Origin of the sequence: Janthinobacterium sp. GMG2 (genome assembly GCF_033949445.1) — a bacterium.
Classification (GTDB): Bacteria; Pseudomonadota; Gammaproteobacteria; order Burkholderiales; family Burkholderiaceae_D; genus Janthinobacterium; species Janthinobacterium aestuarii.
Map to the genome: position 1 here is coordinate 338373 of NZ_JAXAWA010000006.1, position 54482 is coordinate 392854.

Here is a 54482-nt window from a genome sequence, read left to right on the forward strand (position 1 = left end):
GGAAACCCACCAGCACGGCGTCTTTCTTCTTGACGTGGCGCACGGACAGGCGCGCGCGGTAGCGGTAGCCCCAGGTCGGGCCATACATGGGGCGCATGATGCTTTGCGGACGCACCTTGCCGATATGCCACAGATTGTCTTCCAGCACGCGCTGCTTGATCGCCACCTGCGCCGACGGTTCCAGATGCTGCATCGAGCAGCCGCCGCAATTGTCGAAATGCTTGCACTTGGGCGTCACGCGCATAGCCGATTCGCGGTGCAGCGCCGTCATGCGGGCCATTTCCCAGTTCTTCTTTTTCTTGAACGTCACAAAGCTGACGCGCTCGCCCGGCAATGCGCCTTCGACAAACACGACCTTGCCCGGCGAGCCGTCTTCGTTCTCAATATGGCCAACGCCACGGGCGTCCATGTCGAGCGATTTGATTTCGATGATATTTTCTTGCATAGCGATCAATAGGTAAGAGTGGGCCAGGACGCAGGGCCGCGCTGGAACTTGAAAGAATGGGGGAAAGGTCAGGCGCCGCGAGCGGGGCGTATGATAGCAGATGCGGCCCCGGAAATCCCGGGACCGGGCGTCCTACAATAATGAGTCGCGCACGACGCCGCGTGCGGCCATGGCCCGTTTGAGCTTGATCAAGGCTTCCTGCTGGATCTGGCGCACGCGCTCGCGCGTCACGCCCATTTCCTCGGCCAGGGTTTCCAGCGTAGCCGGATCGTCGTTGTCGAGACCGAAACGGCGCATGATGACGACGCGCTGCTTGTCGGGCAGCTTGGTCAGCCAGTCGCGCACGAGCACCGTCATTTCATGGTGTTCCGCGCGCGCGTCGGGGCTGTCTTCGCTGGCGCCGGGCAGCATGTCCATCAAGGACGACTGCGGGTCGTTGTCGAGCGGCGCGTCGAGCGAGGTGGCGTGCTCGGACAGGGCCAGGATATCCTGCACCTCTTCCACAGGACGGCCCACCAGATGGGCGATATCTTCCGCGGTGGCATCCTTGCCGTCGTGGTGCTGGGCTTCCAGGTGGTATTTGCCACGCAGGATCTGGTTCAGTTCGCGCACCATGTGCACGGGCAGGCGCACCGTGCGCGCCTGGTTCATGATGGCGCGCTCGATGCTCTGGCGTATCCACCAGGTGGCGTAGGTAGAGAAACGGAAACCGCGTTCCGGCTCGAACTTGTCGATGGCGCGCATCAGGCCGATGTTGCCCTCCTCGATCATGTCGAGCAAGACCACGCCGCGGTTGATGTAATGCTTGGCGATCGACACGACGAGGCGCAGGTTGTGCTCGATCATGGTTTGCCGGGCTTCGAAATTGCCCTGCTTGGCAAGGGTGGCGTAATGCACCTCTTGCGGCGCCGTCAGCAGGGGCCGCGTGCCGATCTGGTTCAGATAGTGCTGCGTGGTATCGGTCGACAGCTCGGCCGCCAGCACTTTTTTCAGTTCATCGACACTTTCGACCACCACGCTGACGCTGGCCACCTCGCCGCCCTCGCCCGCATCGACGGCGTCAATGCCGTCGAGCTCGCCGATATCGTCCGTCACGACTTCGTCTGCCCCGTCTTCCGGCAGTTCCGGGTCATCTTCCAGCTGATCGTGCGGCGCGTGTGTCATTGCTTTACCTAACGGTTAGGCAGGAATTTCGAAGGGTCGACAGGCTTGCCCTGCTGTCGGATTTCAAAGTGCAGCTTCACGCGGTCGGCATCGGAATCGCCCATTTCAGCGATGGCCTGGCCTTTGTTGACGTTCTGCCCTTCCTTCACCAGGATGCTGCGGTTATGCGCATACGCCGACAATAAACTATTACTGTGCTTCACGATGACAAGATTACCATAACCACGGATTCCGCTCCCGGCATACATGACTTTTCCCGCGCCGGCGGCCACCACTTGCTGGCCCGCCTTGCCAGCGATATCGACGCCCTTGTTCTTGCCTTCGTCGAAAGTGCCGATGACCTTGCCTTCGGACGGCCACATCCAGCTGATCTTGTCTTCGCCAGGCGCCGATGCGGCAGGGGCTGCCGCGGCGGCGGCCGGTGCAGCGGCGACGGTTGCCGCCGGCGCTGGCGCCGGTTTGGCGTCGCTGGTGCCGCCATCGGCGCGCAGCTCGGCCAGGGTGGCGTCGGAATAGGCGCGCTTCTCGCCGCGCGGACCCGTTTTCTTCGGCACGACAGGCGCGGCCGGCTTGATTTCCGTCGACGGCGGCATAACGATGGCCGACGTTTGCGCGCCGCCCGTGTCGCCGGTTGGCGGCAGCACGCGCAATACCTGGTCGACCTTGATGTCGTTCGGGTTGCTCAAGTCGTTCCAGGTCACCAGGTCGCGGTAATTCTGCCCGTGCTCGAGGGCGATGCGCAACAGGGTGTCGCCGCGTTTGACCGTGTAATAGGCCGGGTCGCGGTCGCGCGGATCGCTGGCGGCGGCGCTGCTGCTCGATGGGTGGCGCTCCACGACGGGCGCCTGGACGCCGGTCGTGCCGCAACCGCTCAACAGCGCGGCCAAGGTGATGCTACATAGAAGTATGTTACTTTTCTTAATCATTCGCATGTAATTGTATGTCCTGCTTGCTAGCTGATCCGGGGATCATATGGTGCCCGGGCGCAAAGGCACGAAATGGCAATCTTCCAGGGTCTGGCTGGTCCATTCCATTTTCCCCACCCGGGTAATGAGTTGTAAGTGTTGCAATTTAGCCCCCACCGGCGCAACCAGACGCCCGCCGGGCGCCAGCTGTTCCAGCAAGGCTTGCGGGACTTCCAGGCCGGCTGCGGCAAGGATGATCCCGTCGAAGGGCGCCGCCTGCGGCAGGCCAAGCATACCATCTCCGTACTGCAAGCGCAGATTCGACACGCGCAGCGGACGCAGATTGGCCTTCGCCAGCTCGTGCAGAGGCCGGATGCGCTCGATCGAATACACCTCTTTCGCCACCAGCGACAGCACCGCGGCCTGGTAGCCGCAACCGGTGCCGATTTCCAGCACGCGCTGCAGCTTGCCGCCCTGGCGCATCACTTCGATCATGCGCGCCACGATGTACGGCTGCGAAATGGTCTGGTGGTGGCCGATGGGCAAGGAGGCGTCGATATACGCCTGCGACGCCAGCGCCTCGTCCATGAACATGTGGCGCGGCACGGCTTGCAGCGCGTCGAGCACGACCTGGTCCTTGACGCCCTGCTTCGCCACGCGGGCCACCATGGCCCGGCGCACGGCTTCCGAGACGAGCGGGTTTTGCCGCGGCGGCGACACGACGGCCGGCTGCGCCCGCTCATTGGCGATCGCTTGCGCGCGCGACGGCGCGATGGCCGCATGCGCGCCATACGGCTGCGCGACGCCGCGCGCCGCGTTTTGCGCCGCATTCTGCGTGGCCGTCTGCGGCGTGGCGATCCGGGACTGGGCCAGCGACTGCCCCCCGCCCTGCCTGGCGGGCTTGCCGGCCAGCGAATCGAGGGAAAGGGGGAAGGTACGCGGCTTGTCAGTCATAGTGAGCGGTCATGCCAGGCCTTTTGCCAGCGCATCGAGTTGGGTGGTATGGGTCAGGTCGATCTGCAGCGGCGTGATCGATACTTTTCCATGTTCAACGGCATGGAAGTCCGTGCCCGGACCGCCTTCCTTGGCCGCGCCGGCCGGGCCGATCCAGAAGATTTCACGGCCACGCGGGTCGAGCGCGCGGATGACGGGCTCTGCCGAATGGCGCTTGCCCAGGCGCGTGGCCACCACGCCTTGCAATTGCTCATAAGGGATGGCCGGGATGTTCACGTTCAGCAGATATGGTTTTTGCAGGGCGTCAAACTGGCGCTCGACGATTTCCCTGGCCACGCGCGCGGCCGCGTCCAGGTTGGCCCAGCCGAACTGCGACTGGGAAAAGGCGATGGCGGGAATGCCGAACAGATAGCCTTCCGTGGCGGCCGCGACGGTGCCCGAGTACAGGGTGTCGTCGCCCATGTTGGGGCCGTTGTTGATGCCGGAGACCACCAGGTCGGGGCGCTCGATGAGCATGCCCGTCAGCGCCACGTGCACGCAGTCGGTGGGCGTGCCGTTGACAAAGTAAAAGCCGTTGGCGGCCTTGTGCACGGACAAGGGCCGGTCCAGGGACAAGGAATTGGACGCGCCCGAACGGTTGCTGTCGGGCGCCACCACGACGATGTCGGCGATGGGTGCGAGCGCGTCGGCCAATGCCGCCAGGCCGGGTGCCAGGTAACCGTCGTCGTTACTGATAAGAATTCTCATAACGAGATTTTACCTGAAGCAATGCCCACACTGCGCATGCCGCACGCCGATAGGCAGCATTTTTTGTGCCGCCGCGCGAAGATGGCGCACCCAGGTCAGCGCTGCTCGATGCGCGCTTCCGACAACGCCCCTTCCAGCGCCTGCACTTCATCTTCCTGCAAGGCCAGCAAGGCATTCAGGTCGCCCTGCAATTTGTACATCCTTTTCAGCTGCGCCATGCCGCGCCGGCGCAGCTTGCCTGGCACGCCCGGGCGCAGCAGGCAGGACTTCAAATGTTCGGCCAGTTCGCCCGCCTGCGCATACTGTTCCCGCTCGATCATGCCTTGCAACATCGAGATCATGCTGGCCAGGGTGTCCGGCTCGGCCCCTTCGTGGCCGTTGGCGCGGCCGGCCAGGATGGTTTCCTGCAAATGCCGCGCGCCGTCGAGCACGCTGTCCGCATGCCCGGTGACGGGGGCGTTCAACAGCCGGTCGCTACCGCTGAGCACGGCGTCTTCGAGCAGGCGCGCCGCCTCGCTGTCGCCCTGCTGCTGCAGGGTGCCGGCCAATTGCGTCTTGCTGTGCAAGGTGTCGAGATGGTCTTCGCCCAGCAGGCGCGCATGCACTTCCAGCACCTGCTCCTGCACGCTGCGCGCCGCATCGAGTTCACCGCGCCGCAGCAGCGCCTCGGCCAGCTTGCGCTGGCTCATCAGAGTTTCCGGATGGTCGAGCCCGCGCGTGCGCTCGCGCGCCGCCACCTGGTCTTCGTGCAGCTGGCGCGCGCCGGCCCAGTCGCCCTGCCCGGCCACGACGTCGGCCAGCAAATCGCGCGTGGACAAGGTGGCCGCATGGTCGCTGCCCAGGCGCCGCTCCTGTACCTGCAGCACGGCGGCGAGCAAGCGCCGCGCACCCTCCAGGTCGCCTTCGCGCCCCAGCGCCTGCGCCAGGGCCAGCTTGCTGCGCAAGGTATCGCCATGCTCGGCGCCAAACAGGCGCTCGCGCGCCGCCACCACCGTGGCCAGCACTTGCTGTGCCTGCGCCAGCCGGCCCATGCGCAGCAAGGTGGCGGCGCGGCCATCCATCGCATCGAGGGTCAGCGGATGCTCGCCGCCCAGCTGGCGCGCATAGGTGGCCAGCACCGTATCCTGCAGCAGCAGCGCCGCCGCCAGTTCGCCCTGCAGCAACAGGGTTTGCGCCAGGCAGGCCCGGGCGGCCAGGGTGTCGGGATGTTCGCTGCCCAGCACGCGCTCGCGCACGTCGAGGACGTCTTCTTCCAGGAAGCGGGCTTCATCGAACTTGCCCAGCTGGCGCAGCAGGCGCGCCATGCCGCTCTTGCATGCCAGGCTGTCGGGATGCTCCTCACCGAGCAGGCGCACGCGGATCTCGACGCTCTGGCGGAAGGCGTCGAGCGCCTGGGCGCTGCGCCCATCCTTGCGGTACAGCTCGCCCAAACGGGCCAGGTCGCGCGCCAGCGGCAAGGCCACGGCGCGGCCCGGCTCGGCCAGCAAGGCCTGGCGCGCTTCGCTGATGGCGCCCAGCAAGGCGATTTCACGGCTCGACTGCCAGGGGAAGTAGCCACCCGTCAGCCACTGCAAAAAGGCTTCGAAGGTGCGCGTGAGGGAAAAGCGGTCGCCGCCCTGGTCGATGCGCACGGCCAGCTGCTCGCCATAGGCAAAGGTTTTCGTCTGCTGCAGCTGGACTTCGTCGAAATAGCTGTCGAGGGCGATCTGCGGCAAACCATAGGAAGTGCGCAGCAGGCGCTCGAACATGGGCTGGAAACCGGCGATGCCCTTGTGCGCGTCGCCGCGGCGCCACTCGGCGCGCTGCGCGCCATCGCCCATTTCTATGCGCGAGGGCAAGGGATACACGAGCAGCGGGCGCTGTTCGTCTTCATGGCTGCGGCGGTACTCGATGGCCCGGGTGACGAGCGCGTCGACGCCTTCCAGGCTTTGCCGGTTCGGCGTGAAGACCACCACGAGCTTTTTCGGCAGCAAGGTGGTGCAGATGCCGGCGCTGTCCGTGCGGCCCGTGCGCGAATCGACGAGCACATAGCGGAAATGCTGGGCCAGGGTATCGGCGAAGCAGCGGAACAGGGCCGGGCACGTGTCGAACAATTGATCCCAGCGCATCTGCGCCAGGCGCTCGCTGTAGCTGGCGTCGAAGCGTCCCGCGCGCATCAGGTACAGCGGGCTGCCCTGGTCGACACGCACCACGTACTGCTGCCAGTCGATGGCGTCGAGCACGCGCTGGGCCAGCGCCGCGTCTTCGCGTCCTGTGCCCTGCCCGCCGGCGCGCCCGCCCGCCGTTTCCAGGCTGATGCGTTCGAGCTGCTGGCGGCACGCTTCGAAGAACTCGAGCACGCCCGGCCGCTCTTCGTGCTGCTCGAAATAATGGTGCAAGCCCGGCGCTTCCATGTCCCAGTCCAGCATCAGCACGGGCACGCTGGCGTTTTCACGGCGCGCCAGCAGGACGGCGATATTCGACAGGGCCATGGTGCGGCCGGTACCGCCCTTGTAGGAATAGAAAGTGACGACTTCGCCAGGGGCGCTCAAAGGCGGCAGGGAGAGGCGTTGGCATTCCATGACAGGACCTTTTACGTGATTAACGTGGAAAGTGGGGAGGCGGAATGGCGCGCCATTCCGGTGGAATATCGGGCAACACGAAACGGCTGCAATCGTGGCCGGGCGGTGTTGACCGCTTGAGCAAGTGGTAATGCGTGGCGATGCGCTGCACGATGCGTTCGATGTCGGGCAGGTATTGGGGGTTTGACTTCAGGTCGCCGCTGGCCAGCGTATAGCCGGAAAAATCGACGTACAGGCCCGACTCCGTGATTTGCGGCGGCAAGCCGTCCGGATGGCGCGTCATGATGATGGGGATGATCAGGTGGCTGGGCAGTTCATACCAGGCGCGCCGCTCCTGTTCGATCAGCTGCATGGCGGCAAATTCACGCCGCGTATAGCCGTGCGCTTCATATTTGGGCGTGTACAGCACGATCATGCAGACGCTCTGGCACATGGCGCGTGCCACGCGCAAGTCGATATCGTCGCCGCCGCCCAGCTGCTCGCTGTCGATGAACAGGACCTCCTCGCGGTCCAGGTGCGGCTCCAGATAGCACGCCAGCGCCTCGATGAGGTCATTCTTGAACTTGTTCATGAACGCATATTGGCCGTGTGCATAACTCAAGAAACAGCCGTAGCGGATCTCCATGGCATCCCCCTGTTCCCCGTGCGGCCCTGCCATCGCCGCGCCTTGCCCCTGTAAGGCATGGGCTCACTGTAGACCGCTCAGCAACAACCTTTTTGCGCTGGCGCAAAGATGTGTCTGGCGTCCTGGACATGCGTCACAATGCCAGAAACTGGCGTGATCGCGCCGCTTTCTGGCATACCAGGCGCGCAAGCGGGCGCCGCGTGAAAAAGCGCTACTCGCTTGATAACAAAGGGAAATAAGCCGGCGCGCGGATGGCGCCGGCAAGCGGAACTTAAGCGCCCTTGGCGGGCAGGTTGCGGAAGAACTCCACCACTTCGGCGGTATCGCGCGTGCGCTTGAACGGCGGCAGGCTTTGCCAGATGCGCTTGCCATATGGCTTGGAAATGAGGCGCGGATCGCAAATCATCAGCACGCCCCGGTCGCCTTCGTCGCGGATCAGGCGGCCCGCGCCCTGCTTCAGGTTGATGATGGCTTCCGGCAGCGAGTGGTGCATGAAACCGTTCTTGCCCTGCTTTTCCATCACTTCGATGCGCGCGGCCAGCACGGGGTCGTCGGGCGGTGCGAACGGCAGCTTATCGATGATCACGAGGGACAGCGCATCGCCGCGCACGTCGACGCCTTCCCAGAAGCTCTGGCTACCGATCAGCACGCCATTGCCGGCCGCGCGGAACTGGTCGAGCAATTCCGTGCGGCCCTTTTCTCCCTGCACGAACAGGGGGAAGTTCAGGCCGCGCTGCTTGAATTCGTCGGCCAGGCGCTCGGCGGCCCGCTTGACGGCGCGCAAGGTCGTGCACAGGAAGAAGGTGCGCCCGCCCGCCGCCTCGATGATGGGCAAGGCGCAGTCGATGACGGCGTCCGTGTAGCCGAGCGAGTTCGGTTGCGGCAGGTTTTGCGGCACGAACAGCAAGCCCTGCTGGCCATAGTCGAACGGCGACGGCCACGTATGCGACGGCTCGCCCGTCAAGCCCATCTGTTCGGAAAAATGCTTGAAATCGTTTTTCACGGCCAGGGTGGCGGACGTGAAAATCCAGCTGCGCGGCGTGCCTTCGCGCTGGTTGTTGAAGATCGGCGCGATCGACAATGGCGTTTTATGCAACTGCAAGGAGCTGGAAAACGCTTCCACCCAGAACACGGCTTCCTCGCCAGCCGCCACTTTCGCTTTCGGATCGAACTTCCAGCCGCTCAGCTGCTGCGCCAGCTCGACGCCGCGCACTCTGCACTGCTCCAGCGTTTCCGCCCGTTCCGCCTGGGTTTCCAGCACGGCCACCATGCCGTCGAGCTCATCCTTAAGGGTGTCGAGCGCGGGGAAAAAGTCGCTTGACGGGGCGATCTGCGGCAAGGACATGCGCACGATGTCTTGCGGGAAGGTCAGACGCAGGTCGCGCGCCGCCTTTTCCACCACCGTGACGGTCTTGGCCCAGTCGATGCCACGCGCGTGCGCGAGGCCTTCGGCCAACACGTCGCGGCACAGTTCGAGGATTTGCGACGTCGATACCGTATTGCCAAAGAACAAAGTGGCCGTATCGGGCAGCTGGTGCGCCTCATCGAAGATGATGGTATTGGCCGACGGCAGCAACTCCGCCACGCCCGTGTCTTTCAGGGCCACGTCGGCAAAGAACAAGTGATGGTTGACCACCACCACGTCGGCCTGCTGTGCTTCCTTGCGGGCCTTCATGACGAAGCAATCCTGGTAGTACTGGCATTCGGCACCCATGCAGGTGTCGCGTGTGGACGTCACCAGGTTCCAGATCATGGCGTTTTCCGGCACCTTGGCCAGCTCGGCCTTGTCGCCGGAACTGGTCATCTTGATGAAGCGCGAGATTTCCCGCAGATGGCCGACGTCGTCGCGCGACGTCATGCGCCCGTTCTGCAGGGTGCGTTCCAGATGATAGTGGCAGACGTAGTTCGAGCGGCCTTTGAGCAAGGCGACGGAAACGGGCGCCTGCAGCGCGGCGCGCACGGTGGGGATATCGCGCAGGAACAATTGATCCTGCAAGTTCTTCGTGCCCGTGGATACAATGGTCTTGCCGCCCCACATCAGGGCCGGCACCAGATAAGCGAAGGTTTTGCCGGTGCCCGTGCCCGCCTCGGCGATCAGGGTCGTCTGGCTGTCGATGGCGCTGGCGATGGCTTTCGCCATTTCCGTTTGCGAACGGCGCGGCTTGTAGCTGCCCACGGCGGGACCGAGCGGGCCGCCGGCGCCGAACAGGCGCTCGATGTCGGCATCGTGCTTGCCAGGCGCCGCCTGCGGTTCGGCTGGCAGACTGGCTTGCAGATCGGCCGGCTGGCCATCTGGGTTTACTGGCAATGAATTGTGATCGGTCAAAATATACTTAGGTGAAGGCTGGACTGGACGCTACTGGCGCCCCTCAGGCGGGAACGTCGGGCACCAACTGCATTTTCAGCAAGGTGATGTGATCCTTCAATTGCAATTTGCGCTTTTTCAGGCGGCGCAGCTGCAGCTCGTCATGGTGGCCATCGAGTATCAGCAACTCGATGACGGCATCGAGGTCGCGGTGTTCCACGTTGAGTTCAATCAGGCGCCGCTCTATTTGCTGTGCATCGCTCATGTGTTGCGTTCCAGGCAGTGTTAGTAACAATGTTGGGAAACCGGCGCGCGCAGGCAGCCATGGTGCGTAGTTTAACCTGCCGCGCGCCTTAGGGCACGCCATTTCCGGCGCACCCTTGCACGGCAGTCTTAATTGGCCGGCGGCACAGGCACAACGGCCGGCGCGCTGGCAGCGGCGGCCGCCGCCTTGGCAGCCTTGGCCTGCGCTTCGGCCTGGCGCTCGGCCAGGCGTTGCGCCACCCGTTTCTGGCGCTCCACGGCATCCGCCTGTTTTTTCGCATAGGCGGCTTCACGGGCCGCGCGGCGCGGTGCTTCGGCCGCATCGTCGGCAGCCTGTTTCGCCACCTTCGCCGCTTGCTCGGCCTCGCGTTCGGCAAGGCTCTTGCCTTGCGGCTTGGGCGGCGCCGGCTCGGGCGTAACCACTTTCACGGGCTTGGGCACGGCGGCGGCTCGCTGCTCGGCGTCGAGGCGCGCACTTTCCTGCGTCCTGGCCAGGTCGATATCGCGCAGGCGCACGGATTCGGCCCGCTTGAAATAGTTCGCTTCCGCGTCGACGGCGCGCAGGCGCACAAGGATCAGACGGCGCTTTTCCTTGGCCTTGTCGAGGCAGCTATTCACGAAAAACTTGTCGTAGCACGCGAGTTCGCGCGCGGCAAACTCGTTTTCCGCCGCCTCGCGCTCGCTGGCCGACTGCTTCAGCTTGGCGTCCGCTTCTTCCACGGACAGGGTCGCGGGCACCTGCGGTGCGCCGACCTCATCCAATGCCGCGGCACCCTGGTGCGCGCAGGCGGACAACGCCAGGACCAGGCCCAGCGCCGCACCCAGCTTGTATAGTGTATTTGCCATCATGTTCATTATCCCTGCCTCAAACGATCGCGTCGGCCGCGCCGCGCTGTTCTTTTTCCATGTATTCGCGCGATTGCATCTCGATGATACGCGAAACGGTGCGGTGAAACTCGTTGGCCAGCATGCCGTTCGTGTACAGCTCATCCGGCGGCACTTCGGCCGACATGATCAGCTTGACCTTCTGGTCATAAAACACGTCGATCAGCCACGTGAAGCGGCGCGCCTCGGACGACTGCGCCGCCGACATGGCCGGTATGCCGGACAATAGCACCGTATGGAAGCGGCTGGCGATTTCCAGGTAATCATTTTGCGAACGGGGGCCGCCGCACAAGGTGGCGAAATCGAACCAGATGATGCCGCCGGCGCGGCGCAGGCAATGGATTTCGCGGCTCTCGATGCGGATGCGCGCGTCTTCGTCGGCCGTCTCGGCGATGCGCATGTAGGCGTCGCGCAGGGCCTTGTCCGTGTCCGCGCCCAGCGGGGTATAGTAGCTTTCCACCTGCTCCAGCGCGCGGCCGCGGTAATCGACGCCGGCGTCGACGTTCATCACATCGAGCTTGTCCTTGAGCAGCGCAATGGTCGGCAGCATGCGGTCGCGGTGCAGGCCGTCCGGATACAGCAGGTCCGGATCGTAATTCGACGTCATGATGAAGGACACGCCATTGGCGAACAGGGCCGACAGCAGGTTGTACAGGATCATCGCGTCGGCGATGTCGGAGACGTGGAATTCATCGAAACAGATGAGACGGTATTTCTTGGCGATGCGCTTGGCCACCTCGTCGAGCGGGTCGGCCACGCCTTTCAATTCGTCGAGCTGCTGGTGCACGCCGCGCATGAATTCATGGAAGTGCAAACGCGTCTTGCGCACGAGGGGCACGACCGAGTAAAAACTGTCCATCAGGAACGATTTACCGCGCCCCACCCCGCCCCACATATACACGCCTTTCGGCACGGCAGGACGGTTCAGCAGGCGCTTGAAGGTGCTCGAGCGCTGGCCCTTGTAGGCCACCCACTCGTCATAGCACAGCTGCAGGCGGTCGACCGCGCGCCGCTGGGCGGCATCGGCCTTGAAATCACGCTTCTGCAGCGCGTGCTGGTAAAACTCTTCTACGTTCATGGGATTCGCTTTAACGCACAAGGGCGCCGGCGGAAAAAATCCGCGAGCGCCCCTGCAGGACTAACTACAATTAAAAGTTCAACGTACGCTTGTCAACAGCCAATGCCGCTTCCTTGGTCGCTTCCGACAGGGATGGGTGGGCGTGGCAGATGCGCGCGATGTCTTCGGCCGAGGCCTTGAATTCCATCGCCACGACGGCTTCGGAAATCAGTTCGGACGCCATCGGGCCGACAATGTGCACGCCGAGGATTTCATCGGTGGTCGCATCGGCCAGGAATTTCACCATGCCCGAGGTGTCGCCCAGCGCGCGCGCACGGCCGTTGGCCATGAACGGGAAGGTGCCGGCCTTGTAGGCGATGCCTTCGGCCTTCAGGGTTTGCTCGGTCTTGCCGACCCACGCGATTTCCGGCGAGGTGTAGATGACCCACGGAATCGTGTTGAAGTTGGTGTGGCCATGCTGGCCGGCGATACGCTCGGCCACAGCGACGCCTTCTTCTTCCGCCTTGTGCGCCAGCATCGGGCCGCGCACGACGTCGCCCACCGCCCAGACGTTCGGCAGGTTGGTCTTGCAGTCGCCGTCGACGGCGATGAAGCCGCGCTCGTCCAGCTGCAGGCCGACTTTGTCAGCGCCCAGGCCGTTGGTGTTCGGCGTACGGCCGATCGAGATGATCAGCTTGTCGAACACGGCTTTTTGCGCTTCACCCTTGGCGTCCACGAATTCCACGGTGACGTCTTTCTTGCCTGGCGTGATCGCACCGATCTTGCAACCGAGGTTGATCTTCAAGCCTTGCTTGGTGAACAGCTTCGACGCTTCCTTGGCGATCTGCTCGTCGACGGCGCCCAGGAAGACCGGCAGGCCTTCCAGTACGGTGACGTCCGAACCCAGGCGGCGCCAGACGCTGCCCATTTCCAGACCGATCACGCCGGCACCGATGACGCCCAGCTTGGCTGGTACGGCGTCGATGGCCAGTGCGCCCGTGTTCGACAGGATCAGTTTCTCGTCGAATGGTGCACCCGGCAGTTCGCGCGCGTTCGAACCCGTGGCGATGACCACGTGCTTGGCCGTCAGGGTTTCGTTGGCTTCGCCCGTCACGCTGATGTCATACGTGCCAGCGGCGGCGGCAGCGAAAGCGGCGCGGCCATGGAAGAAGGCGATCTTGTTCTTCTTGAACAGGTACAGGATGCCGTCGTTGTTTTGCTTGACGACGGTGTCCTTGCGCTTGAGCATCTGGCCCAGGTTCAGCTTCAGGCCGGCGACGTCGATGCCGTGCTCGGCGAAGCTGTGGCCCGCGTGTTCGAAATGCTCGGACGATTGCAGCAGCGCTTTCGACGGGATGCAGCCGACGTTGGTGCAGGTACCGCCAGGAGCGGCGCCGCCCTTGGCGTTCGACCACTCGTCGACGCAAGCGACGGAAAAGCCCAGCTGCGCTGCGCGGATGGCGGCGATGTAGCCGCCAGGGCCCGCACCGATGACAACTACGTCAAATTGTTTAGTACTCATGTTTTGTTATTCCAATCTCTTCGTCTGGTACGAAAATCCACAATAGAAGGTAAATCACCACGCCGAAGCCGAAGGTCAATGTAAACAGGACGAAGACGAGGCGCCAGATCCACGCTTCCATGCCGGAAGCGCGTCCCAGGCCGCCGCAGACGCCGCCGAGCCAGCGGTCGTTGCGCGAACGGCGCAGGCGGTTGAATTCCTGCACCAGGTCGTTCGCCGGACCGGCGGCCGCATCGGCGCCGGCGCCGGACGTGCTGCCCGGCTTGTCCAGGTTGATATTGCTCAGGAGCTTGGCTTTCGCTTGCGCGAATTCCGCGTCGCTCAGGGCGCCCGCCAGGTGCAACTCGTGCAGACGCTTGATTTCTTCAGAGATGTTCATAGGAATCCTCTTTCATTGAGATCAGCCAGCTGCGTCTTCTGGCAAGGGGTATCAGCTACATTGCCCCGGCGGCTACGCCGGGGGACTACAGTGCTTACAGGTCCAGCAGCAGGCGTGCAGGATCTTCCAGCGCTTCTTTCATCGCCACCAGGCCCAGGACGGCTTCGCGGCCGTCGATGATGCGGTGGTCGTAGGACATGGCCAGGTAGTTCATCGGACGTACCACGATCTGACCGTTTTCGACGACAGCGCGGTCCTTGGTCGCATGCACGCCCAGGATGGCCGATTGTGGCGGGTTGATGATCGGGGTCGACAGCATGGAGCCGAAGGTACCGCCGTTCGAGATCGAGAACGTGCCGCCCGTCAGGTCGTCCAGGGTCAGCTTGCCTTCCTTGGCTTTCGCGCCGAATTCACCGATTTTTTTCTCGATGTCGGCGATCGACAGCTGGTCCGCGTTGCGGATGATAGGCACGACCAGGCCGCGTGGCGAACCGACAGCGATACCGATGTCGAAGTAGCCGTGGTAGACGATGTCATTGCCGTCAACGGAGGCATTGATGATCGGGTACTTTTTCAGGGCGGCGACGGCGGCCTTGACGAAGAACGACATGAAGCCCAGCTTGACGCCGTGCTCTTTCTCGAACTTGTCCTTGTACTTGTTGCGCAGGTCGATGACCGGCTGCATGTTCACTTCATTGAACGTGGTCAGGATGGCGTTCGTCGATTGCGATTGCAGCAGGCGCTCGGCGATACGTGCGCGCAGGCGGCTCATCGGCACGCGCTCTTCAGGACGGTCGCCCAGGTTGGCGGCCGACGGCGTGGCAACTTGTTGCAGCGCTGGCTTGGCAGCGGCTGGCGCCAGCGGCGCGACAGCTGGCTTGGCGGAAGCGGCCAGGGCGTCGCCCTTGGTCACGCGGCCGTCTTTGCCCGAACCGGCGACGTCGCCAGCGGACAGGCCTTTTTCGGACAGGATCTTGGCAGCGGCAGGCATGGCGACATCGCCTTTGGTCGCAGCGGCTGGAGCGGACGCGCTCGAAGCGTCTTGCGCGGCGGCGGCCAGGGCTGGCGCAGGCACGGCCGACACTTCCATCGGGCTGACCTTGGCCGAGCCGTCGGTGTCGATGATGGCGATGACTTCGCCGGCGACAACGGTGGCGCCGTCAGCCTTGATGATTTGAACGATCACGCCAGCGGCTGGCGCCGGCAGTTCCAGCACGACTTTATCGGTTTCGATATCGATCATGTTTTCGTCGCGCGCAACTGCTTCGCCGACTTTCTTGTGCCATGCCAGCAGGGTCGCTTCTGCAACCGATTCCGACAACTGGGGAACTTTGACTTCGATTTGTGCCATGTAAAACTCCGTTTATTTTGTTATTGCGGCGCCGCCCCTGCGTAGCAAGGACGGCGCTCCGTCATGATGTATGCAAGCAGGCGCCATGCAATCGCATGGCGCCCCTTATCCTGCCACTTACTTGGTCAGGATAAAACCCTTCAGCTTCGAGAATGCCGTTTCCAGCAGATCTTTTTGCTGGGCGTAGTGCTTGTCATAGTAACCGACAGCAGGCGACGCCGAAGCAGGACGGCCGGCGTAGGCCAGACGCTGACCCGATTCCAGGCCTTCGAAGATGTTGTGCTGGATCTGGAACCAGGCGCCCTGGTTTTGCGGCTCGTCCTGTGCCCAGACGACTTCGACCAGGTTCGGGAACTTCTTCAGTTCAGCAGCGAACGACTTGTGCGGGAACGGATACAGCTGTTCCAGCCGCACGATGGCCGTGTCGGTCTGGCCGCGGGTCTTGCGTGCGTTGACCAGGTCGTAGTAGACCTTGCCCGAGCAGGCGACCACGCGCTTGACTTTCTTGGCGTCGATTTTGTCGTCGACTTCGCCGATGACGGTCTGGAAACCGCCCTTGGCCAGGTCGGTCAGCGGCGAACCGGCATCCTTGTTGCGCAACAGCGACTTCGGCGTCAGGATGACCAGCGGCTTGCGGAACTGGCGCACCATCTGGCGGCGCAGCAAATGGAAGATCTGCGAAGCCGTCGTCGGCTGCACCACTTGCATGTTGTTGTCTGCGCACAGCTGCAGGAAACGTTCAGGACGTGCGGACGAGTGCTCAGGACCCTGGCCTTCGTAACCGTGCGGCAGCATCATGACCAGGCCCGAAGCGCGGCCCCACTTCACTTCGCCGGAGCTGATGAATTGGTCGATCACCACTTGCGCGCCGTTGGCGAAGTCGCCGAACTGGGCTTCCCAGATCGTCAGCGTGTTCGGTTCAGCGGTCGAGTAGCCGTATTCGAAGGCCAGTACGGCTTCTTCGGACAGCACCGAGTCGATGACGGTAAACGGCGCCTGGTTGTCCGACACGTTTTGCAGCGGAATGTAGGTACCTGCATCCCAACGCTCGCGGTTCTGGTCATGCAGCACGGCGTGGCGGTGCACGAAGGTGCCGCGGCCGGCATCCTGTCCGGTCAGGCGGATGGCATAGCCGGACGATACCAGCGAAGCGTAGGCCAGGTGTTCGCCCATGCCCCAGTCCAGGTTCATTTCGCCACGGCCCATGGTGCCACGGTCGCCCAGTACTTTTTCAACCAGCGAGTGGACCTTGAAGTCTTCCGGCACGGTGGTGATGCGGGTGGCCAGGCGTTTCAGTTCCGTCATCGGCACGGCGGTGTCGGCCGAATCGGTCCATTTCTTGTTCAGGAACGGCAGCCAGTCGACGGCGTACTTGTTCTTGAAGTTCGAGATGACTGGGTCGACGGTATGCTTGCCGGCGTCCATGGCGTCGCGGAATGCGGCCACCATCTTGTCGCCGCCATCGGCAGGGATCACGCCTTGCGCTACCAGCTTGTCCGCGTACAGCTTGCGGGTGCCTGGATGCTGGCCGATCTTCTTGTACATCAGTGGCTGCGTCAGTGCCGGCGTATCTTGCTCGTTGTGGCCAAGCTTGCGGTAGCAGATGATGTCGAGGACGATGTCCTTCTTGAATTCCATGCGGTAGTCGAGCGCGATCTGCGTCGCCAGCACCACGGCTTCCGGATCATCGGCGTTGATGTGCAGGACCGGTGCTTCGATCATCTTGACGACGTCCGAGCAGTACAGGGTCGAGCGGGCATCGCGCGGATCCGAGGTGGTGAAACCGATCTGGTTGTTGATCACGATATGCACCGTGCCGCCGGTATGGTAGCCGCGGGTTTGCGCCAGATTCAGCGTTTCCATGACCACGCCCTGGCCGGCGAAAGCGGCATCGCCGTGCACCAGGATAGGCAGCACTTGCGCGCCCTGCGCGTCGCCGCGGCGATCCATGCGGGCCTTGACGGAACCTTCGACCACAGGGTTGACGATTTCCAGATGCGACGGGTTGAACGCCAGCGACAGGTGGACCGGGCCGCCTGCGGTGGAGATGTCCGACGAGAAGCCTTGATGGTATTTCACGTCGCCGGCAGGCAGGTCGTCGCCATGCTTGCCTTCGAATTCTTCGAACAGTTCCTGCGGCGCTTTGCCCAGGGTGTTGACCAGCACGTTCAGGCGACCCCGGTGGGCCATGCCGATGACGATTTCCTGCACGCCTTTTTCGCCGGCGCGCTGGATGGTTTCATCCATCGAGGCGATGAAGGTTTCGCCGCCTTCCAGGGAGAAGCGCTTCTGGCCCACGTAGCGGGTGTGCAGATAGCGTTCCAGGCCTTCAGCCGCGGTTAGGCGGTCGAGGATGTGGATTTTTTTCTCTGGGGTGAAATTCGGGGTGGAGCGGATCGATTCCAGTTTCTCTTGCAGCCAGCGCTTTTCGGCCGGGTCGGAGATGTACATGAATTCGGCGCCGATCGAACGCGTATAGGTATCGCGCAGATAGTTGAGCAGATCGCGCAGGGTGGCGGTCTCGGGGCCAAAATAGGTATTGCTGATGTTGAACACGGTGTCCATGTCCGCGTCGGTGAAACCGTAGAAGCTCGGCTCGAGCTCAGGGATCATCGGACGTTCCTGGCGTTGCAGCGGATCCAGATTGGCCCAGTGCGAACCGAGGTAGCGGTAAGCGGCGATCAGCTGCGTGGCGGCGACGCGCTTGCGGCCCATTTCAGCATCGAAGGAAGCGGTCACTGTGCGGATCGGACCAGCTTTTGCGCGCTCGGCGAACGAGGCGACGACGGAGGCATGCGCCACGTCAGGCTTGTTGGTGCCATCGACGGCAGGCACGTGCTGCATTGCGTCGAAGTAGGAACGCCAGTTATCGGGTACCGAGCCTGGGTTGTTCAAATATGCCTCGTACAGGTCTTCCACGTACGGAGCATTCCCACCGAACAGGTAGGAGTTGGTCGTTAATTGCTGCATATATTGCTCACCTTTCTTCGCGCTTCGCGAGGAATTAGCGGGTTAATCTAACCTTCCGCGACACGGCCTGACCGGTTAGCGGATTGCACATCAAGTTGTGGGGAAGGGCTTTTTTATTGCACCAGCATTCTGCATACCGTCATTTAGAATAGCACGCGGTATTGTAACGCAACAACGACTAGTTGAATTTTATTTGGCAAGCAAATGTAAGCTGTGTTGTTGATTTTCCCGGGCTTGCAAGCCTGTCACTGTTGTGCTTACGGCACATCGGCGGCCCTGCCGGCGTGCCGCTTGCGGCCAACTGGTCTGCCCGGCGAAGGCGGCGCCGCGATGGCGGCCAGCCACTCGGCATCGCCGGCAAACCACTGCACCAGGAAGTCGAGCATGGTGCGCAGCAGGGGCGACATGTGCTGGCGCGAGGTGTAGACGCCGTAGATGCCCATGTCCTGCGGCTGGTACGCGGGCAGCAGCTCCACCAGCTGCCCGCTGGCGATCAGCGGTGCGGCCGAAAAGCGCGGCTGCAAGGCGATGCCCGCCCCCGCCACCGTGGCCACCAGCAGGACCAGCGACTCATTCGCCGACAGGCGGCCGCTGACGGGGACAGTGAGCGCTTCCCCGTCATGCGTAAATTGCCACAGGCTCTTGCCGAAATACGTGTACGTCAGGCAGTTGTGCAGGGCCAGGTCTTGCGCCCGGCGCGGCGCGCCGTGCGCGGCCAGATACGATGGTGCGGCGCACACCACCGAGGCGCAGCTGGCCAGCTGGCGCGCAATCAGGTTCGGCTCGAGCGCGTTCGTGATGCGGATCGCCAGGTCGATGCGCTGCTCCACCAGGTTGACGGCGCGGTTCTCCATCTGCAGGTCGACGGCGGCGCGCGGGTAGCGCCGCAGGTAAGCGGTTACTGCGCCAGCGAGCGCCGTCTGTGCCAGCGATTGCGAGCAGGTGATGCGCAGCAAACCGTGCGGCGTATCGACACCCTCGGGCGACGTAACGGCCATGGCGCCGGCCACTTCCAGCATCTGCCGGCAGCGCGCCAAGGTGGTCTCGCCCGCATCCGTCAGACTCAGACGGCGCGTGGTGCGATGCAACAGGCGCGCCCCCGCCCACTCTTCCATCTCGGCCAGATAGCGCGTCACCATGGCGCGCGACATATCGAGCGTCTCGCTGGCAGCCACCATGCTGCCCCGCTCGGCGATGGCGACGAATACTTGTGCGGCGGTGATACGGTCCATGCGGTACTCCCTTGATTCATCCGATCCATGCAACTAATACCGCAATCTACCCTATTTGCCGCGCCTGGTCGAAAGGCGGGAGAGCATTCAATACATAAAGAACAATATGCCTGCACGCGGCGCCCGCCTCTTCCGCACCCAAGAAACCGTTCCGGTGCGGCGCAGTTAGCGCACACCATCGCCGCCGGCGGCAAGCGCCCGAGCATCACCTGCTTGCACTGCGACTGGACCAGCGCTCTTACAAGGCAGCCAGGAAGCGCTCATACTCTTGCGCACTGCGTGCCAGCCGCCCGGCATAGTCCGGCTCCTTCGGCCCGTCTTCCGCGCCATAGAAGGCAAAGAAGCGGCGATTGTCGGCGCCGATATACGCCAGGGTGACATCGAACGGCGCCAGCAGCTGCGCCAGGGTGACGTTCCACTTGCCTTCCGGCGTGAAGTCTTCCTGGCGGATGCCTGCCGTCACGGCCAGCGCCACTTTTCTCCCCTTGAAGGCATCGCCGCCCGTGCCGTAAGCCCAGCCATACGCCAGCACCTCGTCGAGCCACTGCTTGAGCAAGGGCGGGCAGTTGAACCAGTACACGGGGAACTGCAAGACCACATTGGCGTGCGCCTCCACCAGCGCCTGCTCGCGCGCCACGTCGATGATGCCGTCGGGGTAAGCCTGGTGCACGTCGTGGATGGTGTAGCGGTCGGGATACTGCGCCAGCTCCTGCAGCCAGCGCTTGTTGGCGACCGACGTGCCGATGGAGGGATGGAAGACGATAACGAGGGTTTTCAACATGCTGTTTTCCTGAAATGGGATGGATGCACCGGCCCCGCGTTCACAGAAAAGCAGGCAAGCCGGTACCCTGCCCCGTAGCGCGTGGTTGCGCCCGCAGAGGCAAAAACAGCATAACCATGCTGAGTACTTTTCACAAGTACGCACATTTACTGCTCATACAGTATAAAAAGTAAGTTACTCGACCGTCGAATGGCGCTTTGCCGTGCATATCGGGGTCAGGCTGGCTGGTGCCGCTCGCCCCACTCGCACAAGGTATGCAGCACGGGGATCAGCGAGGCGCCCTTGCCTGAGAGCGAATACTCCACCTTGGGTGGCACTTGCGGATATTCCTTGCGCACGATCAGCGCGTCCGCTTCCAGCTCCTTCAGCACGACGCTGAGGGTCTTGAAGGCGATACCGCCGAGATGGCGCTTGAGTTCGTTATGCCGCAGCACCATGTTTTCCGCCAGCGCATACAGGATCAGCATCTTGTATTTGCCGCCGATCAGCGACAAGGTATAGCCGAATGCCGTATCGCCGAGGGCCACGCCGCTGGGGGCGCAGGTTTCTTCATTCATCGCGTTGTGTTTCCTGTTGAACCAGGGTCCGAGCATAACAGCCCGGCATAAAAAAACGGGCCGAAGCCCGTTTTTTTGTTTGCTGATACCGCTCTGGATTAACGCTTGTCCAGTGGCAGTACTTCGCGCGTGGTCGAACCGACGAACAGCTGGCGCGGACGGCCGATTTTTTGCTCTGGGTCGGCGATCATTTCGTTCCACTGGGCGATCCAGCCGATCGTACGGGCCATGGCGAAGATACCGGTGAACAGCGACACAGGGATGCCCAGCGCCGATTGCACGATGCCCGAGTAGAAGTCGACGTTCGGGTACAGTTTGCGCGACACGAAGTATTCGTCGTTCAGTGCAATCTTTTCCAGTTCCATCGCCAGCTTGAACAGCGGGTCGTCTTGCAGACCCAGTTCTTGCAGCACTTCATAGCACGTTTCACGCATCAGCTTGGCGCGTGGATCGAAGTTCTTGTACACGCGGTGGCCAAAGCCCATCAGCTTGACGCCGGAGTTCTTGTCCTTGACTTGCGCGATGAAGGCAGGGATGTTCTCGACGGTGCCGATTTCTTTCAGCATGTTCAGTGCCGCTTCGTTGGCGCCGCCGTGGGCAGGGCCCCACAGGCAGGCGATACCGGCAGCGATACAGGCGAACGGGTTGGCGCCCGACGAACCGGCCAGACGGACGGTCGATGTCGATGCGTTTTGCTCGTGGTCCGCGTGCAGGATCAGGATGCGGTCCAGGGCGCGCACCAGCACGTCGTTGACCTTGTACTCTTCGCACGGGTTGGCGAACATCATGTGCATGAAGTTGGCGCTGTACGACAGGTCGTTGCGTGGGTAAACGAACGGCTGGCCGACCGAGTACTTGTAGGTCATGGCGACCAGCGTTGGCATCTTGGCGATCAGGCGGATGGCCGACACTTCGCGGTGACGCGGGTCGTTGATGTCCAGCGAGTCATGGTAGAACGATGCCAGCGCGCCGACGGTGCCCACCAGGACCGACATCGGATGCGCGTCGCGGCGGAAGCCACGGAAGAAGAATTGCATCTGTTCGTGCACCATCGTGTGCTTGGTGACGGTGTCGACGAACTTGGCTTTCTGCGCCGCGTTCGGCAGTTCGCCGTTCAGCAGCAGGTAGCACGATTCCATGAAGTCGGCGTTGACGGCCAACTGTTCGATCGGGTAACCACGGTACAGCAGCTCGCCCTTGTCGCCGTCGATGTAGGTGATCGACGAGTTACAGGCGGCCGTCGACATAAAGCCTGGGTCGTAGGTGAACTTGCCGCTACCGGCGTACAGTTTGCGGATGTCGATGACGTCCGGGCCAACCGTGCCTTTGTAGATTGGAAATTCAAGCGATGGGCTGCCATCGGAGAACGACAGGGTAGCTTTTGTGTCAGAGATATTCATGGGCTCTTCCTTCTCGGGAGTGAGTCGAAATTAAAATCAAAAATTCTGGCTGCAATTCGCACCGCACTCGGCAGTGCTACAGCGCGCCACTCGCACCGTTTGCAATATATCGCCCAGGCGCCTAGGCAATGCGCAGTCGTTGCAGCAGTGCGCGCACATGCGGCAGATCGACTTCGCCTTCCGGCTCTTTACGGGCCAGTACCAGATCCATTAACGCATTGTCCGATAAATCCAGCAAACGCGTCAGCGCGTCAACTTCTTCATCGGTCAATTCGGTTTCATACGCATCGAGAAAACGGGTCAGGATAATGTCGTTTTCCAGCAGGCCACGGCGTGAACGCCAGCGCAGGCGGGCGCGGTTGGCCGGGTCGGCCTGATGCGAGGACAAAATTGATTCTGTCATTTGGTTTACCACTTTACGTGTGCCTTGCGGCACGGTGCTGCTTTGCAGGCGCCGCCTGCAGGCAAGAGAGGATACCCTCTTCCCGCAAACGGCGCCCGGCGGATGCGATCAGGAGGATCAGATCGCGCGGCGGACCATCAATTCCTTGATCTTGCCAATCGCCTTGTTCGGGTTCAACCCTTTCGGGCAGACGTCGACACAGTTCATGATCGAATGGCAGCGGAACAGGCGGTAAGGGTCTTCCAGGTTGTCCAGACGCGCGCCGGTGGCTTCGTCGCGCGAATCGGCGATGAAGCGGTAGGCTTGCAGCAGGCCGGCCGGGCCGACGAATTTGTCCGGATTCCACCAGAACGACGGGCACGACGTGGAGCAGCATGCGCATAGGATGCACTCGTACAGGCCATCGAGTTCTTCGCGCTGTTCCGGCGATTGCAGGCGTTCTTTTTCAGGCGGGATCGAATCGTTGATCAGGAAAGGCTTGATCGAATCGTACTGCTTGAAAAATTGCGTCATGTCGACGATCAGGTCGCGGATGACCGGCAAACCTGGCAACGGACGCAGCACGATAGGCTCCGACAGTTCATTCAGGTTGGTCGTGCATGCCAGGCCGTTCTTGCCGTTGATGTTCATCGCGTCCGAACCGCACACGCCTTCGCGGCACGAGCGGCGCAGGGCCAGCGAGTCATCGACGTCCGCCTTGATGCGCTGCAGTGCGTCGAGCAGCATCTTGTCGGTGTCTTTCAGTTCGACCGTCAGGTCTTGCATGTACGGCTTGGCATCCTGGTCAGGATCGTAGCGGTAGATTTTGAATTTAAGAGTGCGTGCCATGGTATAGCCTTAGAAAGTACGTGGTTTCGGTTTGAAGGTATCAACCGTCAGCGGCTTGGTCACGACTGGCTTGTATTCCAGTCGGTTGCCTTCCGAATACCACAGAGTGTGCTTCATCCAGTTGTCGTCGTCACGTTGCGGATGGTCGTCCTGGGCGTGGGCGCCGCGCGATTCCTTGCGCGCTGCCGCCGAAACGATGGTCGCTTTCGCCGTTTCGATCAAGTTGTCCAGCTCCAGTGCTTCCACGCGAGCCGTGTTGAAGACCATCGATTTATCCTTGAAGGAGACGTGCTTGCGGCGCTCGTCGAGCTTCATGATTTCTTCGACGCCCTTGTTCAGCATCTCGTCGGTACGGAACACGCCGCAGTACTTCTGCATCGTTGCGCGGATGTCGTTCGCCACGCCCTGCACGGTTTCCGTGCCGGTCGAGTTTTCCAGGCGCGCCAGGCGGCCCATGGCAAATTCGGCTGCATCGGCTGGCAAAGGCTTGTTTTCCTTGGCTTTCAGGCCGCTGTTGACGATGTGGTTGCCGGCCGCGCGGCCGAAGACCACGAGGTCGAGCAGCGAGTTCGTGCCCAGGCGGTTGGCGCCGTGCACGGAAACGCAGGCGCATTCGCCGATCGCGTACAGGCCGTTGACAACCTTGGCCGAATTATCCGGACCGGTCGGGGTGACGACCTGGCCGTGGATGTTCGTCGGGATGCCGCCCATCTGGTAGTGAATCGTCGGCACGACAGGAATCGGTTCCTTGGTCGCGTCGACGTTGGCGAACTTGTGGCCGATTTCCAGGATCGACGGCAGGCGCTTGGCGATGGTGTCGGCGCCGATATGGCGCAGGTCCAGCATCACGTGGTCCTTGTTCGGACCGCAGCCGCGGCCTTCCTTGATTTCCTGGTCCATCGAACGCGAGACGAAGTCGCGCGGCGCCAGATCCTTCAAGGTCGGCGCATAGCGCTCCATGAAGCGTTCGCCTTCGCTATTGATCAGGATGCCGCCTTCGCCGCGCACGCCTTCGGTGATCAATACGCCCGCGCCGGCCACGCCGGTCGGGTGGAACTGCCAGAATTCCATGTCCTGCAGCGGCAGGCCGGCGCGTGCCGCCATGCCCATGCCGTCGCCGGTGTTAATGAACGCATTCGTCGACGCGGCGAAGATACGGCCTGCGCCGCCCGTTGCCATGACCGTCGTTTTTGCTTCCAGGATCATGCATTCGCCGGTTTCCATTTCCAGCGCGACAACACCAATCACATCGCCTTCGGCGTCACGGATCAGGTCGAGTGCCATCCATTCGACGAAGAAGTGCGTACGCGCACGGACGTTGCGCTGGTACAGCGTGTGCAACAGCGCGTGACCGGTACGGTCGGCTGCCGCGCAAGCGCGCTGCACCGGCTTTTCGCCGAAGTGGGCCGTGTGGCCGCCGAATGGACGCTGATAGATGGTGCCGTCAGGGTTGCGGTCGAATGGCATGCCGAAGTGTTCCAGTTCGTACACGACCTTCGGTGCTTCGCGGCACATGAATTCGATGGCATCCTGGTCGCCCAGATAGTCGCCACCCTTGACGGTGTCGAACATGTGCCAGAACCAGTTGTCTTCGGCCATGTTACCGAGCGACGCGCCGATACCGCCCTGCGCCGCAACGGTGTGCGAGCGGGTCGGGAAGACTTTCGACAGAACAGCGACGTTCAGGCCGGCTTCAGCCAGCTGCAACGACGCGCGCATGCCGGAACCGCCGGCGCCAACGATAACCGCATCAAAGCGGCGGGTAGGGATTGCAGATTTATATGCTGCCACGATTACACACTCCAGAGTATCTGTACCGTCCAGCCGGCACAAGCGATCAACCACAGCATGGTGGCAATTTGCAGGGTCAGACGGAGGCCAGCGCTTTTCACGTAGTCCATCCAGATGTCGCGTACGCCGACCCATGCGTGGTAGAACAGGGCGACGAAGGTCACCAGGCTGAACAATTTAAACCACTGCTGTGCGAACAGACCAGCCCAGCCTTCATAGCTGAAGTTGCTGCCGGTCAGGAAAGAAATAAGCAGGATGGCCACATAGGCCACCATGACGATGGCGGTAACGCGTTGCGCCAGCCAATCGCGCAAGCCGTAATGGGCACCGACGACGAGGCGTTTCGGTCCGATATTATTGTCTGCCATGTTTAAAATACTCCAAACAGTTTCAAAGCGACCAAGGCCGTCAACACCAGGCTCACGACCAGCACGGACGACGCGGTCTTGCGTGCCGAATCTTTTTCGATGGCAACGTGCACGTCCATGAACAGGTGACGGATACCGGCGCAGAAGTGGTGCAGGAAGGCCCAGACGAGGCCCAGGGTGATCAGCTTGACGAACCAGTGCGAGGCGATGCCCTGGAAGTAGGCATAGGACATTTCGGAACGCAGGCTCAGTTCCAGCATGTACAGGATACATGGCAGCAAGGCGAAAATGATGAAACCGCTGATGCGATGCAGGATCGAGACGATGGCGCCGACAGCCATGCGGTAGTTCGACAATTCGGTAACATGAATGTTACGGAATTGCGGCCGTTCTTTTTTTGGTACTTCTCTTACGGCTTCAGACATAACAAAAACCTCCCCTTTGAATTTCAACTAAATATTGAAGCCGCGATTTTCGCCGATTTTCGCAACCCATACCAATATCTATTGTTACATATAACCAAAATGGTTTTTTACTACAAAATACCGCGCTACTTTCCGTAGTTCACGTAATTTAATTACAGAATCGCCGGCAAAACACGGCCCGCCGGGGCGGGCCATGCTGTCGCTGCGCTTTCCGTTGTCTCCGTTGCCCGCCTTGCGGCAGGCATCTTGCAAGCGATGCACTTCAGCCTTGCTGCTTGTTCGGACGCCCGCAGGCGCCCCGCCGCTTCAGCTGAGTTCATTCTGATAATGATGGCGACTGGTCAGGTACAAGCCCCGACGCAGTTCGACCGGCTTGTCGCCGTAGGTAAACGACACGCGCTCGGAACTGAGCAAGGGCGTGCCGAGGTCGATATTTAACAATTGCGCGGCGCCCGCGTCGGCGCACACGGCGCGGATCTGTTCGGACGCACGTATCATGCGCGTGCCAAATTCCGTTTCGAACAGGCCGTACATGGGGCCCTTGTATTCCACTAGGCGCTCGGCCGTCAGGCCCTTGAAGATCAGTCCGGGCAGCCACAGCTCCTCGACGATGGTCGGCACGCCGTCGAAATACTGCACGCGCTTGATGAAGATGACGGCGTCGCCGGACTTCAGGTCCATCAGGCGCGCCACGTCGGCCGGCGCGCGCACGCGCTTGACTTCGATAAACTTGCTTTCGGGATAATGCGGCACGCCTTCGTCCGGCACCAGGCGCAGGAAGCGGAAATGCGCGCGCGCCTCATGGTGGGTGGAAACGAAAGTGCCCTTGCCCTGGCGGCGCATGACGAGATTCTCGGCGGCCAGTTCATCGATGGCCTTGCGCACCGTGCCCTGGCTGACCTTGAAGCGGCCTGCCAGTTCGACTTCGCTGGGAATCAGCTCGCCCGGCTTCCATTCGCCCGATTGCAGGCTCTGCGTGATGAGCGCCTTGATCTGCTGGTACAGGGGACTGAAGGTGGGAGAAGCGGTCGCGGCAGGCGCGGACACGGCGGTGGCAGTGGTATTAATGCTGGCGACAGGGGTGCTGGCCGCAGTGGCGGCAGGCGTGGCCGGGGTGCCCGCGGTCGGACTGACCGCCCCGCTTGCAGCAGTGGCATTGTTGGTCAGATTGGACGAGGCGGAATTCATAGTCCGACATTTCAACACAAATCACTGCCCACGTCCAGTAAAACAGACGTAGTTATCTGTCTTATATAAGACATAAGATATGATTGACAGATAGGGATCAGAGGCCTAAACTGCCCTCGATAAAACTTGTGAGCCAGCGTTTTATGTTGTCGGCCAGCCACTCTGGCCTCGTGCAGCACAAGCGTGACGGCAGCGTACACCAGCAATTCGGTGGCGCGGGCCGGTTTTGGTATCATTACAGTTTTTCCGGATAAGCGTAAGCCCAGCTTCAAGCCCGTTTTCTTTCCCATTTTTGGAGATTCATCATGGCTAAAACCCCAATGCGTGTTGCAGTGACCGGCGCCGCCGGCCAGATCGGCTACGCCCTGTTGTTCCGCATCGCCAATGGCGACATGCTCGGCAAAGACCAGCCTGTCATCTTGCAACTGCTTGAAATCCCGGACGAAAAAGCCCAGAAGGCGCTCAAGGGCGTGATGATGGAAATCGACGACTGCGCCTTCCCGCTGCTGACGGAAATGACCGCCCACTCCGATCCGCTGACCGCATTCAAGGATGTCGATGTGGCCGTCCTGGTTGGCGCGCGTCCACGCGGCCCAGGCATGGAACGCAAGGACCTGCTGGAAGCGAACGCCCAGATCTTCACGGTACAAGGCAAGGCGCTCGACGCCGTCGCTTCGCGCAATGTCAAAGTACTGGTGGTCGGCAACCCTGCCAACACCAACGCCTACATCGCCATGAAATCGGCACCATCGCTGCCAGCGAAAAACTTCACCGCCATGCTGCGCCTGGACCACAACCGCGCGCTGTCGCAAGTCGCTGCCAAGACCGGCACCGCCGTGAAAGACATCGAGAAGCTGACCGTCTGGGGCAACCACTCGCCTACGATGTACGCTGACTACCGCTTCGCCACCGTGAACGGCAAGGCTGTCAAAGACCTGATCAACGACCAGGAATGGAACGCCAACGTGTTCCTGCCTACCGTCGGCAAGCGCGGCGCTGCCATCATCGAAGCGCGCGGCCTGTCGTCGGCAGCGTCGGCAGCGAACGCCGCCATCGACCACATCCATGACTGGATGCTGGGCACGGCCGGCAAGTGGACCACCATGGGCGTTCCTTCGGATGGCTCGTATGGCATCCCTGAAGGCACCGTGTTCGGCTTCCCGGTCACCACCGACAACGGTGAGTACACCATCGTTCAAGGTCTGGAAATCGATGCATTCTCGCAAGAGCGCATCAACCTGACCCTGAAGGAACTGACCGAAGAGCGCGAAGGCGTGAAACACCTGCTGGCCTAAGTCCAGTTTTGGCGGCGCGGCAATGCGCCGCCCGCCAAAGAAGGCCGCCCCGCGCATGTCGCGGCGCGGCTGTTTTATCAAGTAGTCTTTACCTGCAGAAATGCCTTAAGCATGCACCCTTCCGAGGTTTTATTCCAAGGCAAACGCCAGCCGCTGTTGCTCGCCGCTTGCGACCACTACGCCGGCTCTGAAAAGCTGATGCGTAAATCGATTGCTTTGCAACAAGAGCTTGGCCCCCTGTTCGACATCACGTTCGACTGCGAAGACGGCGCCAGCGCCGGCAACGAAGAAGCCCACGCGCTGATGATCGCCGGCCTGCTGGCCAGCGGCGAAAACCAATTCAACCGTATCGGCGTGCGCGTGCACGACGTCGACAGCCCGTTTTTCGCGCGCGACGTGGAAATCATCTGCAGCGCCGCGTCCCGCCTGGCCTATATCGCCGTGCCCAAGGTGGCCGGCGTGCAGGATGCCATGCTGGCCATCGACCTGATCAACCTGCACGCGCGCCGCGCCGGCCGCGACAACCTGCCCGTGCACATCCTGATCGAAACGCATGGCGCGCTGCGCGACGCCTACGCGATCGCCGCCCTGCCCCAGGTCGAATGCCTGTCCTTCGGCATCATGGATTTCGTGTCGGCCCACTACGGCGCCATTCCCGCCGCCGCCATGCGCACGCCGGGCCAGTTCACGCACCCGCTGGTGGTGCGCGCCAAGCTGGAAGTGGCGGCCGCCTGCCACGCGCACGGCAAGGTGGCGTCGCACAACGTGACGACGGACGTGCGCGATTCGGCCGTGGTGGCGAATGACGCCCAGCGCGCGACAGCCGAGTTCGGCTACACGCGCATGTGGAGCATCCACCCGGACCAGATCAAGCCCATCATCAAGGCCTTTACGCCGCGCCTGTCCGAAGTCAACGAAGCGAGCAACATCCTCAATGAGGCGCTGCGCGCCAACTGGGGACCGATTGCACAAAATGGCCGCTTGCACGACCGCGCCAGCTACCGATATTATTGGACCGTTTTGCAACGCGCCAAACTGGCAGGCCTCGGCCTGCCCGAGGCGGCCGCTGCATTACTCAACACCCCCTCTTCCAGCACCACTGAAAACTGACAGGAATTACACGATGTCCCTCTCCAAATTAGCAATTGCCTGCAGCGTCGCGCTGGGCGCCATGACCCTCACGCTGGCGCCAGCCAGCTTCGCCGCCACGGCAGAGGCAAATCCCAAGGCCGTCAAGGCTGTCAAGGCCAAGCCAAAGGCCAAGACCAGCAAGGCCAAGGCAGCCGCCAAGGAAGCCCATCCGCTCGCCATGTCGGTCGCCGACAAGGAAGAATCCGATGAGCCGGACACCGCAGGCTCGGCTTCCACCGATTTCAATTGTGAACTTGGTAACAAAATTACCATCTACACCAATGCTACTGACGACAAACACATCGCCCTGCGCTGGAAGAAGCGCCTGCACCGCCTGAGCCGCGTTGGCACCACCACCGGCGCCAACCGCTTCGAGAACCGTCTGTACGGCCTCGTGTGGATCGGCATCCCGGCCAAAGGCATGCTGCTCGATTCCAAGCAGGGCCGCCAACTGGCCAATGAATGCAAGGATGCGGAGCAAGCCAAGCCGGCGGCAGTGGTGGAAGCCGCGCCATCGCTGGGCGTGCTGCCGGCCGCCGGCGGCTGATGTGCGTAGCAAGGGCCTCTTCGGGGGCTCAGTCATGTTTTGTAATTTGAATAATCAATAAATAGACGATACCCAACAAGGAGAGGTCATGTCCCGCAACACTCTGAACACGCTCAAGGACTTTAATATTTCGGATAGCAAGAAGGGCAAGCTGTACTCCCTGCCTGCGCTGGAAAAAAGCCTGGGCATCAATGTCTCCCGCCTGCCAGTGTCGATTCGTATCGTGCTCGAATCGGTATTGCGCAACTGCGACGGCAAAAAAGTCACCGAAGAACACGTCAAGCAATTGGCGAGCTGGGGCCCGACCGCCGAGCGCACCGACGAGATCCCGTTCGTAGTGGCGCGCGTCGTGCTGCAAGACTTCACCGGCGTACCGCTGCTGGCCGACCTGGCAGCGATGCGCAACGTGGCCGCCAAGATGGGCATCAACGCCAAGAAGATCGAACCGCTGGTACCGGTCGACCTGGTGGTCGACCACTCGGTGACCATCGATCACTACCGCGAAAAGAAAGCGCTGGACCTGAACATGAAACTGGAATTCTCGCGTAACAACGAGCGTTACCAGTTCATGAAATGGGGCATGCAGGCATTCGACACCTTCGGCGTCGTGCCACCAGGCTTCGGCATCGTCCACCAGGTCAACCTGGAATACCTGGCGCGCGGCGTGCACCACGCAGGCAAGAAAGCCGGCGACGTGTACTACCCTGACACCCTGGTCGGCACCGACTCGCACACCACCATGATCAACGGCATCGGCGTGGTCGGATGGGGCGTGGGCGGCATCGAGGCGGAAGCCGGCATGCTGGGCCAGCCGGTCTACTTCCTGACGCCAGACGTCATCGGCGTGAACCTGTCGGGCGCGCTGCGCGAAGGCTGCACCGCCACCGACCTGGTACTGACCATCACCGAACTGCTGCGCAAAGAAAAAGTCGTCGGCAAGTTCGTCGAATTCTTCGGCGAAGGCACCGAGTCGCTGACCCTGACCGACCGCGCGACGATCGCCAACATGGCACCGGAATACGGCGCGACCATGGGCTTCTTCCCGGTCGACGAAGCGACCATCGATTACTTCAAGGGCACCGGCCGCAGCAAGGCTGAAATCGCCGCGTTCGAAGGCTACTTCAAGGCGCAAAACCTGTTCGGCGTGCCAAAGGCCGGCGAGATCGACTACACCCGCGTGGTGGAACTGGACCTGGCATCGGTCGCTCCGTCGCTGGCCGGCCCGAAACGCCCGCAAGACCGTATCGAAATCGGCAACGTCAAGGCGAACTTCGCCGAGCTGTTCGCCAAGCCAACCACGGAAAACGGCTTCAACAAGAACCCGGCCGACCTGGCTGCCGTGTACGAAACGACGAACGGCGTGAAAGTGTCGAACGGCGACGTGCTGATCGCCGCGATCACCTCGTGCACCAATACCTCGAACCCGAGCGTGATGCTGGCTGCCGGCCTGCTGGCCAAGAAAGCCGTCGAAGCCGGCCTGAAAGTCGCGCCGCACATCAAGACTTCGCTGGCTCCTGGCTCGCGCGTCGTGACCGAGTACCTGACCGCCGCCGGTCTGCTGCCATACCTGGAAAAACTGGGCTTCGGCGTGACCGCCTACGGCTGCACCACCTGTATCGGCAATGCGGGCGACCTGACGCCCGAGCTGAACGCAGCGATTGCCACGCATGACATCGTCGCGTCGGCCGTGCTGTCGGGCAACCGCAACTTCGAAGCGCGCATTCACCCGAACATCCGCTCGAACTTCCTCGCTTCGCCACCGCTGGTCGTCGCTTACGCCATCGCCGGCAACATGACGCGCGACCTGATGACGGAACCGGTCGGCAAGGGCAAGGGCGGCAAGGACGTCTACCTGGGCGACATCTGGCCGACCTCGGCTGAAGTATCGGCCATGATGAAGTTCGCCATGAACGCCAAGGTGTTCAAGGACAACTACGCGGACGTCAAGGGCGCGCCAGGCAAGCTGTGGGAAAAAGTCACGACCGTGTCCGGTCAAGTCTACAACTGGCCGAAATCGACCTACATCGCGGAACCTCCGTTCTTCGACAACTTCTCGATGACGCCAGCGGCAGTGGCCACCGGCATCGAAGGCGCGCGCGCACTGGGCGTGTTCGGCGATTCCATCACCACCGACCACATCTCGCCAGCCGGCTCGATCCAGGAAAACGGTCCTGCAGGCAAATGGCTGAAGGAAAACGGCGTCCTGAAAGCGGACTTCAACTCCTACGGCTCGCGTCGCGGCAACCATGAAATCATGATGCGCGGCACGTTCGCCAACGTGCGTATCAAAAACCGCATGATCCCTGCCAAGGCGGACGGTTCGGCGGTCGAAGGCGGCATCACGATCCACCAGCCTTCCGGCGAAGAAATGTCGATCTACGACGCAGCGATGAAATATGTTGCTGAAGGCACGCCAACCATGGTCTTCGGCGGCGAAGAGTACGGTACGGGCTCGTCGCGCGACTGGGCAGCCAAAGGTACGCAACTGCTGGGCGTGAAAGCCGTGATCACCCGTTCGTTCGAGCGTATCCACCGCTCGAACCTGGTGGGCATGGGCGTGCTGCCGCTGCAATTCATCGGCGACGACAGCGTGCAAACCCTGGGCATCACCGGCAAGGAAACCTTCGACCTGAAAGGCCTCGAAGGCGAAATCAAGCCACAGCAACTGGCTACCCTGGTGATCCACCGCGCCGACGGCTCCAGCCAGGAAGTCAAAGTCCTGCTGCGCATCGATACGCCGATCGAAGTCGATTACTACAAGCATGGCGGTATCCTGCCATTCGTGCTGCGTCAACTGCTGGCCGAGTAACCAGCCCAGCTGTGATGCAAGATAAAGGCGCCGGTTTCGACCGGCGCTTTTTTTCGTCCCTGCATCCCGTTCCGACTTGAAATTTCGACTATTGGCATGATCTAAGGACAGCTTACGTATTGCGTGCGGCTGAATCCTCTACAATACGGTTATAAGGGTTTATCATTGTTTGACTGATCCATTTTTTTCACTTTCCGAGACTCTTATCCCGCTATGCGTCGTCCTTCCAAAGATTCATCCCATAAACTGACTGCCGACAGCCAGCGCCTGGTCACCTTTGCCCAGGCGATCGTACAGGCAGCCAGCCGTCTCGAAGAGCGGTCCTGGGAACACAGCCTGGATACGCAGCTCCAGAAATTACTCAAAACCGGCCACCAGGACACCATCGACAACACCCTGGGCAGCCTGTTCAAGGATGACTTGAACGCCTATGACGTGCTGATGGACTGCGTTGAAGCCGTCAGCGAATCGACCGTCATCACGCATGAAGACGTGCGCTACGACGCCCTGCTCGTCGCCGTGCCCATCCTCGCGTGGACGCGCTTTTCCATCGCTTCCGGCCCCATGGCCGGCGACGCGCACGGTGTGCTGTCGGCGCATTTCGCCGCCCACCTGCTGGCCGACGGCACGAAGATGGCCATGGCGCCAACGCTCTACTCGATCGACCAGTTGCCGCGCAGCCATGTCGAAACCTATGCCAAGACGCAAAAGCTTGCCCTGGCCGCGCTGAAAGGCACGGCCGTCAAGCCCTCGGGCAAAGAAGCGGAAACGGCGCCCTTCCTGGCCGACACGCGCTACCTGCTGGTGGCCGTGGTGGCCCCTGCCGGCGCGCCGCTGTTCCGCTGGCAGACGCCTTCGAGCCAGCTCGACTTCATCGCCGAACGCAGCGCCGCCCTGGAGCAATGGCGCACGCAGGCGACGCCGACATTCGCCCGCCTGCTGCCCGGCTGCGGCCTGGAATTGCTGCTGCCGGAGGCGTATTACGTGGCCTGCCGCGAAGCGGACAAGCTGATACGTCCCGTCTCCGTGCGCGCCGCCGTGCACTACCTGACGCATACCTTGGCCATCGAGCCGTCGGAACTGCGCGCCGTCATCGCCGGCTTCGGCGAAGAAGCGGCCGACGGCCAGGTGGACGAGTACCGCATCGCCTTCACCCTGCGCCAGGCGCCGGACGTCATCTATGGCATCGTCTGGCCTTTGTACGGCCAGGAAGACGAGGATGGCACGCCGATCGAAGGCCTGATCCAGGTCGGCATCGCCGCGCTGGACAAGCAAAAGACACCGGTCGATGAAATCATCGAGCACCTGAACGCCGCCGGCGTGACGCAGATCAAGCGCCACGCGGAACGTTTTGTCGGTGAATACTGCGACGATTGCGGCGCGCCCCTGTTTGCCGATCCGGTCGGCGAGCTGGCGCATGCGGAGATGCCCGAAGATACGCCACAAGGCACAGAGCATTTCCACTGATGCTGTAACGGTGTTGTCGGATTACGCGCTGCGCGCTAATCCGACCTGCGCTGCCGGTATGGGCCGTAGGTCGGATTAGCCGGCACGGCGTAATCCGACAACAGCGTTGGCGCATAAAAAAGGCGGAACCTCGGTTCCGCCTTTTTCATTGCAACGTCATTTACAACACCATCACCACTGCGAAAACGGGTGGCGGATCAAATTCGCGTTGTAATAGCGCGCGTCGCCCGACACTTCCGCGCCGATCCAGTCCGGCTTGTCGAAGGGCTGGTCTTCCGAAGCCAGTTCGATCTCGGCCACCAGCAGGCCCGCATTGGCGCCGAGGAACTCGTCGACTTCCCATACCATGCCCGCGTGTTCGATGCGGTGGCGAACCTTTTCGATCAGCGGCTGCTCGCACAGGCCGTCGAGCAGTTCGGCCGCGTCGGCCAGCGGAATCGGATATTCCCACTCGCCGCGCGTGGCGCCCACGTTGGCGCCCTTGATGGTCAGCATCGCCTGTTCGCCCTCGATGCGCACGCGCACCACGCGCTCGCGCGCGGACGACAGATAGCCCTGGCGCAGCAGCACCGCCTGCCCCAGGCCGCGCCAGGCATCGCCGGCCAGCAGGAATTTACGCTCGATCTCGACGCCCATGATCAACGCCGTTCAATCGAGCGACAGCAGGATAGGCTGCAGCATGGCCGCGCCCAGTGCCGCGCTGCGCGCGCCATTCCAGCCCACGCTTGGATCCGGCAAGTCGGCGTTTTCCTTGAACGGCATTTCCAGGGTCAGCGCCAGGCAGCCGAAGTGGTGGCCGATGTATTTCGACGCCAGGGTCAGCATGTCGGACTTGTACTTGCTGGCGGCATAGCCGAACTTGTCCTGGAAGTCGGGGCTGGCCTGCTTGTAGCGCTCGATGAAGGCCTTCTGGTGCGCCGCCTGGGCGGGCGTGAAGTTTTCCAGCATTTCATTGCCGGCCACAAAGTTGTACGGCAGCGCTTCATCGCCGTGGATGTCGAAGAACATGTCGACGCCCGTTTCGTGGATCTTGTTTTTCACGCACAGCACTTCCGGGCTCGATTCCAGCGAAGGCGTCATCCATTCGCGGTTCAGGTTGGCACCGGCCGCATTCGTGCGCAGGTTGCCGCGAATGGAGCCGTCCGGGTTCATGTTCGGCACGATGTGGAACACGGCGCGCTGCAGCAATTTGCGCGCGATCGGGTTGGCGTCGTCGAGCAGCGAGTCGATCAAGCCTTCGACGAACCATTCGGCCATCGATTCGCCCGGATGCTGGCGCGCGATGACCCAGATCTTCTTTTCCGCCTGCGGATTGCCGATGGTGACCATGTTCATGTCGCGGCCATCGACCGTGCTGCCCAGGTCGGACACGCGCGCCAGCGGATGCTCGGCCACTTCGCCCAGCAGGCGCAAATGGCGCTCCCACGAATACGGCTCGAAGTAGGCGTAGTACACGCTGTCGAGTTCAGGCGTGTGCGAGATCGTCATGACCTGGCCGTCGAACGCCGTCGGCACGCGGAACCAGTTTTCGCTGTCGTAGCTGGCCACGGCCTGGTAGTCTTCATAGCCGGCCGGATAGGTGGCCTGGCCCGCGTTCAGGAAGCGCATCGTGCATGCCTGGCCGCGCGCGCCCTGCAGGCGGAAGTGGAACCACTGGTGGATGTCGGCGTGGCTATCCTTGCGCAAGTTCAGGTCGATGGCGCCGGCGCTGGTGGCGCTCACCACGTCGATGGCGCCCGAGTCGAAGTTCTGGCTGATTTTAATGGTCATGTAATGATCCCGTCCGAATGTAAGTGTTCCGGCGTTGCCTCGTGGGCTAGCGCCGTTGCGCTAAAAAACGCAGTGTAAGCTATCCTGCTATTTTCCGCCCTTTGGCCCCGTTCGCAAAGCCTGGCCCGGAGATTTATGCACCATTCCGGGGCATCGTTGGAAAAGCGCCGGGCAAAAGCGCGAAAAAACGGTCCGCTGTCGCATCTACCGGACAAAAAACTGAATTGTAACAATGCCGGAAACATTGGCGGCCCCTCGTCCCCCTATAATTCCTGCTTTCATAGAGTCGCCGGGAAAGAGTCGTGGACAAGAAGCTGACCAATATTCAGGAAAGAAAATTACGCGAGGCGCAGGCGCGGCGCGAGCACATCATCGACGTCGTCAAAGACCTCATCAAGAAGGGCGGCGCGCGCGCCGTCTCCATCCGCAAGGTGGCCGAAGCGGCCGGCTTTTCCACCACCGTCGTGTACGCCCTGTTCCGCGACAAGGCCACCCTGATCGCCCAGGCCATGGACAAGGACTTGCTGGAACTGGTGCGCGCCATGCGCACGGCCTGCGACACCAGCACTGACCCATGGGAACGCATCAGCCTGGTCGGCCGCGCCTACATCGAATACGGCTTCCAGCATCCCGACGAATACTCGCTGATCTTCATGGAGCTGCGCCCGCACGCGGAAGTCGACGCCGTCGACGTCGAACACGGCAATATCGAACAAGACCCGTATGCCTACGCGCTGCACCTGTTCGGCGAGCTGGCGCAAACGGGCCAGGTACGCCAGGACGAGCCGGCGCTGCACACGATGACGCAAATCTTCTGGCAATCGCTGCACGGCCTCGTGTCGCTGCGCATCGTCATGGATGCGGGCGACCCATGGACGCCGCACCCGGAAATGAACGCGCATATCGACGACTTGCTCGCCGTCGTCACGACAGGCATACGCCTACGCTTTGCACCGCCTTCCTGACGTTTGATCCAGCGCAAACCAGGCGGACGGAAAAGGCGGACAGTGGAGTGAAGCCGCCTGCGCCGATGCAGCGCGGCTTGCGCGAAGGAGTGCGAGATGAACGAAGCCTATTCCACGGACCGGCTTGACAAACAGCAAAGCGCGAACAATGCTGTACGCATGGAAGCGCGCCTGACAAAACTGGAAACGGACCGGGAACATGACCGGCTATGGTTCAAGACCCTGGAACAGCGTCTTGGCGAAGGCCTCGATAAGGTACGCACGGAATTGCACAACGAATCACAGCTGCTGCGTGCCGACCTGACGCAATTTCGCGGCGACTTGCGCGGCGACTGCCACGCCCTGCGCACGGAACTGGGCGACATCCGCAAGCACATGCACACCCACTTCCTGTGGTTCATGGGCATACAGGCCACCACCACGTTTGCCCTGCTGGGCTTGGGCGCCAAGGCGCTGCATATGTACTGAGGAAAGTAAAAAGGCAGCGCGGTGCCGCACCGCCCTGCCCTGTCTTGATGCTGGCGAAGCTTACTGCGCTGCCAGCATGCTCTGCGTTTCCTGGTAGCGCACGTGCCAGGCCAGGGCATCTTGCAGGATGTGCGGCGTGTGGCCGCCACGCTGGCATGCCGCGTCGTAATAGGCACGCAGCTGCGCGCGGTAATCGGGATGCGTGCAGCGATCGATGATCAACGGCGCCCGTTCACGCGGCGCCAGGCCGCGCAAGTCCGCAAAACCCCACTCCGTCACCAGCACGTCGACGTCATGCTCCGTATGGTCCACATGCGAGACCATCGGCACGACGCTGGAAATGCGCCCGCCCTTGGCCGCCGATTTCGACACGAACATCGACACTTGCCCGTTGCGCGCGAAGTCGCCCGAGCCGCCGATGCCGTTCATCATGTGCGTGCCGCACACGTGCGTGGAATTGACGTTGCCGTAAATATCGAACTCGAGCGCCGTGTTCAGGGCGATGATGCCCAGGCGGCGCACGATCTCGGGATGGTTGCTGATCTCTTGCGGGCGCAGCACGATTTTCGAGCGGTAATGGTCGATATTGTCCATCAGCTTTTGATGCACGGCGGCCGACAGGGTGATCGACGAAGCCGAGGCAAACGCCAGCTGGCCCGAATCGAGCAGCTCGATGGCGCTGTCCTGCAGCACTTCCGAATACATCGTCATGTTGCGGAAAGGCGATCCGATCAGGCCATGCAGCACGGCGTTGGCGATGGTGCCGATGCCCGCCTGCAGCGGCAGCAATTCCGGCCCCATGCGCCCGGCCGCCACCTCGCCCTCCAGGAAGGCGATCACGTGGCCGGCGATCGCCTGCGTTTCCGCGTCGGGCGGCAAGGCGTTCGACGGGCTGTCGGGGCTGTCCGTGATGACGATGGCGGCGATGCGGGCCGGGTCGATGGCGATGGCCGTGCTGCCCAGGCGCTGGTCCACGCGCGTGAGGGGAATCGGCTCGCGGCCCGGCAAGGTGTGCGGTATATAGATGTCGTGCAAGCCTTCCAGCGCCAGCGGCGTGGACAGGTTGATCTCGATGATCACCTGCGTGGCCTGCTGGGCAAAGGCGGCGGAGTTGCCCACCGACATGGTTGGGATGATGGCGCCGGCCGCCGTGATGGCTGTTGCTTCGATGACGGCGATATCGACGGCTGCCAGGTTGCCCGAACGCAGCTGCTCGGCCGTTTCCGACAGGTGCTGGTCGATGAACATGACTTCGCCGTTGTTGATCTTGCCGCGCAAGACCGGGTCGACCTGGAACGGCATGCGGCGCGCCAGCACGCCCGCCTCGGCCATCAAGCCGTCGCTGCCATTGCCCAGCGAAGCGCCCGTGATCAAGGTCAGGCTCAAGGGATCTTGCAGGGCGCGTTCGGCCAGTGCGCGCGGCAAGGCCTTGGCGTCGCCGGCACGGGTAAAACCGCTCATGCCGACACGCATGCCGTTGTGGAACAATTTGGCTGCCTCATCGGCGCTCATGATTTTGCCGAGCAAGCCTGGGTGGCGGATACGGTCTTCGTACATCTGATGCTCCTGATCTTCTTACTATTCTCAAACTGGATGGCTGTCATACACCAGCCCCATAAGTGGAATCAGTATAAAATCGCGGTCACATGCATGGCATGAATTAATTTCGCCACATCCAGTCGATATTTTCATGCCTTGCCAATGCCGAGCACCCTCGTGGATATCCGTTCCCTGCGCTATTTCGTCGAAACCGTGCGCCTGTCGAGCTTTACGCAGGCGGCCGAATCGCTGCACCTGACCCAGTCGACCATCAGCAAGATGGTGCGCCAGCTGGAAGACGAGGTGGGCGCCCAGCTGCTGGTGCGCGACGGGCGCAAGCTGACCCTGACGGACACGGGCCGCATCGTCTATCAGCATGGCCAGGAAATGCTGGCGAACATGCGCCAGCTGACCCTGGAAGTGCGTGACACGCAGGCCTTGCAGCGCGGCAGCCTGACGGTCGGCATCCCGCCCATGATCAATGTGCTGTTTACGCCTGTATTAAAGGCCTTCCGCGCGCGTCACCCGCACATCAGCCTGACGCTGCAGGAAGACACGGGCCAGCAGATCGAACGCCAGGTGGCGGCCGGCGAGCTGGAAATCGGCATGACGGTGCTGCCGGCCGATCCGGAACTCGATCTCGTGGCCGTGGAAGTGGCCAGCTATCCGATCTGGGCCCTGGCCGAGCCGGGCACGTTCCAGAAAAACCGCACGACCCTGCCCTTCAAGGCGCTGGCCGACTTGCCGCTGGTGCTGTTAAAGGATGATTTCGCTCTCACGCGCAGCCTGCGCCAGCATTTCGCGCAAGCGGGCTTTGCGCCAATGATCGCGGCCCAGAGCGGGCAATGGGACTGGCTGGTGGCGATGGCCTCGGCGGGCCTGGGCGTGGCCCTGCTGCCCGAGCCGTTCATCCACCGCCTGGCCGGCGAGCCGCTGGAGGCTGTGCGCATCGTCGAGCCGGAGGTGGCGTGGCAGGTGGCGCATATCTGGAGCGGGCGCTATCTGTCGCATGCGGCGCGCGCCTGGCTCGAAGTATGCCAGGACGTGCTGGGCACGCAGTTCGCGCACTGACGTAAAAAAGGGTGGCCTAGGCCACCCTTTTGCTTGATCACGCCACCTTGCTTACTTGGCGCTGTCGTTGTACATGCTGGCGTACTTCCAGCCGAAGTACAGAATGAAGGTGTAGCACACGGCCGGCACGAGGAAGGACAGTTGCAGATTGATGTGGTCGGCCAGGAAGCCCTGGATGAACGGCACGATGGCGCCGCCGACGATAGCCATGCAGAGGATGCCCGAACCTTGTCCCGTTTGCGCGCCCAGCTTGTTCAGGGCCATGCTGAAGATGGTCGGGAACATGATGGAGTTGAACAGGCCGACGGCGATCAAGGCCCACATGGCCGTGTGACCGCTGGAGAACACGGCAACGAGGATCAGCGCGATGACGACGGCGGCGTTGAAGGCCAGGGTCTTGCCCGGGCTGACATAGCGCATCACGGCAAAGCCGACGAAGCGGCCCAGCATGGCGCCACCCCAGTAATAGCTGACGAAATAGGCGGCATCGGCGTGGCTGAGGCCAGCGATATGGCTCTCGCCCAGGAAGTTGATCAGGAAGCTGCCGATGCTGACTTCACCGCCCACGTACAGGAAGATGGCCAGCGCGCCCAGCACCAGGTGGCGGTGCGACCAGATCGAGACCTTGTGGCCATCGTGCGCCAGGGCGGCGGCATCGTCGGCATGCGAAATCTTCGGCAATTTTGCCAGCGCGAACAGCACGGCCAGGATTACCAGAGTAGCGGCCAGCACCAGGTACGGGCCTTGCACGGAGGCCGCTTCCTTGGCGCGGTAAGCCAGTTGCTCGGCCGCCGGCAGCAGGTCGAACTGCTGCACCGTCAGCACGGTGCCCGACAAGATCAGCATGCCGCCCAGCGCAGGCGCCACCGTGGTGCCCAGCGCGTTGAACGCTTGCGTCAGGGTCAAACGGCTCGATGCCGTCTGCGGGTCGCCCAGTTCCGTCACGTACGGGTTGGCCGCCACCTGCAGCACGGTGATGCCGGCCGCCAGGATGAAGAAGGACAACAGGAACAGCGCATAGCTGCCGGTCGATGCCGGATAGAACATGGCGCAGCCGGCGGCCGCGATCAGCAGGCCGGCGACGACGCCGCGCTGGTAGCCGATCTTCTTGATCAGCATGCCGGCGGGCAGCGAAACGATGGCGTAGGCGCCAAAGAAGCAGAACTGCACCAGCATCGCCTGCACATACGTCAGGGTGTAGATCGAGCGCAGATGGGGAATCAGCACATCATTGAGCGATGTCAGCAGTCCCCACATGAAAAACAGCACCGTGACAATGATCAGGGCGCCTGTATTGTTTTGCGTGCCGGCCTGTGCGGACGGTACGCCCTGGCCTTGCTTTACGTATTCCATACCTTCTCCATTTTTCAATTCCAAGTTGATCTTGCCTGGCATGGAAGCGTTTCCACCCGGGCAGCACCAGGACGCGCAAGCGCCACGCAGATATCAGCGTGGGCCATGACTGCCATCAGCAAAACAGGGGCAGGCATGGCGCTGCTTGCGCGCGGCAGGCGCACGGCCGACCGTTTCTCGCCAAAATGATGTCTTGTAGGCGCGGCACGCCTGCGGGCCGCGTCAGAAAACAACATTCAGGAGAAAACAGTCTTGTAGTAAAACTACGATACTGCGCCCGCATTATGCCTTAAAGCCCCGTATTGCGCAGCTTTCCCGCCTGTTATTCTAAAAATGAATAGCCGACATTTGAAATCAAAAGTAGCCTTATAACTTGGAATCGCTATACTTATATTGCAGTGCAGCACAACGCGGCACGCCACATAAGGAGTCTGCCATGTCTACCGCATTTACTTACCACACCACGCAAAACAGCAATATCGTCGCTACCCTGGTCCACGCCGCCAAACGTGTTGGCGCCTGGCTGAACCAAAGCAGCGACCGCCGCGAACGCGCTTACGAAGAAGCCTACCTGGCCGAATCGACGGATCGTTACGACCTGGAATACCGCATGCGCGAACTGGCCCGTGCCAACCCGCAGCCAAGCTGGATGAGCGGCCTGAGCCGTTAAGAGTGACGCAGTACCCAGTCGCTCACCGGCTGTTGCAACATCGATAGCGCCATCCTGCTCGCCTTGCGCTTGAGCACAGGATGGGCTATACAGGCGGGATGCACACGCCCATTACCATTCTCGCCATCGCCGGCAGCCTGCGCGCCGCCTCGCTGAACACCGCCCTGCTGCGCGCCATCGCCGGGCTTGCGCCACGGCCATTCGACATCCGCATCTATTCGGGACTCGGTGAGTTACCGCTATTCAATCCCGACCTCGATGCCGACAGCCTGCCGGCCGTGACCGGTCTGCGCGACGCCATCCTGGCGGCCGACGTGCTGATGCTGGCCAGCCCCGAATACGCGCACGGCGTGAGCGGCCCCATGAAAAACGCGCTGGACTGGATGGTGGGAAATGAATCGTTCATCGACAAGCCGCTGGTGCTGCTGAACGCCTCGCCGCGCGCCACGCATGCGCAGGCGGCCCTGCGCGAAACGGTAGTCACCATGTCGGCGCGCCTGATCGACGACGCCTGCATCAGCTTGCCCCTGCTGGGGTCGGGTCTCGATGCCGAGGGCATCGCTGCGGACCCGGCATTGCGCCGGGCCATCCTCGATATGCTGCAGTGCATCAGGTCATTTTCATGACCGTCTGCACGTTTTACTGTCATTTCATCTAGTTTTACTACGTACTTCTACGGACCGCTCAATGCGGGATCATGCCGGTGAAGACGTAGGCCTGCAGCATGGTGATGATGCCGATGATGACGGCAAACAACAGGCTGTGCTTCAAGGTAAAGCGGAACAGGTCCGATTCCTTGCCCACCAGGCCAGTCGCCGCGCAGGCGACGGCGATCGACTGGGGCGAGATCATCTTCGCCGTCACGCCGCCCGTCGTATTGGCCGCCACCATCAGGGTGTCGGACACGCCGATCTGGTGCGCCGTCGTGTTTTGCAGGGAGCAGAACAAGGCGTTCGACGACGTGTCGGACCCCGTCAGGAAGACGCCCAGCCAGCCCAGGAACGGCGAGAAGAACGGGAAGGCGGCGCCGCTGCCGGCCAGCAGCAGGGCCAGTGTGGACGACATGCCCGAGTAGTTGGCAACGAAGGCAAACGCCAGCACCAGGCCGATCGACAGCACGGGACGGCGCAACTCCACGATCGTTTCCACGAACGCCTTCAGACCATCGCGCGGCTTCATACGCAGCATCAGCATCGACAGCACGGCCGTCAGCAAGATCGCCGTGCCCACGGCCGACAGCAGATCGAGCTTGAACACGGCGTCATACGCCTTCGGCTCGGCCACGATGGGCATGGTCTTCATCACCAGTTTGTCGAGGTAAGGCACGTGGATCTTGATGACCAGGCTGGACAACGCGCCGCCGGCGGCAAACAGTGCCTTGAAGCCGGGCAGGCTCCACACGGTGACGATGGCCGTCAACAGGCCGAACGGCGCCCAGGCGCGCATGGTCTGCGCCATCGTGTAGGGCGAGGCGGCGCGGTTGCCACCGCCGCGCACGGCCGCAGCACCGCCCGCACCGCCAAAGCCGGACAGCGCTGCCGTGCCGCCGCCGACGGCATGCGCCACTTTCGCATTCTTCGGCTGCCACACTTTCAGGAACAGGGTCAGCGACACCAGGCTGACGAGGGCCGAGGTGATGTCCGGCAGTTCAGGGCCGATATGGTTCGACGTGAAATACTGGGTGACGGCAAAGCTCAAACCCGTCACCAGCGCGGCTGGCCACACTTCGCGCACGCCGCGGAATCCATCCATCATGAAGACCAGCCAGAACGGCACCAGCAGCGACAGCAGCGGCAACTGGCGGCCCGCCATGGCGCCGATCAGGAACGGGTCGATGCCCGTCACCTGCCCCGCCACGATGATGGGGATGCCCATGGCGCCGAAGGCCACGGGCGCCGTGTTGGCGATCAGGCACAGGCCCGCCGCATACAGCGGGTTGAAACCCAGGCCCACCAGCAGCGCCGAGGTGATCGCCACGGGCGCGCCGAAACCGGCCGCCCCTTCCAGGAAGGCGCCGAAGGCAAAGCCGATCAACAGCACCTGCAGGCGCTGGTCGTCCGTGACGGACAGCACGGACGCGCGGATGATGTCGATCTGCCCTGTTTTCACGACGATCTTGTACAGGAAGACGGCCGTGACGATGATCCAGGCGATCGGCCACAAGCCGTACGCAAAACCGTAGCCGGCCGCCGCCAGCGCCTGCGGCACGGGCATGCCATACGCGAAGATGGCGACGGCTAGCGCCAGCGCCAGGGTGACGGCGGCCGCCACATGTCCCTTGATGCGCAGCGCCGCCAGCGCGATGAAGAAGAAAATGATGGGGATGGCTGCCGCCAGCGACGACAGCCACAAGCTGCCGAGCGGTGTATAAAGTTGGGTCCAGGTTTGCATGTCGGGTCTCCTCCGGTGGATGCGGGTTAAGTGAAAAAACGGCTTTGCTGTATTTTTTTGCGGCGTATTTTTCTGTGGGGGCCGGCACTACTCTTCCTGGCCCCGCGCGTTCAGCAGGTCGGCCAGGCTGCGCGGCGCCGGCGTCAAGGGCTTGCGGTGCTGCGTCCAGCCCAGCTGCGCGCGCGGCGTCAGCATGCGCAGCCGCGTGGCGGCCCAGCGGAACAGCCGGTAGCTGCCGGGGCGCGCGAAGGCGCCGCTCCAGAAGCGCCAGATCAGGCTTTCGCCGCGGCTGAACTTGGCGCCCTGCCCGCGCAGCGGATGGCTGACTTCCTCGTTCGGATTGCGGTTCGCTTCCGTACGCAGGCGCACCAGCAGCTGCGGAATCGGGATGCGTACGGGGCACACTTCGCCGCAGGCGCCGCACAGGCTCGATGCGGTGGCCAGATCCGCCGTCGCAGCTAGTCCCAACAAGTGGGGCGAAATGATCTTGCCGATCGGCCCCGGATACGTGGTGCCGTAGGCGTGGCCGCCGATGCGCGTGTAGACGGGACAGTGGTTCATGCAGGCGCCGCAGCGTATGCATTGCAAGGTGGCGCGCAGCTGCTCGTCGGCGTAGGCCTGGCTGCGGCCGTTGTCGAGCAAGACCAGGTGCACTTCGCGCGGCCCATCTTTTTCACCGGCGCGGCGCGGGCCGGAAATCAGGTTGAAATACGTGGTGATGGCCTGGCCCGTGGCCGAACGCGTCAGGAGGCTGGCCAGCGGTACGATATGTTCGAGCTTGGCCACCACTTTTTCCATGCCCATGATGGCGATGTGCACGTCCGGCACGGACGTCGTCAAGCGGCCATTGCCCTCGTTTTCCACCAGCCACAGGGTGCCCGTGTCGGCCGCCGCGAAGTTCACGCCCGACAGGCCGATATCGGCGTCAACGAAGGCCTGGCGCAGAGCGCGCCGTCCCGTCTGGATCAGGCTGTCGACGTCTTCCGTGTAGGGCGCGTCGGGGATATGTTCGGCGAACAGGCCGGCGATGTCGGCCTTCGTCTTGTGAATGGCAGGCATGACGATGTGCGACGGCTTTTCGCCGGCCAGCTGCACGATGTACTCGCCCATGTCCGATTCCAGGCACGTCATGCCGCGCGCTTCCAGATAGTGATTGAGCTCGATTTCCTCGCTGGCCATCGACTTGCCCTTGATGAAGCGCGTCGCCTGATTGCGCTGCGCGATGGCGTGGATGATGGCGTTGGCCTGCTCGCCATCCTCGGCCCAGTGCACCTGCACGCCGGCCGCCGTCAGCCTGTCTTCCAGCTGCACCAGCAAATCGGGCAGGCGCGCCAGCGCGTGCCGGCGCACGGCTTCGCCGATGTCGCGCAGGCGTTCCAGTTCGTCGCCGTCGGGGAATTGCGTCTTGCGCTTGTCCTGTAAAAAATCCATGGCGCCGCGAAAGCTCTGGCGCAGTTTCGGGTCGTCCAGCGCGGCGCGGGCGCGCGCATGGAAGTCGGCCGGCTTGACGAATTGCAGGGGCTTGGCGTTCATGGCTGGCCTCCTTCCTGGGCGGACAAGTCATCGATGATCAGCACCCACAGCCAGCGCGGGCCGTGCGCGCCATAGGCCAGCGTCTGCTGGATATCGGACGTTTTCGAGGGGCCGGACACCAGCACCAGGTTGGCCGGCATGCCGTCCGCCCAGCGCTCGGCGCGCGCCGCCGCGTGCAAGTCCACATGCAGGGTGCTCGCATACACAAGACAGATATGCAAAGGGGGCGCCAGGGACACCGTGCGCGGCGTGGCCGCATCGGGTGCGATGACCAGGGTGCCCGTGGCGGCGATGCCGGAGCGCGCGATGGTGAAACCCGCATCGACGGTGTCGAACAGTTCACTTTTCCACTGCGCCAGCGGACGCGTGAATGACAGCGTCTCCACCGCAGGTGGCAAGGCGGCGCGCAAGGCCTGCCCTTCGGCGCTGCCGGTATCGAGCAGCAAACGGCGCACGCCGTGTTCACCGAGGCGCTGCGCCAGCAGGGCGGGCCAGGTGTCCACGCTCACACAGTCGACTTGCGCGTGCGAGACGCGCAAGGCGGCCTGCATGGCGGCGATCCTGTCCCGTGCCGGCAGCGGCGCGGCGGCGCGGCGCGCCAGGTAGTGCTGGTCGATCGCCGTATCGATGAGCTCCACCGCTTCGGGTGCGGCGGGCGCGGCGGCGCGCAGGCGTCCCAGCATCCGTTCGCGGGCGGTCAGGATCGCGCTCATGCCGCGCCTCCCGTACGGCGCCACAAAAAGCTGGCCATATGCTCGACGGGTAGCGGCGCGCCCTGGTGCTGCGCGGCGTGGCCGATATTGAGCAGGCAGCCGCAGTCGGCCGAGACGAGCCGGTCGCAGCCTGTGGCGCAGGCTGAGGCGATCTTGTCGCTGACCATGGCACCGGAAATATCGGGGTGCTTCAATGAAAACGTGCCGCCAAAGCCGCAGCATTCCGATTCGCGCTGGTGTTCGATGCGCGTCACGCCGGGCAAGGCATCGACCAGGGCCACGCCGTGGGTGCGCGTACCCATTTCGCGGCGCGCGCCGCACGAGGTATGCAGCACCACGTTTTCATCGGCCTGCGCGGCGGCGCCCATGCCGGCCAGGTCGAGCTGCAGCACGCAGACGAGAAATTCGCTCAGTTCATATACGCGCTCGGCCAGCTCCAAGGCCTTGGGGCCGGCCACCGGGTCGTCCTGGAACAGCTGCGGCCAATGGTGGCGCATCATGCCGGCGCAGGAACCGGACGGCACGATCACGGGCCACGGCTGCGCAAACAGGTCGAGCTGGGCGCGGGCCACGGCGCGCGCCTGTTCCGGATTGCCGCTGCTGTAGGCGGGCTGGCCGCAGCAGCTCTGGCCGCGCGGATAATGCACGAGCAAGCCTTCCCGCTCCAGCAGGCGTACGGCATCAAGGCCCGCCTGCGGCACGAACAGGTCGACCAGGCAGGTGGCGAACAGGTACACCTGCGGCGGTGGCGATGGATAGTGGCGTGGCTGGCGCGGGTCTGGCTGCATGCGTTGTCTCCCCGGCGCTCTGTGTGTTGCTGCGGCGCCGCTGTGTGTTGTTAAGAATGACCGGTTCACGCATAATTCCAGCTTCCGCAAGCCACTTCAAATTGCTCGGACCACTTTAAAACAACACCGGAAGACATCGATGGCGACAGGCATGCAAACGCGGGGCAGGGTCGAGATGGTGATGCGCAGGCTGGAGACGGCCTTGCTGGACGGCAGCTTGCCGGCGGGCGCGCAGTTGCCGGCCGAACGCCTGCTGGCGCAGCAATATGCAGTCTCGCGCAACACCGTGCGCGAAGCCGTGCAGCGGCTGGCGGCGCGGGGCCTCGTGCGCAGCCGGCGCGGTGCCGGCGTGTTCGTGACCGATCAATTGCGCACCGGCATGGCTTCGCCGTGGAGCCAGCTGGTGGCCGACCACCCCGCCCTGCGCGACGACATCCTGGAATTTCGCCGCGTGCTGGAAGGGGCGACGGCGTACTTTGCCGCGCAGCGGGCCAGCGGGGACGAGCGCGCGCAGATCATGGCGCTGCTGGCCGAGCTGGAACAGGCGCGCGCCAGCGACGACAAGCACGGCGAGGCGCAGGCCGACGCGCGCCTGCATGAAGTCATCGCACAGGCGTCGCACAACACCATGTTTTTGCACTTGCACACCAGCATCATCGGCATGCTGCGCGAACACATCACCATCAATGGCACGGGCTTGCGCCAGCAGGACGAGGCCACTTCGCTGCAGCTGCTGTCGCAGCACCGCACCCTGTGCGTAGCGATCTGCGCCAGCCAGCCCGAGGAAGCGCGCACGGCCATGCAAAGCCACATCGATTTCGTGCGCACGCGCGTCACCAGCGATGACGATTGAGGCCACTGGTAGGACCAGTACCAGGACCAGTACCTGCGCACAGCGGACGCAAAAACTGCTACCATCGCGCGCCGCCAACTGATCCCTCCTGCCATGACCGTCCTCGCCCACACCCATCCGCTGGTGCTCCAGCTGGAAAACGACTTGCTGCCCCTGTTTCGCGCCGCCCTATCGCCACTAGCGGCCGCCGCGCCACGGGCGCTCGCCTCTGTCTTCGCCTTTTCCAGCGGCACGGCCAGCGCCTTCCAGGATTATCACTTCGGCATTTCCTGCCTGCTCGCAGACGTGCCCGACGATGCCCCGGAAGAAGTCGCCCTGCTGGTCGGCGTCACGGGCCTCGATGCCGGCGCCCGGCTCAGCGCCCAGGTCGTTTGGGGCCAGCCATCGGGCCAGGTGGAAATGCAGGCCGAACTGCAGGCAGATGACTTGCCAACCCTGCATGCCGCCCTGCCCGGCTTGCTGGCCAGCTTGCAACAGGCAGCCAGCCGGGGCGCACCAGCAAGATGACAGGTGCATGAAAAAGTGCCAGGAAACAACAACTTACGCTTTCCTCTACGCAACTTTGTTGACTTCCACTAGCCCCAGCCCCTATCCTTTCAGTTACGTTTGGTGAGAATGTGTGCGTGTTCATGCGAGCATGCAAGCGGCATCGCCTTGCCTCCAAAAAGTCCATTCCGCATTTTTATTGCAACCATCAGGGCAACGCGCCTGAACGGCCGCTGCCAGCAAATACGGAGCTGACTGCCATGCCATCGCACCACCATTTTCCTGCCACAACCTTGCTCGGCTGCCTCTTTTTACTGGCCACCCTGCCCGTGCAGGCGCAAACCACGGACAGCCCTGCCGCCACCTTTACCGCCAATGCCAGTCTCACGTCGCAATACATTTCGCGCGGCTTTCGCCAGACCTGGGGCAAGCCGGCGCTGCAGGCGGGGGCCGACTACGCGCACCCGAGCGGCTGGTCGCTGGGCACGTGGGCGTCCACCGTCAGCGACCGCTATATCGAGGATGCGACCATCGAATGGGACGTGTACGGCGGCTACAGCGGCACGGTCGGTGAACTCGGCTACAGTGTGCTGGCCTACTATTACAAGTATCCGGGCGCCGTCTACCGCGCCACAGGCGTGAAGTACGACTATGGCGAACTGTCGCTGGGCCTCAGCTACAAGATGCTATACGCCAAGTACAACCGCACGGTCACGCCGGACTTCTTCGGCATCACCAATGCGCGCGGCACGGGCTACCTGGACGTGGGCGCGAATGTCGACCTGGGCAATGCCTGGACCTTGAACCTGCACGCCGGCAATGGCCGGGTGGCGGGTACGGGCAACGCCATCTGGAACTGGCGCGACGCCAAGATCGGTGTCACCCGGACCTTCGACGGCGGCTGGAGCGCCAGCGCCGCCGTCACGCGCGCCTGGGGCGCCACCGATGCCTACGACCATTACACCTTGGGCATCCCGAATGCGGCCGGCCAGCTCGACATGTCGAACCCCGCCGCGACCACCCTGGTCGTGGCCATCAGCAAGACGTTCTAGGCGCGCCACCCGCGACGCCCATGACACCAATACCCCTCCCCATCAAGGAACAGCATCATGCAACTCTCACTGAACAGTAAAATCTGCGTCGCCGCCACCGCGCTCGCCATCCTCAGCCTCGGCGTCACGGCGGCCGTGATCGGCTACAAGAGCAGCGCCAGCGCCGAAGCGGCCGCGCTGGACCTGGCGCGCACGTCGGCGCGCGAAGTGGCGGGTGCATTGCAGGCGCGCATCGCCAGCAACCTGTCCAGCGTGTCCAGCCTGGCTGGCGCCATGCGCGGCACCAAGAGCGCCAGCCTGCCCCTGCAGCGCGAACAGATCAATGAACTGACCAAGGCAACATTGACCAGTTCGGAAGACTTGCTGGGCTCGGCCGTGACGTGGGAGCCGAACGCGCTCGACGGCAAGGATGCGGATTTCGCCAATCAGAAGCCGTACTACGACGCCAGCGGCCGCTTCATGCCCTACTGGACGCGGGGCGCCGGCGGCAAGCTGCAAGTCGAACCCATCGTCTTCGACCCGAAACCGGGCGCCAACGACTGGTATGACGTGCCCAAGCGCACAGGCAAGACTTACTTTACGGAACCGTACATCTACCCCGTCGATGGCAAGAATGTACTGATGGCCTCGCTGGTGGCGCCCATCATGATCGATGGCAGCTTCAAGGGCGTGGCCAGCGCCGACTTCATGCTTACGCGCCTGGCGAAAATCCTCGCCGACCTGAAAGTGATCGAGGGCGGCAAGCTGGCCCTGATCTCGAACGGCGGCCTGTACGCGAGCCACCCCGTGCCCGAGCGGCTGGGCAAGAAGGCCGACGACGTGCCTGCGGCCGGCCTGGAAAAAGTGCGCCAGGGCCAGGCGTATGAATACGAGGACGACAAGGGCTATATCCATTTGCTGCAGCCGCTACAGATCCACCCCGATATCGCGCCCTGGAGCGTGGAGCTGAATTTCCCGAAAAGCGTGGCCACGGCCTCTGCGCGCGACCTGATGATCTACACCCTGATCGTCGCCCTGCTGTGCGCGGCGGCCACGGCCGGCATTCTGATTCTGGTCGTCAACCAGTTGACGCGTCCCCTGCGCACCCTGGGTCGCACCATGACGGACCTGTCGAGCGGCGACGCCGACCTGCGCGTGAAGCTGGAAGTCAAGGGTACCGACGAGCTGGCCGTGATCGGCAAGGGTTTCAACGCCTTCGTGGAAAAGATCCACGCCGTGCTGCTGCAAGTGCAGGCCAGTGCCGACAACGTGGCCCGCGCCAGTGCGGAAATTGCGCAAGGCAATAACGACCTGTCGGCCCGCACGGAACAGCAAGCCAGTTCGCTGGAAGAAACGGCCGCCTCGGTGGAAGAGCTGACGGGCACGGTCAAGGAAAATGCCGACCATGCGCGCCAGGCGAATCAATTGGCCGCGTCCGCATCCAGCGTGGCGCAAAAGAGCGGCGAAGTGGTCGGCAAGGTGATTGAAACCATGACGTCGATCAATGACTCGTCGAACAAGATCGTCGACATCATCAGCGTCATCGACGGCATCGCCTTCCAGACGAATATCCTGGCGCTGAACGCGGCCGTGGAAGCGGCGCGCGCGGGCGAACAGGGCCGAGGTTTCGCCGTCGTCGCCACGGAAGTGCGCAACCTGGCGCAACGCTCGGCGGCCGCCGCCAAGGAAATCAAGCTGCTGATCGACGATTCCGTCGGCAAGGTGGCGGCCGGCAGCAAGCTCGTCGACGAAGCGGGCGCCACCATGGAACAGGTGGTCGACAGCGTGCGCAAGGTGACCGCCATCATGGCCGACATCAGCGTCGCCACCACCGAGCAAAGCGACGGCATCGCCCAGGTCAACCAGGCGCTGGCGCAGATGGATGGCGTGACGCAGCAGAACGCGGCCCTGGTCGAGGAAGCGGCAGCCGCCGCCGAAAGCCTGCAGGACCAGGCCAGCCATCTGGCCGAGGTGGTCAGCGTGTTCAAGCTGGGTGCACAGCAGCAAACGACGCCGCAGGCAATGCCGGCGGTGAAAAAAGCAGCGCCGCTGCCAGCCAAGCGCCTGAGCGTTGCCAAGCCGGCGCCCGCGGAAAGAGCGCAGGCCAAGGCGCCGGCCGGCGATGATTGGGAAGAGTTTTAAGCCTGTCTTGCCACACGGCTGCGAGTGCCCTTGATCTATATCAAGTCACGAATACATTCGGTGAGAATTGCCCCTGATCCATCCTTTTATACTGTTGCCGCGTCTACGGCACGCATGCTTGCCGGAATAAAAGGATGGAGCATGAAAAAAATAGTGGCAGTATTCCTGGCATCAAGCACCGCACTGCTGGCCGGCTGCGGCGGTGGCGGCGGCAGCAGTGATGCAGGCAATTCCGATGCCGGCTCGACGCTGGCTCCCTACGTCGGCACCTGGCAAGCGCCGTGCGACGAACATGAACGCCAGACCATGGTGGTCACAGCCAAGGCCGATGGCAGCGGCGCGATGGAACTGACCTCCACCATCGAAACCTATCTCAAGACCGGCTGCAGCGGCACCTTGCTGGGCACGGAAACCATGACCGCAAAGATGAGCGCGACACCGGATGGCGTGGCCGACGTTCTCGTCAAACTGACGGAGAATGGAGCCGCCAGCAATGTGCGCATCGACAAGCTGAATCTGTCCATGCCCGCCTATACCTTCAACGTCACAGGACCTGGCGTGCAATACGTGAAGAAAGATGGCAAACAGCAATGGTGCATCGAATATGAAGGCGGCTCCACCTGCCTGCTCGACGAAGGCATACGCCCGGCGCAAACCATCAAAGGCGGCATCCTCTTGCGCGACAACAAGCTCTACACCTTCTCGCATAACGGCAGCAGTTATGAGCCCGACATGCTGTACGTGAAAAAATAAGCGCGTGACTGGCTGCGGGGCCCACGGCCATGCTGCTTCATGGCCTCGAGCCCGTCAGCGAGGGTAGGTGTAGAATCGAACAGACATTGCAAAAGCAGAAAGCTATCCTGTTAAAAAAGGAGCTTGCCATGTCGACCAACGCTTTCTCCGTGCCGTCCGACGCCGCACTGGCCACCCTCTTGCCGCCGCAGGACAGCGCCCTCCCCTCCATCGACGGCTTGCGGCGCCTGCGCGACGCGGGCCTGGACCAGCTGCCCCTGCCCGGCCACGGCGCCACCCTGCGGCGCTGGCAAATGCTGGCCACCATCGCCGCCATCGACCTCTCCCTGCTCAAGCTGTACGAAAGCCATACGGATGCGCTGGCCATCCTGGCGGAACTCGGCGGCCCCGGCGCGCCGGCTGGCAGCAGTTGGGGCGTCTGGAGCGCGGACATGCCGGACGCGCGCGTGCGCTTGCGGCAGATGGCCGATGGCCGCCATGTGCTCGACGGACGCAAGGCCTGGTGTGCAGGCGCACATGGCCTCAGCCATGCCTTGATCAGCTGCTGGAACGACGCTCACCAGGCTTGCCTGGCCACCGTAGAGCTGTCGCAGCCCGGCGTGCGCGTCACGGACGAAGGCTGGCAAGCCATCGGCATGCGCGCCTGCGCCAGCGTCGACGTGACCTTTTCCGCTGCGCGCGTCTTTCCCGTCGGCGCGCCAGGCGCCTATCTTGAGCGGCCCGGCTACTGGCATGGCAGCGCCGGCATCGCGGCCGCGTGGTACGGCGCCGCCTGCGCCATCGCCAGCCACCTGCATGCGCGCGCGCAGCACGCCGCCCCCGATCCCGTGCGCCTGGCGCAACTGGGCCAGATCGACTGCGCCCTGCGCGCGGCCGGCGCTCTGCTGCGCGAAGGCGCCGCCGAGATTGACGCGCATCCGCAACGCGACGCCATGGCCCTGGCGCTACGCCTGCGCCTTGCCGTGGAAGACGCGGCCACCCTGGTGCTGCACCTGGCCACGCGCGCGCTGGGTGCCGGTCCCCTGTGCCGCGATGCCCATTTCGCGCGCCTGGCGGCCGACCTGCCAGTCTTCCTGCGCCAGAGCCATGCGGAACGCGACCAGGCCGTGCTGGGCGGCATCGTCGCCGGCGCGGAAGAACATCCGTGGACGCTGTGAGGGCGCGCAGACAAAAAAATCGCCGGACCGGATGGACTCCGGGCCGGCGATCAGGACTAGTCTGACTGGATGATTACTTGAGCGGCATCGCGATACCGAACATCACGGACTGGGTACGTCCGCTATCGATGTTCAGATTGCTGTTGTAGTCGAGGGTGATGGTCATGCCGTTCGACAGCAGCAGTTTGACGCCCAGCCCCGCCGCCCAGTTGCCCGTCTGCTGCGGCACCGTGCGGATCACGTACACGGGGCCGTCGGCCACCAGGTCGGCATACGCCAGGCGCGCATCATCGGCGCCCTGGAACTGGTGCCGGTACTCGAGCCGCGCGCGCGGGAACCACGTGCCCAGGCCGCCCACATAGATGCCCTCGGCCCGCACGCCGAGCGCGCCGATGCGCGAACGCACGGTCTGCTTGAAGTAGCTCAGGGCGTTGATACCCGCT

The 54482-nt window shown here is 62.8% G+C and carries 50 protein-coding genes (1 of these 50 only partly in view); 16 read left to right on the top strand and 34 right to left on the bottom strand.

The window, feature by feature from the left end; all coding sequences use genetic code 11:
* The 25 genes from rlmD to SKZ59_RS22195 all read right to left on the bottom strand — a co-directional run.
* Positions 1–445 carry the 5' end (the start) of a 23S rRNA (uracil(1939)-C(5))-methyltransferase RlmD gene (gene rlmD, locus SKZ59_RS22075; protein WP_319992961.1) on the bottom strand. Its footprint begins 896 nt before the window's first position, so the window shows 445 of its 1341 coding nt (coding positions 1–445); its start codon is at positions 443–445; the stop codon falls past the left edge of the window.
* 132 nt (positions 446–577) lie between these two features.
* Complete coding sequence (gene rpoS / locus SKZ59_RS22080; protein ID WP_034752045.1) at positions 578–1609, bottom strand: RNA polymerase sigma factor RpoS; 1032 nt, start codon at positions 1607–1609, stop codon at positions 578–580.
* 8 nt (positions 1610–1617) lie between these two features.
* Positions 1618–2535 carry a peptidoglycan DD-metalloendopeptidase family protein gene (locus tag SKZ59_RS22085; RefSeq protein ID WP_219327730.1) on the bottom strand — a complete coding sequence of 306 codons (918 nt, stop codon included), beginning with the start codon at positions 2533–2535 and terminating at the stop codon, positions 1618–1620.
* Positions 2536–2577: 42 nt separating this feature from the next.
* Positions 2578–3468, bottom strand: coding sequence for a protein-L-isoaspartate(D-aspartate) O-methyltransferase (locus SKZ59_RS22090; protein ID WP_219327453.1), 891 nt, complete (start codon positions 3466–3468; stop codon positions 2578–2580).
* Between the two features lie 9 nt (positions 3469–3477).
* A complete protein-coding gene (surE, locus tag SKZ59_RS22095) occupies positions 3478–4215 on the bottom strand; it encodes a 5'/3'-nucleotidase SurE (protein WP_034752048.1) in 738 nt (245 codons plus the stop codon).
* Positions 4216–4310: 95 nt separating this feature from the next.
* Entirely contained in the window at positions 4311–6776 is a 2466-nt protein-coding gene (locus SKZ59_RS22100; protein ID WP_319992962.1) for a tetratricopeptide repeat protein, read from the bottom strand.
* Positions 6777–6795: 19 nt separating this feature from the next.
* Positions 6796–7401, bottom strand: a complete 606-nt coding sequence (locus tag SKZ59_RS22105; protein ID WP_034752049.1) for a toll/interleukin-1 receptor domain-containing protein — start codon at positions 7399–7401, stop codon at positions 6796–6798.
* A 271-nt stretch (positions 7402–7672) separates the two neighbouring features.
* Positions 7673–9727 (bottom strand): ATP-dependent DNA helicase, encoded by a 2055-nt coding sequence (locus SKZ59_RS22110; protein WP_413774586.1) that lies wholly within the window; start codon positions 9725–9727, stop codon positions 7673–7675.
* Between the two features lie 43 nt (positions 9728–9770).
* The gene (locus tag SKZ59_RS22115) at positions 9771–9971 is read right to left on the bottom strand and encodes a YdcH family protein (RefSeq protein ID WP_034752051.1); all 201 of its coding nucleotides are present in this window, start codon (positions 9969–9971) and stop codon (positions 9771–9773) included.
* Between the two features lie 128 nt (positions 9972–10099).
* Positions 10100–10819, bottom strand: a complete 720-nt coding sequence (locus tag SKZ59_RS22120; RefSeq protein ID WP_319992963.1) for a hypothetical protein — start codon at positions 10817–10819, stop codon at positions 10100–10102.
* A 16-nt stretch (positions 10820–10835) separates the two neighbouring features.
* Complete coding sequence (gene zapE / locus SKZ59_RS22125; RefSeq protein WP_319992964.1) at positions 10836–11933, bottom strand: cell division protein ZapE; 1098 nt, start codon at positions 11931–11933, stop codon at positions 10836–10838.
* Between the two features lie 70 nt (positions 11934–12003).
* On the bottom strand, positions 12004–13434 hold the full coding sequence (gene lpdA, locus SKZ59_RS22130; protein ID WP_034752057.1) for a dihydrolipoyl dehydrogenase: 1431 nt from the start codon (positions 13432–13434) through the stop codon (positions 12004–12006).
* Positions 13424–13813, bottom strand: a complete 390-nt coding sequence (locus SKZ59_RS22135; protein WP_034752060.1) for a PspC domain-containing protein — start codon at positions 13811–13813, stop codon at positions 13424–13426. The genes lpdA and SKZ59_RS22135 overlap by 11 nt, the downstream gene beginning before the upstream one ends.
* Positions 13814–13907: 94 nt before the next feature.
* Positions 13908–15164, bottom strand: coding sequence for a 2-oxoglutarate dehydrogenase complex dihydrolipoyllysine-residue succinyltransferase (gene odhB / locus SKZ59_RS22140; protein WP_070301537.1), 1257 nt, complete (start codon positions 15162–15164; stop codon positions 13908–13910).
* Between the two features lie 117 nt (positions 15165–15281).
* Complete coding sequence (locus SKZ59_RS22145) at positions 15282–18134, bottom strand: 2-oxoglutarate dehydrogenase E1 component (protein WP_034752063.1); 2853 nt, start codon at positions 18132–18134, stop codon at positions 15282–15284.
* A gap of 257 nt (positions 18135–18391) precedes the next feature.
* Complete coding sequence (locus SKZ59_RS22150) at positions 18392–19366, bottom strand: LysR family transcriptional regulator (RefSeq protein WP_319992965.1); 975 nt, start codon at positions 19364–19366, stop codon at positions 18392–18394.
* Between the two features lie 238 nt (positions 19367–19604).
* The gene (locus SKZ59_RS22155) at positions 19605–20147 is read right to left on the bottom strand and encodes an NAD(P)H-dependent oxidoreductase (protein ID WP_319992966.1); all 543 of its coding nucleotides are present in this window, start codon (positions 20145–20147) and stop codon (positions 19605–19607) included.
* A gap of 215 nt (positions 20148–20362) precedes the next feature.
* Positions 20363–20704, bottom strand: a complete 342-nt coding sequence (locus SKZ59_RS22160) for a helix-turn-helix domain-containing protein (RefSeq protein ID WP_319992967.1) — start codon at positions 20702–20704, stop codon at positions 20363–20365.
* 98 nt (positions 20705–20802) lie between these two features.
* Positions 20803–22104, bottom strand: coding sequence for a citrate synthase (gltA, locus tag SKZ59_RS22165; RefSeq protein WP_034752071.1), 1302 nt, complete (start codon positions 22102–22104; stop codon positions 20803–20805).
* Between the two features lie 121 nt (positions 22105–22225).
* A complete protein-coding gene (locus tag SKZ59_RS22170) occupies positions 22226–22507 on the bottom strand; it encodes a succinate dehydrogenase assembly factor 2 (protein WP_034752073.1) in 282 nt (93 codons plus the stop codon).
* Positions 22508–22624: 117 nt separating this feature from the next.
* Complete coding sequence (locus SKZ59_RS22175) at positions 22625–23335, bottom strand: succinate dehydrogenase iron-sulfur subunit (RefSeq protein WP_034752075.1); 711 nt, start codon at positions 23333–23335, stop codon at positions 22625–22627.
* 9 nt (positions 23336–23344) lie between these two features.
* On the bottom strand, positions 23345–25126 hold the full coding sequence (sdhA, locus tag SKZ59_RS22180) for a succinate dehydrogenase flavoprotein subunit (protein WP_035820761.1): 1782 nt from the start codon (positions 25124–25126) through the stop codon (positions 23345–23347).
* Between the two features lie 2 nt (positions 25127–25128).
* Positions 25129–25494, bottom strand: coding sequence for a succinate dehydrogenase, hydrophobic membrane anchor protein (gene sdhD / locus SKZ59_RS22185; RefSeq protein ID WP_034752078.1), 366 nt, complete (start codon positions 25492–25494; stop codon positions 25129–25131).
* Between the two features lie 2 nt (positions 25495–25496).
* Entirely contained in the window at positions 25497–25919 is a 423-nt protein-coding gene (gene sdhC / locus SKZ59_RS22190) for a succinate dehydrogenase, cytochrome b556 subunit (protein ID WP_034752080.1), read from the bottom strand.
* A gap of 306 nt (positions 25920–26225) precedes the next feature.
* Positions 26226–27107, bottom strand: coding sequence for a GntR family transcriptional regulator (locus tag SKZ59_RS22195; protein ID WP_081367944.1), 882 nt, complete (start codon positions 27105–27107; stop codon positions 26226–26228).
* Positions 27108–27412: 305 nt separating this feature from the next.
* Here SKZ59_RS22195 and SKZ59_RS22200 point away from each other — a divergent pair, with 305 nt between their 5' ends.
* The 5 genes from SKZ59_RS22200 to SKZ59_RS22220 all read left to right on the top strand — a co-directional run bounded on the left by SKZ59_RS22200 (position 27413) and on the right by SKZ59_RS22220 (position 34356).
* Entirely contained in the window at positions 27413–28402 is a 990-nt protein-coding gene (locus tag SKZ59_RS22200; protein WP_034752084.1) for a malate dehydrogenase, read from the top strand.
* Between the two features lie 111 nt (positions 28403–28513).
* Positions 28514–29512, top strand: a complete 999-nt coding sequence (locus tag SKZ59_RS22205) for an HpcH/HpaI aldolase/citrate lyase family protein (RefSeq protein ID WP_034752086.1) — start codon at positions 28514–28516, stop codon at positions 29510–29512.
* 13 nt (positions 29513–29525) lie between these two features.
* Positions 29526–30080 carry a hypothetical protein gene (locus SKZ59_RS22210; RefSeq protein WP_070301541.1) on the top strand — a complete coding sequence of 185 codons (555 nt, stop codon included), beginning with the start codon at positions 29526–29528 and terminating at the stop codon, positions 30078–30080.
* An 88-nt stretch (positions 30081–30168) separates the two neighbouring features.
* A complete protein-coding gene (gene acnA, locus SKZ59_RS22215; protein ID WP_034752089.1) occupies positions 30169–32889 on the top strand; it encodes an aconitate hydratase AcnA in 2721 nt (906 codons plus the stop codon).
* Positions 32890–33102: 213 nt separating this feature from the next.
* Entirely contained in the window at positions 33103–34356 is a 1254-nt protein-coding gene (locus tag SKZ59_RS22220; RefSeq protein WP_034752091.1) for a DUF2863 family protein, read from the top strand.
* Between the two features lie 171 nt (positions 34357–34527).
* Here SKZ59_RS22220 and SKZ59_RS22225 read toward each other — a convergent pair whose 3' ends face one another.
* Positions 34528–34992, bottom strand: a complete 465-nt coding sequence (locus SKZ59_RS22225; protein ID WP_092711278.1) for a CYTH domain-containing protein — start codon at positions 34990–34992, stop codon at positions 34528–34530.
* 12 nt (positions 34993–35004) lie between these two features.
* Positions 35005–36126 (bottom strand): M14-type cytosolic carboxypeptidase, encoded by a 1122-nt coding sequence (locus tag SKZ59_RS22230; protein ID WP_070301543.1) that lies wholly within the window; start codon positions 36124–36126, stop codon positions 35005–35007.
* A gap of 302 nt (positions 36127–36428) precedes the next feature.
* Here SKZ59_RS22230 and SKZ59_RS22235 point away from each other — a divergent pair, with 302 nt between their 5' ends.
* Both SKZ59_RS22235 and SKZ59_RS22240 read left to right on the top strand, forming a co-directional pair.
* On the top strand, positions 36429–37091 hold the full coding sequence (locus SKZ59_RS22235) for a TetR/AcrR family transcriptional regulator (RefSeq protein ID WP_034752095.1): 663 nt from the start codon (positions 36429–36431) through the stop codon (positions 37089–37091).
* 96 nt (positions 37092–37187) lie between these two features.
* Entirely contained in the window at positions 37188–37559 is a 372-nt protein-coding gene (locus tag SKZ59_RS22240; RefSeq protein WP_034752097.1) for a hypothetical protein, read from the top strand.
* A gap of 60 nt (positions 37560–37619) precedes the next feature.
* Here the strand turns inward: SKZ59_RS22240 and SKZ59_RS22245 are convergent, their stop codons facing one another.
* Positions 37620–39116: a succinate CoA transferase gene (locus tag SKZ59_RS22245; protein WP_319992968.1), complete on the bottom strand. Its 1497-nt coding sequence runs from the start codon at positions 39114–39116 to the stop codon at positions 37620–37622.
* Positions 39117–39275: 159 nt separating this feature from the next.
* Between SKZ59_RS22245 and SKZ59_RS22250 the strand changes: the two genes are divergently transcribed.
* Positions 39276–40169, top strand: a complete 894-nt coding sequence (locus tag SKZ59_RS22250) for a LysR substrate-binding domain-containing protein (protein WP_319992985.1) — start codon at positions 39276–39278, stop codon at positions 40167–40169.
* A gap of 51 nt (positions 40170–40220) precedes the next feature.
* Here SKZ59_RS22250 and fucP read toward each other — a convergent pair whose 3' ends face one another.
* On the bottom strand, positions 40221–41522 hold the full coding sequence (fucP, locus tag SKZ59_RS22255; RefSeq protein WP_034752146.1) for an L-fucose:H+ symporter permease: 1302 nt from the start codon (positions 41520–41522) through the stop codon (positions 40221–40223).
* Positions 41523–41958: 436 nt separating this feature from the next.
* Between fucP and SKZ59_RS22260 the strand changes: the two genes are divergently transcribed.
* Positions 41959–42192 (top strand): DUF3563 family protein, encoded by a 234-nt coding sequence (locus SKZ59_RS22260; protein WP_080698581.1) that lies wholly within the window; start codon positions 41959–41961, stop codon positions 42190–42192.
* 98 nt (positions 42193–42290) lie between these two features.
* Positions 42291–42818, top strand: a complete 528-nt coding sequence (locus SKZ59_RS22265) for an NADPH-dependent FMN reductase (RefSeq protein WP_319992969.1) — start codon at positions 42291–42293, stop codon at positions 42816–42818.
* Positions 42819–42876: 58 nt separating this feature from the next.
* Here the strand turns inward: SKZ59_RS22265 and SKZ59_RS22270 are convergent, their stop codons facing one another.
* The 4 genes from SKZ59_RS22270 to SKZ59_RS22285 form a co-directional block, all read right to left on the bottom strand.
* Entirely contained in the window at positions 42877–44583 is a 1707-nt protein-coding gene (locus SKZ59_RS22270; RefSeq protein WP_319992970.1) for a lactate permease LctP family transporter, read from the bottom strand.
* A gap of 87 nt (positions 44584–44670) precedes the next feature.
* A complete protein-coding gene (locus SKZ59_RS22275) occupies positions 44671–46116 on the bottom strand; it encodes a LutB/LldF family L-lactate oxidation iron-sulfur protein (protein ID WP_319992971.1) in 1446 nt (481 codons plus the stop codon).
* Entirely contained in the window at positions 46113–46829 is a 717-nt protein-coding gene (locus SKZ59_RS22280; RefSeq protein ID WP_319992972.1) for a LutC/YkgG family protein, read from the bottom strand. The genes SKZ59_RS22275 and SKZ59_RS22280 overlap by 4 nt, the downstream gene beginning before the upstream one ends.
* Positions 46826–47617: a (Fe-S)-binding protein gene (locus tag SKZ59_RS22285; RefSeq protein WP_219327466.1), complete on the bottom strand. Its 792-nt coding sequence runs from the start codon at positions 47615–47617 to the stop codon at positions 46826–46828. The genes SKZ59_RS22280 and SKZ59_RS22285 overlap by 4 nt, the downstream gene beginning before the upstream one ends.
* A gap of 139 nt (positions 47618–47756) precedes the next feature.
* Here SKZ59_RS22285 and SKZ59_RS22290 point away from each other — a divergent pair, with 139 nt between their 5' ends.
* The 6 genes from SKZ59_RS22290 to SKZ59_RS22315 all read left to right on the top strand — a co-directional run bounded on the left by SKZ59_RS22290 (position 47757) and on the right by SKZ59_RS22315 (position 54039).
* Positions 47757–48470 carry a FadR/GntR family transcriptional regulator gene (locus SKZ59_RS22290; RefSeq protein WP_319992973.1) on the top strand — a complete coding sequence of 238 codons (714 nt, stop codon included), beginning with the start codon at positions 47757–47759 and terminating at the stop codon, positions 48468–48470.
* 93 nt (positions 48471–48563) lie between these two features.
* The gene (locus SKZ59_RS22295; RefSeq protein WP_319992974.1) at positions 48564–48977 is read left to right on the top strand and encodes a hypothetical protein; all 414 of its coding nucleotides are present in this window, start codon (positions 48564–48566) and stop codon (positions 48975–48977) included.
* A gap of 239 nt (positions 48978–49216) precedes the next feature.
* On the top strand, positions 49217–50008 hold the full coding sequence (locus SKZ59_RS22300; RefSeq protein ID WP_319992975.1) for a TorF family putative porin: 792 nt from the start codon (positions 49217–49219) through the stop codon (positions 50006–50008).
* 57 nt (positions 50009–50065) lie between these two features.
* The gene (locus tag SKZ59_RS22305; protein ID WP_319992976.1) at positions 50066–52129 is read left to right on the top strand and encodes a methyl-accepting chemotaxis protein; all 2064 of its coding nucleotides are present in this window, start codon (positions 50066–50068) and stop codon (positions 52127–52129) included.
* 141 nt (positions 52130–52270) lie between these two features.
* Entirely contained in the window at positions 52271–52882 is a 612-nt protein-coding gene (locus SKZ59_RS22310; protein ID WP_319992977.1) for a hypothetical protein, read from the top strand.
* 128 nt (positions 52883–53010) lie between these two features.
* Positions 53011–54039 (top strand): acyl-CoA dehydrogenase, encoded by a 1029-nt coding sequence (locus SKZ59_RS22315; RefSeq protein WP_319992978.1) that lies wholly within the window; start codon positions 53011–53013, stop codon positions 54037–54039.
* 73 nt (positions 54040–54112) lie between these two features.
* Here SKZ59_RS22315 and SKZ59_RS22320 read toward each other — a convergent pair.
* Positions 54113–54482 (bottom strand): autotransporter outer membrane beta-barrel domain-containing protein (locus tag SKZ59_RS22320; RefSeq protein WP_319992979.1); only part of this gene is annotated, 370 nt, incomplete at its 5' end.

What these genes read in the sequence shown, in the direction of transcription:
- sdhC (WP_034752080.1), bottom strand. Translation starts at nt 25,919, where the DNA reads ATGTCTGAAGCCGTAAGAGAAGTACCAAAAAAAGAACGGCCGCAATTC.
- SKZ59_RS22170 (WP_034752073.1), bottom strand. Translation starts at nt 22,507, where the DNA reads ATGACAGAATCAATTTTGTCCTCGCATCAGGCCGACCCGGCCAACCGC.
- SKZ59_RS22155 (WP_319992966.1), bottom strand. Translation starts at nt 20,147, where the DNA reads ATGTTGAAAACCCTCGTTATCGTCTTCCATCCCTCCATCGGCACGTCG.
- SKZ59_RS22245 (WP_319992968.1), bottom strand. Translation starts at nt 39,116, where the DNA reads ATGTACGAAGACCGTATCCGCCACCCAGGCTTGCTCGGCAAAATCATG.
- sdhD (WP_034752078.1), bottom strand. Translation starts at nt 25,494, where the DNA reads ATGGCAGACAATAATATCGGACCGAAACGCCTCGTCGTCGGTGCCCAT.
- surE (WP_034752048.1), bottom strand. Translation starts at nt 4,215, where the DNA reads ATGAGAATTCTTATCAGTAACGACGACGGTTACCTGGCACCCGGCCTG.
- SKZ59_RS22220 (WP_034752091.1), top strand. Translation starts at nt 33,103, where the DNA reads ATGCGTCGTCCTTCCAAAGATTCATCCCATAAACTGACTGCCGACAGC.
- SKZ59_RS22270 (WP_319992970.1), bottom strand. Translation starts at nt 44,583, where the DNA reads ATGCAAACCTGGACCCAACTTTATACACCGCTCGGCAGCTTGTGGCTG.
- SKZ59_RS22145 (WP_034752063.1), bottom strand. Translation starts at nt 18,134, where the DNA reads ATGCAGCAATTAACGACCAACTCCTACCTGTTCGGTGGGAATGCTCCG.
- SKZ59_RS22295 (WP_319992974.1), top strand. Translation starts at nt 48,564, where the DNA reads ATGACCGTCCTCGCCCACACCCATCCGCTGGTGCTCCAGCTGGAAAAC.
- SKZ59_RS22120 (WP_319992963.1), bottom strand. Translation starts at nt 10,819, where the DNA reads ATGATGGCAAATACACTATACAAGCTGGGTGCGGCGCTGGGCCTGGTC.
- SKZ59_RS22205 (WP_034752086.1), top strand. Translation starts at nt 28,514, where the DNA reads ATGCACCCTTCCGAGGTTTTATTCCAAGGCAAACGCCAGCCGCTGTTG.
- SKZ59_RS22090 (WP_219327453.1), bottom strand. Translation starts at nt 3,468, where the DNA reads ATGACTGACAAGCCGCGTACCTTCCCCCTTTCCCTCGATTCGCTGGCC.
- SKZ59_RS22085 (WP_219327730.1), bottom strand. Translation starts at nt 2,535, where the DNA reads ATGATTAAGAAAAGTAACATACTTCTATGTAGCATCACCTTGGCCGCG.
- SKZ59_RS22300 (WP_319992975.1), top strand. Translation starts at nt 49,217, where the DNA reads ATGCCATCGCACCACCATTTTCCTGCCACAACCTTGCTCGGCTGCCTC.
- SKZ59_RS22105 (WP_034752049.1), bottom strand. Translation starts at nt 7,401, where the DNA reads ATGGAGATCCGCTACGGCTGTTTCTTGAGTTATGCACACGGCCAATAT.
- SKZ59_RS22285 (WP_219327466.1), bottom strand. Translation starts at nt 47,617, where the DNA reads ATGCAGCCAGACCCGCGCCAGCCACGCCACTATCCATCGCCACCGCCG.
- acnA (WP_034752089.1), top strand. Translation starts at nt 30,169, where the DNA reads ATGTCCCGCAACACTCTGAACACGCTCAAGGACTTTAATATTTCGGAT.
- SKZ59_RS22305 (WP_319992976.1), top strand. Translation starts at nt 50,066, where the DNA reads ATGCAACTCTCACTGAACAGTAAAATCTGCGTCGCCGCCACCGCGCTC.
- SKZ59_RS22150 (WP_319992965.1), bottom strand. Translation starts at nt 19,366, where the DNA reads ATGGACCGTATCACCGCCGCACAAGTATTCGTCGCCATCGCCGAGCGG.
- SKZ59_RS22310 (WP_319992977.1), top strand. Translation starts at nt 52,271, where the DNA reads ATGAAAAAAATAGTGGCAGTATTCCTGGCATCAAGCACCGCACTGCTG.
- SKZ59_RS22175 (WP_034752075.1), bottom strand. Translation starts at nt 23,335, where the DNA reads ATGGCACGCACTCTTAAATTCAAAATCTACCGCTACGATCCTGACCAG.
- SKZ59_RS22265 (WP_319992969.1), top strand. Translation starts at nt 42,291, where the DNA reads ATGCACACGCCCATTACCATTCTCGCCATCGCCGGCAGCCTGCGCGCC.
- gltA (WP_034752071.1), bottom strand. Translation starts at nt 22,104, where the DNA reads ATGAATATCTCTGACACAAAAGCTACCCTGTCGTTCTCCGATGGCAGC.
- SKZ59_RS22275 (WP_319992971.1), bottom strand. Translation starts at nt 46,116, where the DNA reads ATGAACGCCAAGCCCCTGCAATTCGTCAAGCCGGCCGACTTCCATGCG.
- SKZ59_RS22280 (WP_319992972.1), bottom strand. Translation starts at nt 46,829, where the DNA reads ATGAGCGCGATCCTGACCGCCCGCGAACGGATGCTGGGACGCCTGCGC.
- zapE (WP_319992964.1), bottom strand. Translation starts at nt 11,933, where the DNA reads ATGAACGTAGAAGAGTTTTACCAGCACGCGCTGCAGAAGCGTGATTTC.
- SKZ59_RS22100 (WP_319992962.1), bottom strand. Translation starts at nt 6,776, where the DNA reads ATGGAATGCCAACGCCTCTCCCTGCCGCCTTTGAGCGCCCCTGGCGAA.
- SKZ59_RS22135 (WP_034752060.1), bottom strand. Translation starts at nt 13,813, where the DNA reads ATGAACATCTCTGAAGAAATCAAGCGTCTGCACGAGTTGCACCTGGCG.
- SKZ59_RS22240 (WP_034752097.1), top strand. Translation starts at nt 37,188, where the DNA reads ATGAACGAAGCCTATTCCACGGACCGGCTTGACAAACAGCAAAGCGCG.
- SKZ59_RS22195 (WP_081367944.1), bottom strand. Translation starts at nt 27,107, where the DNA reads ATGAATTCCGCCTCGTCCAATCTGACCAACAATGCCACTGCTGCAAGC.
- SKZ59_RS22290 (WP_319992973.1), top strand. Translation starts at nt 47,757, where the DNA reads ATGGCGACAGGCATGCAAACGCGGGGCAGGGTCGAGATGGTGATGCGC.
- lpdA (WP_034752057.1), bottom strand. Translation starts at nt 13,434, where the DNA reads ATGAGTACTAAACAATTTGACGTAGTTGTCATCGGTGCGGGCCCTGGC.
- rpoS (WP_034752045.1), bottom strand. Translation starts at nt 1,609, where the DNA reads ATGACACACGCGCCGCACGATCAGCTGGAAGATGACCCGGAACTGCCG.
- SKZ59_RS22160 (WP_319992967.1), bottom strand. Translation starts at nt 20,704, where the DNA reads ATGAATGAAGAAACCTGCGCCCCCAGCGGCGTGGCCCTCGGCGATACG.
- odhB (WP_070301537.1), bottom strand. Translation starts at nt 15,164, where the DNA reads ATGGCACAAATCGAAGTCAAAGTTCCCCAGTTGTCGGAATCGGTTGCA.
- SKZ59_RS22225 (WP_092711278.1), bottom strand. Translation starts at nt 34,992, where the DNA reads ATGGGCGTCGAGATCGAGCGTAAATTCCTGCTGGCCGGCGATGCCTGG.
- fucP (WP_034752146.1), bottom strand. Translation starts at nt 41,522, where the DNA reads ATGGAATACGTAAAGCAAGGCCAGGGCGTACCGTCCGCACAGGCCGGC.
- SKZ59_RS22315 (WP_319992978.1), top strand. Translation starts at nt 53,011, where the DNA reads ATGTCGACCAACGCTTTCTCCGTGCCGTCCGACGCCGCACTGGCCACC.
- SKZ59_RS22210 (WP_070301541.1), top strand. Translation starts at nt 29,526, where the DNA reads ATGTCCCTCTCCAAATTAGCAATTGCCTGCAGCGTCGCGCTGGGCGCC.
- SKZ59_RS22200 (WP_034752084.1), top strand. Translation starts at nt 27,413, where the DNA reads ATGGCTAAAACCCCAATGCGTGTTGCAGTGACCGGCGCCGCCGGCCAG.
- SKZ59_RS22230 (WP_070301543.1), bottom strand. Translation starts at nt 36,126, where the DNA reads ATGACCATTAAAATCAGCCAGAACTTCGACTCGGGCGCCATCGACGTG.
- SKZ59_RS22260 (WP_080698581.1), top strand. Translation starts at nt 41,959, where the DNA reads ATGTCTACCGCATTTACTTACCACACCACGCAAAACAGCAATATCGTC.
- SKZ59_RS22115 (WP_034752051.1), bottom strand. Translation starts at nt 9,971, where the DNA reads ATGAGCGATGCACAGCAAATAGAGCGGCGCCTGATTGAACTCAACGTG.